Origin of the sequence: Actinacidiphila yanglinensis (assembly GCF_900107965.1) — a bacterium.
Taxonomy (GTDB): domain Bacteria; phylum Actinomycetota; class Actinomycetes; order Streptomycetales; family Streptomycetaceae; genus Actinacidiphila; species Actinacidiphila yanglinensis.
Genome location: NZ_FNVU01000035.1, coordinates 1 through 55928 on the forward strand (window position 1 = coordinate 1; position 55928 = coordinate 55928).

53 protein-coding genes, 1 pseudogene and 1 riboswitch (1 of these 55 running past the window's edge) are annotated in these 55928 nt (G+C 73.7%); of the genes and pseudogenes, 18 read left to right on the plus strand and 36 right to left on the minus strand.

Annotation, left to right across the window (positions count from 1 at the left end; genetic code table 11):
* Positions 1–32: 32 nt before the first annotated feature.
* From C4U44_RS40350 to C4U44_RS40360, 3 genes are all read right to left on the minus strand, one after another.
* On the minus strand, positions 33–536 hold the full coding sequence (locus tag C4U44_RS40350; RefSeq protein WP_235032713.1) for a flavin reductase family protein: 504 nt from the start codon (positions 534–536) through the stop codon (positions 33–35).
* Between the two features lie 499 nt (positions 537–1035).
* Positions 1036–2271 (minus strand): ROK family protein, encoded by a 1236-nt coding sequence (locus C4U44_RS40355; RefSeq protein WP_235032714.1) that lies wholly within the window; start codon positions 2269–2271, stop codon positions 1036–1038.
* Between the two features lie 479 nt (positions 2272–2750).
* Positions 2751–3377, minus strand: coding sequence for a TetR/AcrR family transcriptional regulator (locus tag C4U44_RS40360; protein ID WP_103891111.1), 627 nt, complete (start codon positions 3375–3377; stop codon positions 2751–2753).
* 114 nt (positions 3378–3491) lie between these two features.
* Here C4U44_RS40360 and C4U44_RS40365 point away from each other — a divergent pair, with 114 nt between their 5' ends.
* Entirely contained in the window at positions 3492–4202 is a 711-nt protein-coding gene (locus C4U44_RS40365) for an SDR family oxidoreductase (RefSeq protein WP_103891112.1), read from the plus strand.
* 431 nt (positions 4203–4633) lie between these two features.
* Positions 4634–5119 carry a hypothetical protein gene (locus C4U44_RS40370; RefSeq protein ID WP_103891113.1) on the plus strand — a complete coding sequence of 162 codons (486 nt, stop codon included), beginning with the start codon at positions 4634–4636 and terminating at the stop codon, positions 5117–5119.
* A 220-nt stretch (positions 5120–5339) separates the two neighbouring features.
* Here the strand turns inward: C4U44_RS40370 and C4U44_RS40380 are convergent, their stop codons facing one another.
* Complete coding sequence (locus C4U44_RS40380) at positions 5340–6770, minus strand: dihydrolipoyl dehydrogenase family protein (protein WP_103891115.1); 1431 nt, start codon at positions 6768–6770, stop codon at positions 5340–5342.
* A 367-nt stretch (positions 6771–7137) separates the two neighbouring features.
* On the opposite strand from C4U44_RS40380, the gene C4U44_RS40385 reads away from it, so the two are divergent.
* From C4U44_RS40385 to lnt, 3 genes are all read left to right on the plus strand, one after another.
* Positions 7138–7734 carry a histidine phosphatase family protein gene (locus tag C4U44_RS40385; RefSeq protein WP_103891116.1) on the plus strand — a complete coding sequence of 199 codons (597 nt, stop codon included), beginning with the start codon at positions 7138–7140 and terminating at the stop codon, positions 7732–7734.
* Between the two features lie 148 nt (positions 7735–7882).
* The gene (locus C4U44_RS40390; protein WP_103891117.1) at positions 7883–8422 is read left to right on the plus strand and encodes a DoxX family membrane protein; all 540 of its coding nucleotides are present in this window, start codon (positions 7883–7885) and stop codon (positions 8420–8422) included.
* A gap of 265 nt (positions 8423–8687) precedes the next feature.
* Positions 8688–10403: an apolipoprotein N-acyltransferase gene (lnt, locus tag C4U44_RS40395; protein WP_103891118.1), complete on the plus strand. Its 1716-nt coding sequence runs from the start codon at positions 8688–8690 to the stop codon at positions 10401–10403.
* On the opposite strand, the gene C4U44_RS40400 is transcribed toward lnt, so the two are convergent.
* Positions 10381–11313: a Gfo/Idh/MocA family protein gene (locus tag C4U44_RS40400; RefSeq protein ID WP_200823584.1), complete on the minus strand. Its 933-nt coding sequence runs from the start codon at positions 11311–11313 to the stop codon at positions 10381–10383. The two genes, lnt and C4U44_RS40400, sit on opposite strands and share 23 nt — an antisense overlap.
* Positions 11314–11446: 133 nt before the next feature.
* Here C4U44_RS40400 and C4U44_RS40405 point away from each other — a divergent pair, with 133 nt between their 5' ends.
* Complete coding sequence (locus C4U44_RS40405; protein WP_103891156.1) at positions 11447–11860, plus strand: hypothetical protein; 414 nt, start codon at positions 11447–11449, stop codon at positions 11858–11860.
* 42 nt (positions 11861–11902) lie between these two features.
* Here the strand turns inward: C4U44_RS40405 and ung are convergent, their stop codons facing one another.
* The 6 genes from ung to C4U44_RS40435 all read right to left on the minus strand — a co-directional run bounded on the left by ung (position 11903) and on the right by C4U44_RS40435 (position 16952).
* Complete coding sequence (gene ung / locus C4U44_RS40410; protein WP_103891120.1) at positions 11903–12577, minus strand: uracil-DNA glycosylase; 675 nt, start codon at positions 12575–12577, stop codon at positions 11903–11905.
* A 149-nt stretch (positions 12578–12726) separates the two neighbouring features.
* Entirely contained in the window at positions 12727–13692 is a 966-nt protein-coding gene (locus tag C4U44_RS40415) for an aldo/keto reductase (protein ID WP_103891121.1), read from the minus strand.
* Positions 13693–13860: 168 nt separating this feature from the next.
* Positions 13861–14622: an SDR family oxidoreductase gene (locus C4U44_RS40420; protein WP_103891122.1), complete on the minus strand. Its 762-nt coding sequence runs from the start codon at positions 14620–14622 to the stop codon at positions 13861–13863.
* Positions 14623–14681: 59 nt separating this feature from the next.
* Complete coding sequence (fabG, locus tag C4U44_RS40425) at positions 14682–15443, minus strand: 3-oxoacyl-ACP reductase FabG (RefSeq protein ID WP_103891123.1); 762 nt, start codon at positions 15441–15443, stop codon at positions 14682–14684.
* Between the two features lie 307 nt (positions 15444–15750).
* Positions 15751–16137: a DUF3037 domain-containing protein gene (locus tag C4U44_RS40430; RefSeq protein ID WP_103891124.1), complete on the minus strand. Its 387-nt coding sequence runs from the start codon at positions 16135–16137 to the stop codon at positions 15751–15753.
* Complete coding sequence (locus C4U44_RS40435; RefSeq protein WP_103891125.1) at positions 16134–16952, minus strand: HipA family kinase; 819 nt, start codon at positions 16950–16952, stop codon at positions 16134–16136. The genes C4U44_RS40430 and C4U44_RS40435 overlap by 4 nt, the downstream gene beginning before the upstream one ends.
* A 32-nt stretch (positions 16953–16984) precedes the next feature.
* Here C4U44_RS40435 and C4U44_RS40440 point away from each other — a divergent pair, with 32 nt between their 5' ends.
* On the plus strand, positions 16985–19087 hold the full coding sequence (locus tag C4U44_RS40440) for a S9 family peptidase (RefSeq protein WP_103891126.1): 2103 nt from the start codon (positions 16985–16987) through the stop codon (positions 19085–19087).
* Between the two features lie 78 nt (positions 19088–19165).
* Entirely contained in the window at positions 19166–19669 is a 504-nt protein-coding gene (locus C4U44_RS40445; RefSeq protein WP_103891127.1) for a Rieske (2Fe-2S) protein, read from the plus strand.
* Positions 19670–19859: 190 nt separating this feature from the next.
* On the opposite strand, the gene C4U44_RS40450 is transcribed toward C4U44_RS40445, so the two are convergent.
* Positions 19860–20801: a LysR family transcriptional regulator gene (locus tag C4U44_RS40450; RefSeq protein ID WP_103891128.1), complete on the minus strand. Its 942-nt coding sequence runs from the start codon at positions 20799–20801 to the stop codon at positions 19860–19862.
* Positions 20802–20873: 72 nt separating this feature from the next.
* Between C4U44_RS40450 and C4U44_RS40455 the strand changes: the two genes are divergently transcribed.
* Both C4U44_RS40455 and C4U44_RS40460 read left to right on the plus strand, forming a co-directional pair.
* Positions 20874–21911 carry a DMT family transporter gene (locus tag C4U44_RS40455; RefSeq protein ID WP_103891129.1) on the plus strand — a complete coding sequence of 346 codons (1038 nt, stop codon included), beginning with the start codon at positions 20874–20876 and terminating at the stop codon, positions 21909–21911.
* 82 nt (positions 21912–21993) lie between these two features.
* The gene (locus C4U44_RS40460; protein WP_103891130.1) at positions 21994–22968 is read left to right on the plus strand and encodes a serine/threonine dehydratase; all 975 of its coding nucleotides are present in this window, start codon (positions 21994–21996) and stop codon (positions 22966–22968) included.
* A 96-nt stretch (positions 22969–23064) separates the two neighbouring features.
* Here the strand turns inward: C4U44_RS40460 and C4U44_RS40465 are convergent, their stop codons facing one another.
* A complete protein-coding gene (locus C4U44_RS40465) occupies positions 23065–24396 on the minus strand; it encodes an aminotransferase class I/II-fold pyridoxal phosphate-dependent enzyme (protein WP_103891131.1) in 1332 nt (443 codons plus the stop codon).
* A 67-nt stretch (positions 24397–24463) separates the two neighbouring features.
* Here C4U44_RS40465 and C4U44_RS40470 point away from each other — a divergent pair, with 67 nt between their 5' ends.
* Positions 24464–25210, plus strand: coding sequence for a pyridoxamine 5'-phosphate oxidase family protein (locus C4U44_RS40470; RefSeq protein WP_103891157.1), 747 nt, complete (start codon positions 24464–24466; stop codon positions 25208–25210).
* Entirely contained in the window at positions 25204–25848 is a 645-nt protein-coding gene (locus tag C4U44_RS40475) for an FMN-binding negative transcriptional regulator (protein WP_103891132.1), read from the plus strand. The genes C4U44_RS40470 and C4U44_RS40475 overlap by 7 nt, the downstream gene beginning before the upstream one ends.
* Here the strand turns inward: C4U44_RS40475 and C4U44_RS40480 are convergent.
* From C4U44_RS40480 to C4U44_RS40500, 5 genes are all read right to left on the minus strand, one after another.
* Positions 25837–26871 carry a DMT family transporter gene (locus tag C4U44_RS40480; RefSeq protein WP_103891133.1) on the minus strand — a complete coding sequence of 345 codons (1035 nt, stop codon included), beginning with the start codon at positions 26869–26871 and terminating at the stop codon, positions 25837–25839. The two genes, C4U44_RS40475 and C4U44_RS40480, sit on opposite strands and share 12 nt — an antisense overlap.
* Positions 26872–27077: 206 nt before the next feature.
* Complete coding sequence (locus C4U44_RS43400) at positions 27078–27209, minus strand: hypothetical protein (protein WP_265737368.1); 132 nt, start codon at positions 27207–27209, stop codon at positions 27078–27080.
* A gap of 143 nt (positions 27210–27352) precedes the next feature.
* Complete coding sequence (locus C4U44_RS40490; protein WP_103891135.1) at positions 27353–28384, minus strand: EamA family transporter; 1032 nt, start codon at positions 28382–28384, stop codon at positions 27353–27355.
* Between the two features lie 88 nt (positions 28385–28472).
* Positions 28473–29162: a pyridoxine/pyridoxamine 5'-phosphate oxidase gene (locus tag C4U44_RS40495; RefSeq protein ID WP_103891158.1), complete on the minus strand. Its 690-nt coding sequence runs from the start codon at positions 29160–29162 to the stop codon at positions 28473–28475.
* A gap of 129 nt (positions 29163–29291) precedes the next feature.
* The gene (locus C4U44_RS40500; RefSeq protein WP_160145214.1) at positions 29292–31541 is read right to left on the minus strand and encodes a glycoside hydrolase family 3 N-terminal domain-containing protein; all 2250 of its coding nucleotides are present in this window, start codon (positions 31539–31541) and stop codon (positions 29292–29294) included.
* 320 nt (positions 31542–31861) lie between these two features.
* On the opposite strand from C4U44_RS40500, the gene C4U44_RS40505 reads away from it, so the two are divergent.
* Positions 31862–32887: a LacI family DNA-binding transcriptional regulator gene (locus tag C4U44_RS40505; RefSeq protein WP_200823580.1), complete on the plus strand. Its 1026-nt coding sequence runs from the start codon at positions 31862–31864 to the stop codon at positions 32885–32887.
* A gap of 149 nt (positions 32888–33036) precedes the next feature.
* On the opposite strand, the gene C4U44_RS40510 is transcribed toward C4U44_RS40505, so the two are convergent.
* Positions 33037–33645 carry a PadR family transcriptional regulator gene (locus tag C4U44_RS40510; RefSeq protein WP_103891138.1) on the minus strand — a complete coding sequence of 203 codons (609 nt, stop codon included), beginning with the start codon at positions 33643–33645 and terminating at the stop codon, positions 33037–33039.
* A 367-nt stretch (positions 33646–34012) separates the two neighbouring features.
* Here C4U44_RS40510 and C4U44_RS40515 point away from each other — a divergent pair, with 367 nt between their 5' ends.
* The gene (locus C4U44_RS40515; RefSeq protein WP_235032716.1) at positions 34013–35350 is read left to right on the plus strand and encodes an MFS transporter; all 1338 of its coding nucleotides are present in this window, start codon (positions 34013–34015) and stop codon (positions 35348–35350) included.
* Between the two features lie 45 nt (positions 35351–35395).
* Here C4U44_RS40515 and C4U44_RS40520 read toward each other — a convergent pair whose 3' ends face one another.
* The gene (locus C4U44_RS40520; RefSeq protein ID WP_103891160.1) at positions 35396–36238 is read right to left on the minus strand and encodes an MOSC domain-containing protein; all 843 of its coding nucleotides are present in this window, start codon (positions 36236–36238) and stop codon (positions 35396–35398) included.
* Between the two features lie 62 nt (positions 36239–36300).
* Positions 36301–36921, minus strand: coding sequence for a winged helix-turn-helix domain-containing protein (locus tag C4U44_RS40525; protein ID WP_103891139.1), 621 nt, complete (start codon positions 36919–36921; stop codon positions 36301–36303).
* A 282-nt stretch (positions 36922–37203) separates the two neighbouring features.
* Here C4U44_RS40525 and C4U44_RS40530 point away from each other — a divergent pair, with 282 nt between their 5' ends.
* Together C4U44_RS40530 and C4U44_RS40535 are read left to right on the plus strand one after the other, a co-directional pair.
* On the plus strand, positions 37204–37395 hold the full coding sequence (locus C4U44_RS40530) for a DUF1059 domain-containing protein (protein ID WP_103891140.1): 192 nt from the start codon (positions 37204–37206) through the stop codon (positions 37393–37395).
* Positions 37396–37586: 191 nt separating this feature from the next.
* On the plus strand, positions 37587–38405 hold the full coding sequence (locus tag C4U44_RS40535; protein ID WP_103891141.1) for a PhzF family phenazine biosynthesis protein: 819 nt from the start codon (positions 37587–37589) through the stop codon (positions 38403–38405).
* A 39-nt stretch (positions 38406–38444) separates the two neighbouring features.
* On the opposite strand, the gene C4U44_RS40540 is transcribed toward C4U44_RS40535, so the two are convergent.
* The 3 genes from C4U44_RS40540 to C4U44_RS40550 all read right to left on the minus strand — a co-directional run bounded on the left by C4U44_RS40540 (position 38445) and on the right by C4U44_RS40550 (position 42376).
* Positions 38445–39209 carry a CPBP family intramembrane glutamic endopeptidase gene (locus C4U44_RS40540; protein WP_103891161.1) on the minus strand — a complete coding sequence of 255 codons (765 nt, stop codon included), beginning with the start codon at positions 39207–39209 and terminating at the stop codon, positions 38445–38447.
* Between the two features lie 238 nt (positions 39210–39447).
* A complete protein-coding gene (locus tag C4U44_RS40545) occupies positions 39448–40824 on the minus strand; it encodes a serine hydrolase domain-containing protein (protein WP_235032717.1) in 1377 nt (458 codons plus the stop codon).
* 58 nt (positions 40825–40882) lie between these two features.
* Positions 40883–42376: a glutamate--cysteine ligase family protein gene (locus tag C4U44_RS40550; protein ID WP_103891143.1), complete on the minus strand. Its 1494-nt coding sequence runs from the start codon at positions 42374–42376 to the stop codon at positions 40883–40885.
* Between the two features lie 475 nt (positions 42377–42851).
* Here C4U44_RS40550 and C4U44_RS40555 point away from each other — a divergent pair, with 475 nt between their 5' ends.
* Entirely contained in the window at positions 42852–43439 is a 588-nt protein-coding gene (locus tag C4U44_RS40555) for a hypothetical protein (RefSeq protein WP_103891162.1), read from the plus strand.
* Between the two features lie 102 nt (positions 43440–43541).
* On the opposite strand, the gene C4U44_RS40560 is transcribed toward C4U44_RS40555, so the two are convergent.
* The gene (locus C4U44_RS40560) at positions 43542–43748 is read right to left on the minus strand and encodes a DUF5999 family protein (protein WP_103891144.1); all 207 of its coding nucleotides are present in this window, start codon (positions 43746–43748) and stop codon (positions 43542–43544) included.
* Positions 43749–44029: 281 nt separating this feature from the next.
* Positions 44030–46915: an aminomethyl-transferring glycine dehydrogenase gene (gcvP, locus tag C4U44_RS40565; RefSeq protein ID WP_103891145.1), complete on the minus strand. Its 2886-nt coding sequence runs from the start codon at positions 46913–46915 to the stop codon at positions 44030–44032.
* 187 nt (positions 46916–47102) lie between these two features.
* Positions 47103–47214, minus strand: a riboswitch (glycine riboswitch).
* A 145-nt stretch (positions 47215–47359) separates the two neighbouring features.
* Here gcvP and C4U44_RS40570 point away from each other — a divergent pair.
* Complete coding sequence (locus C4U44_RS40570) at positions 47360–47731, plus strand: PRC-barrel domain-containing protein (protein WP_200823581.1); 372 nt, start codon at positions 47360–47362, stop codon at positions 47729–47731.
* Here the strand turns inward: C4U44_RS40570 and C4U44_RS40575 are convergent.
* The 10 genes and pseudogenes from C4U44_RS40575 to C4U44_RS40615 form a co-directional block, all read right to left on the minus strand.
* Positions 47653–49101: a DNA polymerase IV gene (locus C4U44_RS40575; RefSeq protein ID WP_103891146.1), complete on the minus strand. Its 1449-nt coding sequence runs from the start codon at positions 49099–49101 to the stop codon at positions 47653–47655. The two genes, C4U44_RS40570 and C4U44_RS40575, sit on opposite strands and share 79 nt — an antisense overlap.
* Positions 49102–49224: 123 nt before the next feature.
* Entirely contained in the window at positions 49225–49827 is a 603-nt protein-coding gene (locus tag C4U44_RS40580) for a MerR family transcriptional regulator (RefSeq protein ID WP_103891164.1), read from the minus strand.
* 273 nt (positions 49828–50100) lie between these two features.
* Positions 50101–50574: a bifunctional nuclease family protein gene (locus C4U44_RS40585; protein WP_103891147.1), complete on the minus strand. Its 474-nt coding sequence runs from the start codon at positions 50572–50574 to the stop codon at positions 50101–50103.
* A gap of 123 nt (positions 50575–50697) precedes the next feature.
* Positions 50698–51444 (minus strand): transcriptional regulator FtsR, encoded by a 747-nt coding sequence (ftsR, locus tag C4U44_RS40590; RefSeq protein WP_103891148.1) that lies wholly within the window; start codon positions 51442–51444, stop codon positions 50698–50700.
* A 33-nt stretch (positions 51445–51477) separates the two neighbouring features.
* Positions 51478–51942, minus strand: a complete 465-nt coding sequence (locus C4U44_RS43555; RefSeq protein ID WP_200823582.1) for an FHA domain-containing protein — start codon at positions 51940–51942, stop codon at positions 51478–51480.
* A gap of 3 nt (positions 51943–51945) precedes the next feature.
* Positions 51946–52191, minus strand: a pseudogene (locus C4U44_RS43560) (FHA domain-containing protein); the annotation flags it as partial.
* 192 nt (positions 52192–52383) lie between these two features.
* Positions 52384–53187 (minus strand): DUF881 domain-containing protein, encoded by an 804-nt coding sequence (locus C4U44_RS40600; protein WP_103891150.1) that lies wholly within the window; start codon positions 53185–53187, stop codon positions 52384–52386.
* Between the two features lie 7 nt (positions 53188–53194).
* Positions 53195–53527: a small basic family protein gene (locus C4U44_RS40605; protein WP_103891151.1), complete on the minus strand. Its 333-nt coding sequence runs from the start codon at positions 53525–53527 to the stop codon at positions 53195–53197.
* A 3-nt stretch (positions 53528–53530) separates the two neighbouring features.
* Positions 53531–54466: a DUF881 domain-containing protein gene (locus C4U44_RS40610; RefSeq protein WP_103891152.1), complete on the minus strand. Its 936-nt coding sequence runs from the start codon at positions 54464–54466 to the stop codon at positions 53531–53533.
* Between the two features lie 228 nt (positions 54467–54694).
* A protein-coding gene (locus C4U44_RS40615) for a mannose-1-phosphate guanyltransferase (RefSeq protein ID WP_103891153.1) crosses the window boundary here: on the minus strand, positions 54695–55928 show its final stretch. It continues 1262 nt past the right edge of the window; the window shows 1234 of its 2496 coding nt (coding positions 1263–2496); the start codon falls outside the window, past its right edge; the stop codon is at positions 54695–54697.

A 55928-nucleotide genomic window follows, 5' to 3' on the forward strand; every position in this document is an offset into this window, starting at 1 on the left:
CGGTCGGCGGTCGGCGGTCGGCGGTCGGCGGATCAGAGCGCGTGGTAGCCGCCCGCGTGGAAGAGCAGCGGGCGGCGGTCGTCGTCGAGCCAGGACTCCTCGACCCGGGCGATCACGATGCGGTGGTCCCCGGCGGGCACCACCTGCTCGATGCCGACCCGCAGCCAGCCGGCCACGCCCTCGAGCACCGGCTCGCCGCGCTCCAGCCGGCGCCACCGCGTCGGCGCGGCGAACCGGTCGATACCGCTGGTGGCGAACCGCCGGGCGACGGCCTCCTGTTCGGCGCCGAGGAAGTTGACCACCGCCGTTTCGGCGCGTTCCACGTGCGGCCAGGAGGACGTGGTGCGCCCGATGCCGAAGGACACCAGCGGCGGGTCCAGGGACAGCGAGGTGAGCGAGGTGGCCGTGAACCCGGCCGGGCCGCTGCCGCCGTCCACGGTGACGACGACCACTCCTGCGGGGTGGTTGCGGAATACCTGTTTGAACCGCTCGGGCGCGATACCGGAGGCGGACTGCGAAGGAGTGGTGACGGTCACGTCTCTCCCTGAAAGAGGCAAGGGGCAAGTGAATTCGCACGTGCGGGCAAGGCGTACCGGCGGACCACCGGAGGAATACGTCCGGATGGCTCGCATGCATGCGTCGGGAATAGCGCCCGGCGAACGGGCGGAATACGCGGGTTCTTACCGCCGCCGACGGGGCGGGCGGCACGCAACTGCCGCGGGCGGGCCTGCCGTTCAGCGAAGACGCAGGCCAGGGCGGTGCGTACGGCGTCCGCGACAACAAAGGCGGTCGGCGCGGCGGCACTGCCGCCCGGCGGACCGGCCCATCGGCCGAGCGGTTGCGGCGAAGCGGCGTGCCGGAACAGGCACTTGCTGCGGATTCCGCGGTCGGCTGGTCATGAATCCATTGTCAGGGCGGGCATCGAGCCGGGTCAACAATGCAACTCCCTGAATTAAGTCGGATATTCGCGGTACGGTCCCGGTGGGCGATCCCGCGATCCGGCGATTCCCCGTCCGCCGGTCCGCCGATCCGCGGTCAGGAGGCGGCGGGCAGCACGGGCCAGGACCCGAGCGGGTCGGCGTAGAGCGCGCCGAGGGCGACGGCGCAGCCCGCCACGGCGAGCGCGGAGCCGATGAAACTGGAGGCGACCACGGCCTGTTCGGGGTCGTCGCAGACCCACGACCGCGCGCCGACCTCGTCGCGCAGGTCGGCCAGACACTCCGCCAGCCGCCCCGCACCCGGTTCGACCACCACGAGGACCTCGGGATCGAACATGTCCAGCAGCAGTGCGGCGACCCGGCCGACGAGCCGGGCCCGGCGCCGGAACAGCTCCACCGCCACCGGCTCGCCCTCCAGGGCCAGGTCGACCAGGTCCCGGAAGACCCGTACCGGCAGGCCGCGTTCCACCGCCCTTCTCAGCAGGGTCGGTTCCGACACCTCCGACTGGAGACAGCCGGCGGTGCCGCACGAACAGGGCTCGGCGGCCGGTTGCCGGGAGGGCCCCGGGGCCCCGGGGCCCGGCGCCCCGTCGGCGCCGACCGGCAGATGCGCGACACTGCCCGCGCCGGAGTGCGGCCCCCGGTGCACCACTCCCCCGGTGGCGAACGCGGCGTCCACCACCGCCCCGATGAACAGCACGACGGCGCTGTCCCGGGTGCGTACCGCGCCGAAGAGCTGCTCGGCGCGGGCCAGCGCCCGTGCGTGGCTGTCGACGTGCACGGGCAACCCGCTGTCGGCGGCGAGGACTTCGCGGACCGGCACGTCCCGCCAGCCGAGCCGCGGATGGTCGACCACCACCCCGCCGGCCGGGTCGACCCACTGCCCGGTGGCGACACCGAACGCCAGCACCGACCGCTCGCCTGCATGCGCGTCGACGAGTCCGGGCAGCCGGGCGGCTAGGCCGCGCAGCACCCGGTCCGGGTCGGTGCCCTGGTGCGGCCGGCGGTCCTGCGCCACCACCCGGCCGCGCAGGTCCATCAGCGACAGGGTGGTGTGCAGGACGGCGATGTGGGCGCCCGCCACCAGGTAGCGACCGGTGTCGATCTCCAGCGGGATGTGCGGGCGGCCGAGTCCGCGCGGCCCGGCGGTCTCCCGGCTCTCCCGGATCAGCCCGCGGGCGAGGAACTGGGCGCTGTGCCCGCTGACGGCAGCAGGCGACAGGCCGGTGAGCCGGGCCACGGTGCTGCGCGCCACCGGGCCGTGGTCGAGGATCGCGTTCAGCACGGCTCCGGCGGCGGAGCTGCGGCGTACGGGCGGGATCGCGGCGCCCACGTCGGCACGGCGCAGCGGCGTCGGCGCGGGCAGCGGGCCCGAAGCCGGGCGGGGGTCCTGGCCCGGACGGGGACCGGTGACCTGGCGGGAGCCGGGCGCCGGGCGGGGGTTAGCGGCCGGGTCGGGGTGGGGCCGGGCGGATCGGTGCGCGGACGGTCGAGTGACCACGGCAGGGCCTTCCAGGTCATGGTGGGCGGCCGGGGGCGGCCGGCACGGCCCGCACCGGCGCGGCCGGCGGGGCGGGGCACCCCCGTGGGCGCTCCCGCGAGGGAGCTGCTGCGCTCAGACCTGGTGACACGCGGCGGAGCACACACGCTTGAGGTCGACATGACCCCGCGTCGTGAGGTGTGTGGTTCGCTGCATGCCGCGCAACGTAACCGGCTCGACGGAACGCGGTCAAACACCTGCCCGCATCGTGGACACCGCGGTGGACGCTCCGTGGCGCGGAATCGCCCTGGACGGCGGGTGGTTCGTCCCCGTCACGCAGCCGGCGCGCCGGCCTCTTCCGCCGTGTCCGGACCGCTCGCCGGCCCGTTCTCCGTGAGACCGGCCGCGTCCAGCAGCAGGGCGGCGGTACTCACCGCGAGGCCGTCCAGCGTGTCGGCCCCGATGCCCGCGCGGGCGCTCGCGCCGTCGTACACGACCATCAACCGGCGGGCCAGCAGCTCGGGTTGACCCACGCCCCCGCGCTCGGCCTCCGCCCGGAAGAACTCGCTCATCGCCTGCTTGCCGCGGGCGGCCACCTCGCTGGCGGCGTGGCCGGGGTCCTTCAGCTCGACCTGCGCGGCGAGGAAGGGGCACCCGCGGTAGTCGGGCGAGGTGGCGGCCTCTTCCAGCCGCTCGAAGACGTGGAGTACGCGATCGCGCGGCGCCGCCGGGGTGCCGGGCGGGGGGAACAGCAGCGCGCTCAGCCGCGGCTCCTGGCGGGTGAGCGCGGCGGCCAGCACCTCGTCCTTCCCCGCGAAGAGCTGGTACATCGAGCGCTTCGACACGCCCGCCGCCTTGCACAGCGCGTCGATGCCGGTGCCGACGCCCTCCCGGTAGATCAGCTCCGCCGCCGCGTCCAGCAGCCGGTCGCGGGGGGTGGGCTTCGTCGTGGTGGTCATGCGCCCAGGTTAGCGCGACGACTCGACATCGGAAACCGATCGGTTTACGCTGATGGAAACCGATCGGTTTCCCGCCGGTCGGCGGCCCGCTCCATCCCTACCCGAGGACACCTCATGAAGATCAACGGCTCCGTGGCACTCGTCACCGGCGGCAACCGCGGCATCGGCGAGCAGTTCGTCAAGGCACTGCTCGACGGCGGCGCCGCCAAGGTCTACGCGGCGGCTCGCGATCCCCGGAAGGTCACCGTGCCCGGCGCGGTGCCGCTCCAGCTGGACATCACCGACCCCGCGTCCGTGCGCGCCGCCGTCGAGCAGGCCGGCGACGTCGACCTGCTGATCAACAACGCCGGGATCTCCACCGGCGCCACCCTCCTGGACGGCGACCTCGCCGACTTCCGGCGGGAGTTCGACACGCACGTGTTCGGCACGCTCGCCGTCAGCCGCGCCTTCGCCCCCGTGCTCGCCCGCAACGGCGGCGGCGGACTGCTCAACGTGCTCTCCGCGCTGTCCTGGTTCGCCATGCCCGCGAGCGCCGCGTACTGCGCCGCCAAGGCAGCCGAGTGGTCGCTGACGAACTCGCTGCGCGTCGAGCTCGCCGCCCAGGGCACGCAGGTGACCGGCCTCCACATGGGCTACGTCGACACCGACCTCATCGCCCACCTCGACGCCGCCAAGTCCGACCCCGCGGACATCGTCCGCACCGCCCTTGCCGGGTTCGCGGCGGGCGAGTGGGAGATCACCGCGGACGACACCGCGAAGCAGGTGAAGTCGGCGCTGTCCGCTCCGCTGGAGACGCTCTACGCCGATGCCAAGGCGTCGGCGTAACACCGTCCCGCCGGCTCCGGCCCCCTCCCGCGAGCCGCGGCTCCCCGCCGGGGCCCCGCGGGAGGAGCCGCCCGACCGGAGCAGGCGCAGAGGCCACTTCCGGCTCCGATCCCCGTCACCGCTGAGACCGCCGCGCGGCGTACCGCCCTTCTCCACCGGGTTCGAGCAGCCCTGACGCGGCAGTCCGGCAGCACCCGGAAAGCCAGTGGACGCAAGATCGCGGGATCGGCCATGATCCCGCCGTGCACATACCGAGACGACACGCCGAACTCCTCGCCGCAACCCTTCTGACGGCAGCGCTGGCCGGCTGCTCAACGCCGCACTCGCAGCCTTCGCCGGCGGTCACGGGCTCGGCGGCTCCCTCCCCGTCAGCCCCCGCAACCCCCTCCTCGACCCGGGCCGTACCCGCGTCCGGTACGGGAGCTCAACTCATGGCCGCCGCCCTGCCGGTACCGCCAGGGGCGCACGCCTGGACCGATCGCAACGGCGGGCTGGACCTGGACGGCTTCGCCCACGGACTCTTCGCCGCGAACCACGTCTCGCAGGAGAAAGCCGTGCTCGTACGCCGACACTTCGTCGCGGCCGCGCGACAAAGCTGGATCAGTACCGACGGAAGCCAGGTCGACATCTTCCTCGTGCGGTTCGCCGCACCCACCGGCGCCGAGAGCACGTACAAGTCCATGGCACACACCTGGCAGACCACCGGCAAGCCGCACCAGCACACGTTCGCGGACCCCGCGGACCACGCCACGGGCTCCGTCATCAGCACCATCGACAACCTCGGCAACGCGGGTGTCAAACTGATCAGCGTCCGCAACAACCTGTTCGTCTACATCCACTACTTCACCGCCGCGACCCCCGACCGTAGCGGGGCGCAGAGTCTCCTCCATCGCCAACTCGGCGCCCTCGGCCAGTAGAAGGCAACCCCTCGCGCCCGCCGACGGCCCGGCGGGGCGCCCGCAAGCATTCGGCCCCGACACCTGCAAGCAGCGCGACGCCGTCGAGCGGTGGATCAACCGGATCAAGCAGTGGCGCGACCTGGCCGCACGAACCGGCGAACTCGCCATCGCCTACCAGGCCGCACTCCACCTCGCCGGCATCCTCATCCGGACCCGGCGCTGATCAAAGGGACAAAACCTACCCCCGGTAGGTCTCCAGCAGGCGCAGCCAGATCTCGCTGATGGTGGGGTAGGAGGGCACCGCGTGCCAGAGCCGGGAGATCGGGACCTCCCCGGCGACGGCGACCGTCGCGGAGTGCACCAGCTCGCTCACCCCGGGGCCGACGAAGGTGACCCCGACGAGGATCTCGCGGTCGAGGTCGACCACCATGCGGGCCCGGCCGCGGTAGTCGTCGCCGAACAGGCTCGCGCCGGAGACGTTCGCCATGTCGTAGTCCACGACGCGGACCCGGTGGCCGGCGCTCTCGGCCTCCTGGGCGGACAGGCCGACGGCGCCGACCTCGGGGTCGGTGAAGACGACCTGCGGCACCGCGCCGTGGTCGGCGGTGGCGACATGGGCGCCCCAGGGCGCGTCGTCCACCGGCTCGCCCTTGGCGCGGGCGGCGATCGCCGCGCCGGCCATCCGCCCCTGGTACTTGCCCTGGTGGGTCAGGAGCGCGCGGTGGTTGACGTCGCCCGCGGCGTAGAGCCAGCCGTCGGCGATGTCGGTGACCTGGCAGGTGTCGTCGACGGTGAGCCAACCGCCGGGTGCGAGCCCGATCGTGTCCAGCCCGAGGTCGCCGGTGTGCGGCTTGCGGCCGACCGCGAACAGGATCTCGTCGGCGGTCAGTTCGCCCCCGTCGTCCAGGCCGACGCGCACCTGGCGGCCCTCGCGCACCACCGAGGTCACGGACACGCCGAACCGGACCTCGGCGCCGGCCTCGCGCAGCCCGTCGGCGACCATCTCCCCGGCGAACGGCTCCATCCGTTCCAGGAGTGCGCCGCCCCGCACCAGGACGGTCACCCGCGCGCCGAGCGCCTGCCAGGCCGTCGCCATCTCGACGGCCACCACGCCGCCGCCGACCACCACCAGGCTCTCGGGCACCTGCTGGGCGCTGGTCGCCTCCCGGCTGGTCCAGGGCCGTACGTCGGCGAGCCCGGCCAGGTCGGGCAGCGCGGCGGTGGTGCCGGTGCAGACCGCGACCGCGTGCCGGGCCGTCAGCCGGACGGTGCCGCCGTCGGGGGTGTCCACCACGACCTGGCGCGGGCCGTCGAGCCGGCCGCGCCCGCGGACCAGGTCGAGGTGGACCGAGTCCAGCCACGCGACCTGCCCGTCGTCCTTCCAGTTCGCGGTGAACGCATTGCGGCGGGCCAGCACCTCCGCCGAGTCCAGCGGCCCGGCGACGGACGCCGCCAGGCCCGGCAGCCGGCGCGCCTCGGCGCGGGCCGCCACCGGGCGCAGCAGCGCCTTGCTCGGCATGCACGCCCAGTACGAGCACTCCCCGCCGACGAGTTCACGCTCCACGACCACGGTGCTGAGCCCCGCCGCTCGCGTCCGGTCGGCAAGGTTCTCCCCGACGGGGCCCGCCCCGATCACGACCACGTCGTACGTGCGGGGTGCGTCGTTCATACCGGCTCCTGTGCTGGTCGCTGCCGCGCGTGGCCGCGCGTGCCCGGGTGCGGACGGGGTCAGGGCCCGCGGTGGGTCCACGTGTTCCCGTGCCCGCCGGTCCTGGTGTCCAGGGTCGCCCCACGCGGTCCACGCGACTTGGTGACCCGCCCGATACCCCCGTACGGAGCTTCGATCCGGCCGGGACCACGCCGACGCCGCAAACCGGGGCGACCGGCGCCATCGTACTGACGCGGTGTGAAGGGAAGGGTTTCGCACCGCTTACGGTTCCGATCAAGGGGCGCACGGCCGCAGCCCGCGGTGGTCGCGCCGCTCGCTCCGCATATGATCACAAACGGGCGCCGAGGGGCGCCACGGGAGGTGTCCGATGGGTGAACTCGTCCTGATCCGGCACGGTGAGACCGAATGGTCGCAGTCCGGTCAGCACACCAGCTACACCGACCTGCCGCTGACCGAGAACGGCGAGGCGCAGGCCCGGTCGCTGGCGCCGCTGCTCGGCTCCCGGCACATCTGGTGCGTGATCAGCAGCCCGATGCAGCGCGCCCAGCAGACCGCGAAGCTGGCCGGCCTGGACCGCGTACGGGTCGACCCCGACCTGCACGAGTGGGACTACGGCGGCTACGAGGGCATCACCACCCGCGACATCCACCGCACCCGCCCGGACTGGGAGATCTGGACCGACGGCGTGGTCCCCGGGCCCGAGGGACATCCGGGCGAGAGCCCCGAGCAGATCGGCGCGCGCGCCGACCGCGTACTGGCCCGCGTCGAGGCGGCCTTCACCAACGGTGACGGCGGCGACGTCGTCCTCGTCGCGCACGCGCACTTCCTGCGGGTGCTCACCGCCCGCCGGCTCGGCCTGCCGCCTGCCGACGGCGCGCTCTTCCAGCTCGCCACCGGCACGGTGAGCCGGCTCGGCACGGAGCACGGCCACCACGTGCTGACCGCCTGGAACCGGCTCCCCTGACCGCGACCGCGTACGGCTCCGCCCCGCCGCCCCGCACACCGTTTCGCCCGGACAGACCGCCTGGCGCGGCGCGATGACCGGCCACCCGCACACACTGGCCGGGTGAGCCCTTCCGCCGGACGGGCCGGGCCGACGAAAGGACGCGGCGATGGAATCGGCGTACCGCAAGGACCTCGGACTGCTCGCCCTGCGCCTCGGCGTCGGGTCCGCGCTGTTCGCACACGGCGCGCAGAAGCTGTTCGGCTGGTTCGGCGGAGGCGGCCTGGACGCCACCTCGGGCGCGATGGAGCACATGGGCTTCCGCCCCGGAAAGCCGGCCGCCCTGGCCTCCGGCCTCGGCGAGGCCGGCGGCGGCGCCCTCCTCGCCCTCGGCTTCGCCACCCCCGCGGCCGGTGCGGCCGCCGCCGGCGCGATGGCGGGTGCCGTCGCCGTCCATGCCCCGGCCGGGTTCTTCGCCATGTCCGGCGGCTACGAGCACCCCGCGCTCCTCGGCTGGACCGCCGCCTGCCTCGGCCTGGCCGGCCCCGGCCGGATGTCCCTCGACCACGCCACCGACCACTGCCTGGACCGTTCCTGGGTGATCACCGCCGCCTTCGGTGCGGCCGCGCTCGCCACCGCCGCCATCGTCACCACCCGCAACCGCGCCGTGGCCGCCGACGCACGCCGGGCCGCCGAAGACGTGACCTGAGCCCCCGTCGCACGCGCGGCGAGGGCACCCCAACGGCGGAAAACCGTGCGACGCGCAGGTCTTCGGCCGCCGGCCGGGAAGACTCAGCACCGTGAGGGCAACCGGACGCGGGAGCGCACCGGCCGCCGGACGCGGGAGATCGGGGAGGGCGCGTGCCGCGTCCCCTGCCGGCAGCCGTCCGCGCGAACCGGCGGGCGGGGCTCTCCGGCGACCGGCAGGACGGGACCGGGCGGGACGGCCCCCGGGTAGACGACGGGAGTACGGGATGACGCCAAAGGCACCGCCGGCCGGCCCGTCCGCCCCGGACCGCCCCGCTCGCCGAGTACCCGCCGCCCGCGCCCTCCGCGCCCTCTTCCGCCGCGCGCAGCGCACCCCTTGGCGGCGCTCGGCCACAGCGGCCGCCTGCGGTGCCCTCCCCGCCCTCGCGTTCCCCGCCCCCTCCCTGTGGTGGTTCGCCTACGTCGCCCTCGTCCCCTGGATCCTCCTGATCCGCTCGGCCCCCACCGCCCGCCGCGCGGCGCTGGACGGGTGGCTCGGCGGGGCCGGTTTCATGTTCGCGGTGCACCACTGGCTGCTGCCGAGCCTGACCGTCTTCCTGCCGGTGCTGGCTCTCCTGCTGGGCGCGCTGTGGGCCCCCTGGGGCTGGCTGGTCGGACGCCTCCTCGGCGCCGGCGCCCCGGGCGGGGCCGGCCGCCCGGCCGCCGGCGCCGCCCTGGTCCTCCTGCCCAGCGGCTGGCTGCTCATCGAACTGGCCCGCTCCTGGCAGTACCTCGGCGGCCCGTGGGGCCTGCTCGGGGCGAGCCAGTGGCAGGTCGCCCCCGCCCTGCGGCTCGCGTCGATCGGCGGGGTGTGGCTGGTCAGCGCGCTGGTTGTGGTCACGAACACGGCGCTGGCGCTGGTGTGCGCGGTGCCGGCCGCGCGCCGGACCGCCGCCGCGGTCCTGCTCGCCGCGTCGGTCGCGGCCGGCACCGTGTGGCTGTGGGCGCCGCGCCCGCACCGGGCCGGCTCCTTCCGGGTCGCGATCGTGCAGCCGGGGGTGATCGACGGATCGGCGGCGCGCTTCGCCCGCGAGGTCCACCTCACCCGCCGACTCGCGGGCACGCACCCCGACCTGGTGGTGTGGGGGGAGAGCAGCGTCACCGTCGACCTGGCGGACCATCCCGGCACCACGGCCACCCTCAGCGCGCTCTCCCGGCTGGTCGGCGCCGACCTGCTGGTCAACGTGGACGCCGAACGCGCCGACGGATCCGGCATCTCCAAGACCTCGGAACTGGTCGGCCCGCACGGCGTGACCGGCCCGGTGTACGACAAGATGCGGCTGGTGCCCTTCGGCGAGTACATCCCACTGCGCTCGGTGCTCGGCTGGGCCACGTCCGTGGGGAAGGCCGCCGGGCAGGACCGCAGGCCGGGCCGCAGCCAGGTGGTGATGGACACCGGAGCGCTGCGCTTCGGGCCGCTGGTGTGCTTCGAGTCGGCCTTCCCCGACATGAGCCGGCACTTGGTCGCCGACGGCGCGCGGCTGCTCGTCGCCCAGTCGTCCACCTCGTCGTTCCAGGGCAGTTGGGCGCCCGCGCAGCACGCCTCGCTGGCCGCGCTGCGGGCCGCGGAGACCTGGCGGCCGATGGTGCACGCCACCCTCACCGGGATCAGCGCGGTCTACGGCCCCGACGGCTCGCCCGTCGGCCGCCGGACCGGCACCGCGGACAGCGCCGCCACGGTGTACGAGGTGCCGGGCGCCACGGGCACGAGTCCCTACGTGCGCCTCGGCGACTGGGTGCCGCACCTGGCGCTGCTGCTGGTCCTTCTCGCCGCGGGGTACGAGGCGGTGCGGACGCTGCGCCGGCCCCGCGCCGTACCCGGACCCGCGGGGGCGGCGGACGGGCCGGCCGGGCCGGACCCCACGGAGCCGGCGCGTCCCGGCGACCCGGCGGAGCCGGCCGACCCGGCGCGGCCCGAGCTCAGCCGATTCCCGAAACCGTAGCGCCGGCCATCCCCGGTGCCTCGCCGGTGATCTCCGCGACGATGCGCTCGCACAGCTCGTGGGTGCGCAGCGCGTCGCGCGCGTCGAGGGGCGTGCCGGCCCGGACCGCGTCGAGGAAGGCGAGGGTGACCTGCTCGATGCCGCGCTGCCGGGCCACCGGCACCCAGTCGCCGCGGCGCCGGATGCTGGGCTGGCCCTTGTGGTCGATCACCTCGGCGAGGTCGAGCACCTGGCGCCGGGTGTCGGCGCCGCTCACGTCCAGGCTCTCCTCGGTGGATCCGCTCATCCGGTTCATCGACCCGATCGCGGTGAAGCCGTCGCCCGACAGGTGCACCACGACATGGTGCAGCAACCCGTCCTCCACCCGGGCCGAGACGCGCATCTGCTCGATCGGGCCGGGCACGAGGAACCGCAGCGTGTCGGCAACGTGCACGAAGTCGTCGAAGACGACCGTGCGCGGGTCGTCGGCGAGGCCGACCCGGTTCTTCTGCATGAGGATGAGGTCGCGGGGATGGCTGAGGCACTGCGCGTAACCGGGCGCATGGCGGCGGTTGAAGCCGACCGCCAGCGGCACCCCGCGTGCTTCGGCGAGGTCCACCACGCGGCGGGCACCGTCCAGGTCGTAGGCGAGCGGCTTGTCGATGTAGACCGGGACGCCCGCCTCGATCAGGCGGGTGCCGATCTCCACGTGATGCGCGGTGGGCGCGTGCACGAAGGCGGCGTCGAGGTCCTGCGCGAGCAGGGAGTCCAGGGTGAGGTGCCGGTGCGGCAGCCGGTACGCGTCGCCGACCTCCGCCAGGGTGGCCGGGGTGCGGGTGTGCAGGTGGAGTTCCAGGCCGGGCTGGACGCCGAGCACCGGCAGGTACGCCTTCCGCGCGATGTCACCGAGCCCGATGACGCCGATCTTCAGCGGGGCGCTGCGGGGTGCCATGGGTGCTCCTGTGTCCGGTCCGGGCGCGGTGTCCTCGCAGCATACGGGGGTGCCGAACCTTCACTCGTGCGGGGAATACCCGCACGACGCCGGATACGGCACAGTGGCGGGGGTGCGTGGCATCCCCCTGTTCGTGGCCCCGGTGTTCGCGATCTGCGCGGTGTGCGCGCTCGCCGGCTGCACCACCGTCTCCGCTCCCCCGCCCCGTCCTTCGGGGCCGTCGCCGACCGCGCCCGAGCGGCCCGACGAGGCGGCGGTGCCGCCGCCTCCGGCCCGCCGCGTGCTGGCCACCACCCACCCGGCCGCCTCACCACCGCACGCGCCGCGCACGGAGCACCACCACAGCCCGATCCGACCCGCGCCGGCGCCCCCGCCCGCCCCGCACCCGCGCACTCGGCGGACGGTGGCGCCCGCCCGCCCGTCGCTCCCCGCCGCACCGGACGTGTGCGGGCTCGGCGAGGAGTACGGCGGGTGGGCGCCGGGCAGCCAGGCAGCCTCGATCTGCCGTGAGGAGTACAGCCCCTGACGGACCGTCGGGAGATCCGCTGGGCTGGCTGCGCTCACGGCACTAGGCGGAGGCCAGGTCCGGGATGCGCCAGTCGATCGGGACGTGGCCCTGGGAGGTGACCGCCTCGTCGATCCGGGTGAAGGGGTGGCTGCCGAGGAAGAGCTTGGCCGACAGCGGGGAGGGGTGGGCGCCCTCTATGACGGTGTGCCGGTCGGTGTCGATCAGCGGCTTCTTCTTCTTCGCGTAGTTGCCCCACAGGACGAAGACGGCCGGGTCGGGGCGGGCGGAGACGGCACGGATGACCGCGTCGGTGAACTTCTCCCAGCCCTTGCCCTTGTGCGAGTTGGCCTCGCCCTCCCGGACGGTGAGCACCGCGTTGAGCAGGAGGACGCCCTGCTCGGCCCAGGGCATCAGATAGCCGTTGTCCGGGACCGGGTAGCCGAACTCGTCCTTCAGCTCCTTGAAGATGTTCCGCAGCGAGGGAGGGGTCCGCACGCCGGGGCGCACCGAGAAGCACAGCCCGTGGCCCTGGCCGGCGCCGTGGTAGGGGTCCTGGCCGAGGACCAGCACCTTCACCTTGTCGAACGGCGTGGCCTCCAGGGCGGCGAACACCTCGTCCCGCGGCGGGAACACGTGGTGCACCTGCCGCTCGGCCTCGACGAATTCGCTGAGCTGCTGGAAGTAGGGCTTGTCCAACTCCTCGCCGAGTACGGCCTGCCAGGAGTCGGGCAGCATGCTGGGCACGTCGGGAACCTCCGGTGCGTGATCGGTTGCTGGTCCCGAAACTACCGCGCCCCACCGACAGTCCCGTCCCCGCCGGCGTCCGCGTACCCGTCCGTGCCCGCTTCCCCGGCCCGGAGCGCGGCCGGCGCCGCTCTCCGGCGTCAGGCGGCGTCCAGCCGGGCCCGCAGCGCCGGGTCCAGGTCCAGCTCCACCGCGCCGAGCACCTCGTCGAGTTGGGCGACGCTGCTCACCCCGACCACCGGCACGATCGGCAGCGGGCCGCCCATCTGCCAGGCCAGCACGGTCTGGTTGGGGGTGGCGCCGGCCTCGCGGGCCACCTCGCGCAGCACCTCCAGCCGCCGCTGCGACATCGGGTGGTCGTAGGGCGGGAGGAGCGGCTTGTCGGCACGGCTGTAGGCACCGTGCACCAGCGACCCGTACGCCATGAGCGTCATGTCGTCGTGGGCCGCGACGAAATCCTGCATGTCGTCACGGGCGTACCACTGCGCGCCCCACTCGCCGCCGGGCACCGGCCATAGGTAGGTGTGGCGCTGCTCGACACAGGTGTAGGCGGGCAGCCCGTGCGCCGCCGCGTACTGCCGTGCCTCGGCGACCCGCCAGGCGGCGTGGTTGCTCGCGCCGATCACCCGGGCAGCACCGCTGCGCACGACCTCGGCGAAGGCCCCGACCGTCTCCGCGACGGGGACGGCGCGGTCCTCGATGTGGGCGTAGTACAGGTCGACGTGGTCGGTGCCCAGGCGGCGCAGGCTGCCCTCGATGCCCGCGGCGACCACCTTCGCGGACAGCCCTTCCCACACCTCGGGCCAGATCCGCGTGCTGCCCACCGGTGGACGGGCGCCGACCTTGGTGGCCACGACGGTACGGTCCCGGGCGCCCCTGGACCGGAGCCAGCGGCCGAGCAGCAGTTCGCTCTCGTCGCCGGTGCCGCCGGGCGCCCAGAGCGAGTAGTTGTTGGAGGTGTCGACGAAGGTGCCGCCGGCCTCGGCGAAGCGGTCGAGCACCGCGAAGGAGGTCTGCTCGTCGACGGTGGAGCCGAACGGCAGGATGCCCAGGCACAGGATGCTGACCTCGGGTCCCTTGCCGCCGGCGAGGGTGCGATAACGCATGCGTGACTCCGTACAGGTGGACGGTCCTCGGGAGGCGGCCCGGGGAAGGCCGCCACCCGTGGACTGTGCACCTTGGAGCGCGGACGAAGGCAAGCGCGGCCGGGGTCGGGGCGCGCGAGGGTGGGACCCGCCGGCGGTGGGGCCGGCGGGGGTCAGGCGGTCGGGCGGTCAGGCGCCGCCCGCCTTGAGGAAGAGGCCACCGTCGATCACCAGGTTCTGCCCGGTGATCCAGCCGGCCTGGTCCGACAGCAGGAAGGCGGCGGCACCGCCGATGTCCTCGGGCACGCCGAGCCGTTGCATGGGGTACCCCGCGGCAGCCTCCGCCTCGCGGCCCTCGTACAGCGCCGCCGCGAACTTCGTCTTCACCACCGCGGGAGCGATCGAGTTGACCCGCACCCCCGGGGCCATCTCGGCTGCGAGCTGCACGGTGAGGTTCACCATGGCCGCCTTGCTCATGCCGTAGGCGGCGATGAACGGCGAGGGGGCCAGCCCGGCGATCGAGGTGATGTTGACGATCGCGCCGCCGTTCTCCTTCTGCCAGGCCCGCCAGGTCTGCTGGGCGAAGCCGAGCGCGGAGACGACGTTGGTCTCGTAGACCTTGCGGGCGACCCCGAGGTCCAGTTCGGTGAGCAGGCTGTAGACCGGGTTGGTGCCCGCGTTGTTGACGAGGTGGTCGACCCGGCCGAACTCCTCCATGGCGCGCGCGACGGCGGCGGCCTGGTGGGCCTCGTCGTGCGCTTTTCCGGCCACGCCGATCACGCGCTCGGCGCCCAGCTTCTCGACCGCCTCCTTGAGCGCGTCCTCGTTGCGCCCGGTGATGCACACGCGGTCGCCGCGGGCGACGAGCGCCTGGGCTATGCCGAATCCGATGCCGCGGCTGGCGCCGGTGACGATCGCGGCGCGGCCGCTCGCCGCAGGGAGCTGAGTCATGTGCTGGTACGCCTTCGCTGCTGGTCGGTGCCGGGGGGGGAGGGACGCGGGCCTGCGGGTCAGTCGAGGGGGCCGCCGGCGATGTACAGCACCTGGCCGGAGACGAATCCGGCCGCCTCACCGGTGAAGAAGGCGATGGCGTTCGCGACGTCCTCCGGGCGGCCCACCCGCTGCACCGGGATCTGCCCGGCGGCCGCGGCCTGGAACTCCTCGAAGCCCATGCCGACCCGGGCGGCGGTCGCGGCGGTCATGTCGGTGACGATGAAGCCGGGGGCGACCGCGTTCGCGGTCACACCGAACTTGCCGAGTTCGATCGCGAGGGTCTTGGTGAAGCCCTGCATGCCCGCCTTGGCGGCGGAGTAGTTGGCCTGGCCGCGGTTGCCCAGCGCGGACGACGAGGACAGGTTCACCACGCGGCCGAACTTCGCGTCCACCATGTGCTTCTGCACCGCACGGGTCATCAGGAACGCGCCGCGCAGGTGCACGTTCAGCACGGTGTCCCAGTCCGCGGCGGACATCTTGAAGAGCAGGTTGTCGCGGAGCACGCCCGCGTTGTTCACCAGGATCGTGGGCGCGCCCAGCTCCTCGGCCACCCGGGCCACGGCCGCGACCACCTGGGCTTCGTCGGAGACGTCCGCACCGACGCCGATCGCCCTGCCGCCCGCACCCGTGATCGACTCCACGGTCTCCTTGCAGGCGGCCTCGTCGAGGTCGATCACGGCGACGGCCCGGCCCTCGGCGGCCAGCCGGACCGCGGTCGCGGCCCCGATTCCGCGGGCGCCACCCGTCACGATCGCCACGCGCTGCTCGGTGGTGGACATCTTCGTCTCCTCAGCCTCAGCCCGGTTGCGCGCCCGCCCCGACATGAGCGACCGCTTAGTAGGTCCCGCCCCGAACCGTAGGAGGGGTGCTGGGCGCTGTCAACCGGACCCCCCGAGGGTGGTGTGTTCTGTCGGTTCCGGGACCTTGTGGTGATGGGGTGGTTGCTCGCGGCGTTCCCCGCGCCCCTGGGTATGTGCGGCTCCTTCCGCGAAAAGAGGGTCACCAACCAAGGGGCGCGGGGAACTGCGCGCGCAACCCCCACCGGCAGGTGGTCCCCCAACCGGCAGGACGGGGCACCCCGGAGGGTCAGGGCAACACCAGAAGCGCAAGCAGGCGATCCGCCTCCTTCGCCGCGTCCTGGGTGAGGCCGGTGTGGATCGGGCCGGGTTGGACGATGGTGCTGCGCGGCGCCGTGAGCCACCTGAACCGGCGCCCGGGATCCTCCCCGGCCGCCTGCCCGGCAGCCGCACCCCCCGCGCAGATCCCCTCGTACCCGCGCAGTGCGGCAGCAACGCCGTCCACGTCGACATCGGGGTCCAGACACCGCAGCCTGGCGACGTCCAGGTGCACCCGCGCGCCGACGTAGGACTGCGCGCGGCAGTACACCAGCACCCCCGCGTTGATCAGTTCCCCCCGTTCGATCCGCGGCATCACCCGCACCAGTGCGTACTCGAAGACGTCCCGCCCGCTCATTCCGCGTTCTTCCCCTCGACCCAGGTGCGCAGCCACTCGGGCGGCGGCTGCTTCGCCTGGGTGCGGCCGGTGGTGATGCGCTCGTGGACGTCGACCGCGCGGGCGCCCAGCAACTCGCGGTAGGCGGCGCGTACGTCGTCGGGGGTGTCGAAGCCGGGCTCGTCCAGCAGCCACTCGTCAGGTACCAGGGCGGTCACCTCGGTGAGCAGCGCCTCGGTCACCCGGGACGCCAACTCGGGAGCGACCGCGGCCGGTTCGGGAGAGAAGCGGGACAGGGCGTGGTCGGTCGCGTCGTACGGCTTCGCGGAGGCGGTCCGCGCCGACTTCCAGTTGTGGTGCCAGATGAGCGAGGCGCCGTGATCGATGAGCCACACGTTCCGGTGCCAGACCAGCATGTTAGGATTCCGCCACGAACGGTCGACGTTGGCGATGAGCGCGTCGAACCAGACGATCCGGCTGGCCTCTTCGGGATCCATGGCGAACACCAGGGGATCGAAGCCGAGGGAGCCGGGCAGGAAGTCCATTCCGAGGTTGAGCCCGCCGCTCGATTTGAGCAGGTCCTGGATCTCCTCGTCGGGCTCGCCCAGTCCGATCACCGGGTCGAAGTCGAAGCGCACCAACTCGGGCACCCGCAGGCCCAGCCGGCGGCCGAGTTCGCCCGCGATCACCTCGGCTACGAGCGCCTTGCGGCCCTGTGCCGCGCCGCTGAACTTGACGACGTAGGTCCCGAGGTCGTCGGCCTCGACCACGCCCGGCACCGAACCGCCCTCACGCAGCGGCGTGACGTAGCGGATGCCGGTCACTTCTCTCAACATCCCCCCAGGCTAACCTCGGGGAGACTCCCCCCATGGACACGATCAACGATCATCGCGACTTCCCCGGCCGGTTCGCCCGCACCCAGCGCTTCTCGCTCGGCGCCCCCAGCGGCTTCACCCTCACCCCCGACGGCTCGTCGGTGCTCTTCCTGCGCACCCGCGGGCCCGAGGACCGCGTCGGCTGCCTGTGGCGGCTGGACGGCGACGGCGAGCACCTGCTCGTCGACCCCACCGAACTCGCGGACGCGGCAGGAGAGGTACCGCAGGCCGAACTGATCCGGCGCGAGCGGGCCCGCGTGCGCACCTCCGGGATCGTCGGGTACGCGACCGACGCCGACGTGCGCCTCGTGGTCTTCGCGCTCGACGGCGCGCTGTGGACGGCCGACCCGAGCGGTGTCCTGCCGCCGCGCCGGCACGCCACCGCCGGGTCCGTGGTGGACCCCCGGCCCGACCCCGCCGGCCGCCGCGTCGCCTACGTCACCGGCGGCGCCCTGCACGTCCTGGACCTGGCCGACGGCACGGACCGCGCCCTGGCCGAGCAGGAGGGCGACGAGGTGACCTACGGGCTCGCCGAGCACGTGGCGGCCGAGTCGATGCATCGGCACCGCGGCTACTGGTGGTCCCCGGACGGCAGCCGGCTGCTGGTCGCCCGGGTGGACAACTCGCCGGTGGCACGCTGGTGGATCTCCGACCCGGTCGACCCCACCCGCCCGCCCCGCGAGGTCGCGTACCCCGCGGCGGGCACGGCGAACGCCGACGTGTCGCTGCACATCCTGACGGCAGATGGCGCCGGCCGCACGCAGGTGGACTGGGACCGTGCCGCCTTCGAGTACGTGACCGCCGCGGCGTGGGACGCGCACGGCCCGCTGCTGAGCGTGCAGAGCCGCGACCAGAAGACGCTGCGGGTACTCGCGGCCGACCCGCGCACGGGGGCGACCGCGCCGCTGCACGAGCAACACGACCCGGCGTGGGTGGAACTGGTGGTCGGCACGCCCGCGCGGACCGCCTCCGGCGCCCTGGTGCACACCTCGGACGAGGGCGAGACCCGGTTCCTGACGGTGGGCGGCGAGCGGGTCACCCCGGAAGGGCTCCAGGTCCTCGAAGTGCTGTCCGTGGACGGCGAGTCGGTGCTGTTCGCGGCGAGCGACGAGCCGACCGAGGAACACCTGTGGGCGTACCACCCGGACGACGGCGCCGCGCGGCTGAGCGAGGGCCCCGGAGTGCACACCGGGCAGCGGGCCGGCGGGGCCCTGCTGCTGTCCTCGCGCACCGACCACGGCCGCGTGACGCGGATACTGCGGCCGGGCGGCGTTCTGGAGGTGCGGTCGCTGGCGGCCGAGCCGCCGGTGCCCCCGCGCGTGACCTGGCTGCGGGCGGGCGAGCACGCCATCCGCACCGCGCTGGTGCTGCCGTCCTGGTACCGGCCCGGCACCGAGCCGCTGCCGGTCCTGCTCGCCCCCTACGGCGGCCCCGCCATGCAGCTGGTGGTGCGGGCGGGCGGCTGGTGGCTGGCCGAGGCGCAGTGGTTCGCCGAGGAGGGCTTCGCGGTCGTGATCGCCGACGGCCGCGGCACCCCGGGGCGCGGCCCGCGCTGGGACAAGAGCATCTACAAGAACACCCTCGACGCACCGGTCGAGGACCAGGTGACCGCCTTGCGGGCAGCCGCCGCGCACTGCCCCGACCTGGACCTGGAGCGGGTGGCGATCCGCGGCTGGAGCTTCGGCGGCAGCCTCGCGACCATGGCGGTGCTGCGCCACCCGGAGGTCTTCCACGCGGCGATCAGCGGGGCCGGGCCGAGCGACCAGCGGCTGTACGACACGCACTGGCGCGAGCGCTTCCTCGGCCACCCGGACGAGGACCCGGACGCCTACGACCGCTGCTCGCCGATCGGGTCGGCGGCCGCGCTGGAGCGGCCGCTGCTGCTGGTGCACGGCATGGCCGACGACAACGTGGTGGTCGCGCACACCCTGCGGATGTCGGCGGCCCTGCTGGCGGCGGGGCGCTTCCACCAGGTGCTTCCGCTGTCCCAGGCCACGCACGCGCCGAGCGACCCGGTGATGGTGGAGGGGCTGCTGCGACACCAGTTGAAATTCCTGCGGGATTCGCTGAACGCCGCGCCGCGTCGGTCCGTATGAACGGGCACGCGTGAGAGCACGCTAACCGGACGGCGAAGGTCCGCCGACCGATCCGACGCACGGACAGGATTCAACCTCATGGCAGAAAGCCCCGGAATCCCCGCATCACCGACCCGTCGAGGCGTCGTCGCCGCGGCAGGCGGTGTCGGGCTCGCCGCTGTTCTGACCGCCTGCGGTTCGGGCTCCTCCTCCGACGACGCCGCCGACGGCTCGACCTCCTCGCAGGACCCGACCACGGGGACGGCGTCGAGCGCGCCGTCCACGGGCACCTCCGCCGCGGCCGGCGGCGGGGGCGGCACCGCGCTCGGCAAGACCTCGGACATCCCGGTCGGCGGCGGCAAGATCTTCGCCGACCAGAAGGTCGTCGTGACCCAGCCGACCAGCGGGCAGTTCAAGGGCTTCTCGGCGGTGTGCACGCACCAGGGCTGCACCGTCGCGAAGGTCTCCGACGGCCTGATCATGTGCCCCTGCCACGGCAGCGAGTACAAGGTGGCCGACGGCAGCGTGGCCAAGGGCCCGGCGACGTCGGCGCTCGCACCCAAGCAGGTCTCCGTGTCGGGCGACGAGATCACGCTCGCCTGACCCCGCACGCCGGTCCGGGTTCGCGGGGCGGGCCCCGAGCCCGGACCGGCCCCTTTCCCCGGCGCGCCCGGACGCCCTCGCGGCCGCGGCCCCGCGGCCACGGGGGGCGCGGGTACGGGGGCGCGCCGGCACCGCGGTTCAGGCGCGCGTCGGTTCAGGCGCGCGTCGGGCACCGTGTCTCCGTCGGGGCTCAGGCGCCGCCCGCGCCGTGGGTCCCGACGGCGCCGCCCGCACCGTGGGCTCGCGCCGACGCCCGCAGCGCGTCGACCGCGACGCGGATGGCCGGGCGGCGGTCGGCGTCCTCCCGCCAGACCGCGTAGACGTGGCGCTGCATGGTGTGGCGGACGGGGATGATCCGCGCTCCGGCCGGCATCGGGTCGCGGCCCAGCCGGGGCATGACGGCGACGCCGAGCCCCGCCGCGACGAGGGCCAGCACGGTGGCGTGCTCCTCGGCGTGGTGGGCCACGCGCGGCTCGATGCCCTTGCCGCGCAGCGTGAACAGCAGCCATTCGTGGCAGAACCCGCCGTCCGGCCAGGCGATCCAGTCGTCGTCGGCGAGCTCGTCCAGCTCGATCTCGGCGCGGTCCTCCAGCGGGTGCCCGAGGGGCAGTGCGACATCCACGATGTCGTCGAAGAGCGGGGCCTTGGCGAGGCCGCCCGGCAGGGACAGCGGCTTGTTGTACCAGTCCAGCACGACCGCGAGGTCGACGTCGCCCCGGGTCAGCCGGGCCAGCGACTCGTGCGGCTCCAACTCGTGGACCACGGTGCGCAGCTGGGGATGCTCGGCGCGCAGCGTGCCGAGCGCGGCGGGGAACAGCCCGCGCACCGCCGTGGGGAACGCCCCGGCGCGCAGCTCGCCGACCGCGGCGCCGCGGTGCGCCTCCAGGTCGGCGTGGGCGAGTTCGACCAGGGACAGTATCCGTTCGGCGTGCCCGGACAGCAGCCGCCCGGCGTCGGTGAGCCGCACCCCCCGACCGTTCCTGCCCAGGAGCGACTGCCCGGTCTCGCGCTCCAGCTTCGCCATCTGCTGCGAGACCGCCGACGTCGTCACGTTGAGGACGTCGGCGGCGGCACTCACCGAGCCGTACGTGTCGATGGCGTGCAGGATGCGGAGGCGTTCGAGGGACAACATGTTAGTGATTCTACGTCGTCTGTGCAGAAAATCTCGCTTGTTCTACGACGTCACAGCGGTCATCGTGGAGCCATGACGACCTCCCCCAGCCGCGCCGCGGCCGCCGCGCCGCCCGCCGAACCGCTCGTTCAGGTGCCCACCCAGGTGTCGACCGCGGCCGTCGGCGCGCGTCCGGCACCGGTCGCCCCCGTCGCACCGGCCGCGGCGCCGCGCGACCGGCTCCGGCGGCTGCTGGACTGGCGGATCCGGTTCGCCGTGCTGGGCGGGGTGTGGGGCTTCAGCTTCCTGTTCATGAAGGTGGGGAACGAAGCGTTCGCCCCGCTGCAGGTCACCCTCGGCCGGATGGTGTTCGGGACCGCGGTCCTGGCCGTCGCGGTCGCGGTGAAGCGGGAGCAGCTGCCGCGCGGCCGCCGCACCTGGCTGCACCTGGCCGTGGCCGCCTTCCTGCTCAACTCCCTGCCGTTCACGCTGTTCGCCACGGCCGAGCAGACCATCCCCTCGATGCTCGCGGGGATATGCAACGCGGCGACCCCGCTGTTCTCGATGCTCGTCTCGCTGGTCGCCCTGTCCGAGGACCGGCCGTCGCGGCAGCGGCTCATCGGGGTCGGGGTCGGCTTCGCCGGGGTGCTCACCGTGCTGGGCGCGTGGCAGGGCTTCTCGGGGCAGGACCCGAAGGGGACCTTGATGGCCCTGGCCGCGGCGATCAGCTACGCGGTGGGCTGGGCGTACGTGCGGCGCACCCTCAGCGGCAGCGGCAGTTCCCACCTGGCGATGTCCGCGAGCCAGTTGATGCTGGGCACCGTGCAACTCCTCGTCGTCACCCCGTTCTTCACCTCGATGCCGTCGTCCTACCCGGCGAAGTCGGTGCTGTCGGTGCTGGCACTGGGCGCGCTCGGCACCGGGATCGCCTTCCTGATCCAGTACGGGCTGGTGGCGGAGAAGGGCCCGACCATCGGCTCGATGGTCACCTACCTGATACCGATCGTCGCCACCGCGGCAGGTGTGCTGCTCCTCGGCGAGTCCCTGAGCTGGAACGAACCGGTGGGCGCCGCGGTGATCCTGGTGGGCGCCGCGCTGACCCAGCGGCGGCCGAAGGGCGCCCGGGCGTAGCGTGTCGGTCGGTGGCAGAGGCGCCGGTCATGGCAGCCGTGCCGCCCGCGCCGACCCATGCCTACCGCAGCGGAGCCGCCCCGTGCAGCCAGTCAGTTACGACGACGTCAAAGCCGCCACCGACCGGGTGGCCGGGCTGGTCCGGCCCGTCACCGTCGTCCCGCCGGCGGGAGGCGCGCAGGACCCGCAGGTCTGGCTGGCGCTCGAATACATGCAGTACACGGGCTCCTTCAAGGCGCGGGGCGCGCAGAACTTCATCACCGCCCACCGTGCGGCGGGCACGCTGCCGGCGGCGGGCGTCTGCATCGCCAGCGGCGGCAACGCCGGGCTGGCCTGCGCGTGGGCGGCCCAGCAGCAGGGGCTGCCCGCCACCGTGTTCCTGCCGCGGACCGCACCGGCGCTGAAGGTGCGGAAGCTGAGCGGTTACGGCGCGCGGCTGCGCCAGGTCGGCACGCAGTACGCGGAGGCGCTGGAGGCGTGCGAGGAGTTCGCCGCCGAGACGGGGGCGCTGGCCGCGCACGCGTACGCCGACCCGTACGTCAGTGCCGGCGCCGGCACCTTGATGGAGGAGATCCACGAGCGGATACCGGACCTGGACACGGTGGTGGTCGCGGTGGGCGGTGGCGGGCTGTTCGCGGGTGTCGCGGCCTCCGCCCGGCACCACGGGGTGCGCACCGTCGCGGTCGAGCCGGAGAACTGCCGGGCGCTCAACGCCGCGTGGGAGGCCGGGCGTCCGGTCGACGTGGGCGTGGACTCCATCGCCGCGGACTCGCTGGGTGCCCGCTGCACCTGGCCGGGCGCGCTGGCCGCGGTGCAGCACGCCAGCGCGGTCTCGGTGCTGGTCGGCGACGAGCAGATCACCGCGGCCCGCCGGCTGCTGTGGGACGAGCGCAGGATCGTGGTGGAGCACGGCGCGTCCACCGCGCTGGCCGCCCTGCTCGGCAACGGTGATGCCGCGCGCGGCTACCGGCCGCGGCCGGGCGAGAAGGTCGCCGTGGTGCTGTGCGGGGCCAACACCGATCCGGGCGACCTGGTGGCACCGGACACGGCGGGCTGACCCGCGCCGCAGGGTCGACCGGGCGGGCGGCTCCGCCCGCTGCCACGCCGGGTCGACCGCGCGGGCGCCTCAGTTATCCAGCCGCCCGGCCGGAACTCAGCCGAAGTGCCCCGGCCCGGTGGAGCGCAGCACCGTGGCGACGGAATCGGCCAGCGGGTCGATGTCGGCGAGGTCGAGCGGGGAGACGGTGACGCGGATGCCGGGTCCGGACCGGAGTCGGAAGCGGGCGCCGGGGGCGACGGCCCAGCCGTGCTGGAGCAGTCCGGCGACCGCACCGGTCTCGTCGCTGACCGGCACCCAGGCGTTGAGCCCGCAGCGGCCGTGGGCGCTGACGCCGCGCTCGGCGAGCGCCCGCAGCAGGGCCTCGCGGCGCATGGCGTAGGAGCGGGCGGTGCGGACCGGGTCCACGGCCTGGGTCTGCCAGAGGTGCACCACCGTCCGCTGCAGCAGGTGGCTGACCCATCCCGCGCCGAGCCGGTGCCGGCCGCGTACCCGGGCGACGGTGACCGGATCACAGGTGTAGACCGCCAGCCGCAGGTCGGGGCCGTACGCCTTGGCCACGGAGCGGACCAGTGCCCAGTGTTCGGTGGCGCCGGACAGGGTGTGCAGGGGGAGGTCGACCAGGTGGTGCAGGTGGTCGTCGTCGATCACCAGGACGTGCGGGTGGGCGGCGAGCAGGCCGCGCAGTTCGGCGGCGCGGGCGGCGGAGAGGGCCGCGCCGGTGGGATTCTGGCCCCGGTCGGTGACGATCAGGGCGCGGATATCGGCGGCCAGGGCGCGCTCGACCTCGGCGGTGACCGGCCCTTCGTCGTCGACGGCGACCGGGACCGCGCGCAGCCCCATCGCCGGCACCAGGTCGATCACGCTGCCCCAGCCGGGGTCCTCCACGGCGACCGCGTCACCGGGGCGCAGGTGGGCGGCGAGGACCCGTTCGATCGCGTCGAGCGAGCCGGACGTGAGGCCGATCGGCCCGTCGGGCACCCCGTCGGCGTCGAGGGCGGCGCGGGCGAGTTCGGCCAGTTCCGGGTCGATGACGGTGCTGCCGTAGAGGCCGGGGGCGAGGGCGTGGTGGGCGGCGGCGTCGGCGAGGGAGGCGGCCAGCGGCGGGAGCAGCGCGAGGTCGGGGTTCCCCGTGGACAGGTCCCGGGTGCCGGAAGGAACCTCGATCCGGATCGCCTCGCGCGGCGCGACGGCAGGGCGGGCGCGGACCCGGCTGCCGCGGCGGCCGGCCGTCTCGATCACCCCGCGATCACGCAGCAGCCGGTAGGCGGAGGCGACCGTGTTGGGGTTCACGTCGAGTTCGCGGGCCAGCTCGCGCAGCGGCGGCAGAGCCGCACCGGGCTTCAACGCGCCTGCCCCGACCGCGCGTTCGATGTCGGCGGCAATAGTCGATGCGCCGCGACCAGTGATTGGGTACTCTCCTAGCACAAACACCATTATGCACTAGTTCAAAGATGAGGATCGCGCCGTGCCCGCCATTCCGCCCGTCTCCGACGTGCCCCCGCCGCATCCGCCCGCCGAGCCCTCCCCGACCGCCGAGCCGTACCCGGTCACCGAGCCGTACCCGGTCACCGAGCGGAACGTCCCGACCCGCTCCGCCGATCGCGCTTCTTACGAGCGGGAGGTCGTGCACGCCATCCTCGACGAGGGCTACATCTGCCATCTCGGCTTCATCCGCGACGGTGCGCCGGTGGTCCTGCCGACGATCTACGCGCGCAGCGGCGAGCGGCTGTACCTGCACGGTTCGACGGGCTCGCGGCCGCTGCGGGGCGCCGGCGCCGATCCGGGACTGCCGGTGTGTCTGACCGTGACCCACGTCGACGGGCTGGTGCTCGCGAAGTCGGTGTTCCACCACTCGCTCAACTACCGCTCGGTGGTGGTGCACGGCACCGCCCACCAGGTGACCGACCCGCAGGAGCGGGCCCGCGCGCTGGACGCGATCGTGGAGCAGGCCGTGCCCGGCCGCTCCGAGGACTCCCGCCGGGCGAACGCGAAGGAACTCGCCGCGACCGCGGTGATCCGGCTCGACCTCGACGAGGTGTCCGCGAAGATCCGCACCGGCGGACCCAACGAGGAGCCGGAGGACCTCGACCTGCCCCACTGGGCCGGCGTGGTCCCGGTCGCGCCCGCGTACGCCGCCCCGGTGCCGGCCGACTACCTCGATCCGTCGATCCCGCTGCCCGGCTACCTCGCCCCCGCCGGGCCGCGCGGCGCCGGCCGGAGCGGGGGTGCCGCGTGCTGATCCACCCCTGGGACGCGGCCACCGACGCCACCGAGTGGCAGGAGTGGCTGGCCGCCCACGACTTCGGCCAGCTCGCGGTGAACGGCCTCGCCGGGGAACCGCCGTTCGTCCAGCCCGCCCACTTCCTCTACGACCCGTCGCACGGCGCGCACGGCGAGGTACTGCTGCACCTGGCCCGGCCCAACCCGCTGTGGCGCGCGCTGGAGGCCGTACCCCAGGTGACCCTCAGCGTCGTGGACGACCACGCCTTCATCCCGGGCCCCTGGCACGCCGCCCCGGGCGACCCGCCCGAGCACGGCACCCCGACCAGCTACTACGCCGCCGTCCAACTCCTCGGCGTCGCCCACGTGCTGGACGATCCCGCGCAGAAGGCCGACCTGCTCCAGCGTCAGCTCGGCCACTTCCAGCCGGACGGCGGCACCGCGCCCGTCGCGCCCGGCCGGGAACCGTTCGGCCGCATGCTCGCGGGCATCCGCGGGGTGCGGATCGAGGTCACCGAGGTGCGGGCCAAGTTCAAGTACGACGGCAACAAGCCCGAGGAGGTGCAGCGTCGCGTCACCGGTCTGCTCGCCGACCGCGCCGCCCCCGGCGACGCGGCCGCGCGAGCCCACCAGCTCCGCCGTCTCTCAGCCGGCTGACGCCGCCGCCCGCCCCGGACCCGCGTGCGACTGCCGCGCCTCCTCCCAGGCCAGGGCGCCCACCGCCGCCAGCAGGACCAGCGTCCCGGCCAGGGTGGCGGCGGTGAGCCGCTCCCCCAGCAGCGTCACCGCGAGTGCCGCCGCCGAGACCGGCTCGATCAGCGCCACCACCGAGACCGTCGCCGCGCGCAGCACGGCCGCGCCCGCGAAGTACAGCGCGTAGGCGAGGGCGGTCGGAACGGAGGCGAGGTAGCCGAGCACCGCCAGCGTCCGGCCCAGGTGCGCGGCGTGCGGCCACAGTCCCTCGGACCACGCGGCCGGCAGCAGCACGACCGCGCAGATCCCGAACGACCACAACGAGGTGGTGAGCGGGTCGCCCGCCGCGCCCCGGCTGCCGTGCCACCTCGTCAGCAGCGTGATCCCGGCGTACCCGGACGCCGACAGCACCGCCAGGACCACCCCGGCCGGCCGTACCTGCGTGCCACCGCCGCCGAGCACGAGCACCGCGAGCCCGGCCAGCGCACCGGCCACCGCCACCACGCCGCCCCGGCCGAGGCGTTCGCCCATCGCCACCCGGGCGACCAGCGCGATCAGCACCGGGCCCGAGCCGAGCGTGACCACGGTGGCCACGGCGAGCCCGGTCGAGCGCACCGCGCAGAAGTACGCGGTCTGGAACAGCGTCAGCCCCGCGCCGGTGACCGCGATCCGTACGATCCGGCGCGAGCGGGCGACCACCGGGGCTGCCGCGGCCGTTGCGCTCGCGCCCAACGGGCCCGCCGCCAACGGCCGGAGGGCGGCCCATGCGGAGGGACGCGGGTTCGGGCGTAGCGCGCGGGCGGCCAGCAACAGGACGAAGCCGCCCGCGGCGCGCCAGAAGGTCAGCGCGAACGGGCCGAGCCCGCTGCCGCGGTAGAGCACCGCGGCGGCGGCGCCGGCCGTCCCCCACGCGGTCGCCGCGAACACCACGAAGACCAGACCCTGCCCGGGCGTGACCCGGGCAGGAGAAAGCTGTGAACGTGACAAGGGAGGTCTCCCGCCAGAAAGGTGAGTGTGGAGAGGAACGTCACCGTCTGCGGGCAGCACACATGGCCGTGGGGCGCCTGTACTGGCGTCCCGACGAACCGTTACCGGATCTGCGCCGCCCGCGCGTCAGGCGGCAGGAGGCGGAAGAACAGTGGAGTGCATGCCCCCACCCTAGCCCCGCACCCGGACAGGTCCGCCGGCTCCCGCTACTGCCCGGGGGCGAGTTGCTCGGCGAGGGCGTCCCTGCGTGCCGGCCCGGCCAGGACGGTCATCGCCGCCTCCTGCCCGCGGTGGAGTGCGTCGACACCCACCCCAAGCGCTCGAAGACGCGTCTGCATCCGCCACCTTGTCCGCCACGGGTGCCACAGTGCCCGGAGCAGAAGCTGGGCGGTCGCATTCCGGTATTCGTCACACTGCGCCATGAGTGCTTCCAGGGGCTCGCCCCGGATGCTGCCGAGTCGGAGATCGATCAGCCGTATGACTAGAGCCGTGGGGTCAGGTCCTGCGGGGAGCGCTGCCCCGGGACGGCCGGCGGCACGGACCGGGCGGACTCGACCGACGCCGAGGGCATCGCCGTCTGCGCCGCGAACGCGCCGGCCAGCACCAGCCCGCCGCCGACGAGTTGGGCGGTGCCCAGGTGCTCGCCGAGCAGGAACCACGCCAGCACGGTGCCGACCACGGCCTCGATGCAGGAGACGACCGCGGCGATCTGCGGGCTGAGCCGCCGTACCGCCACCACGCCGGTCAGGTACGCCACGACGGTGGAGACCAGCACGATCCAGCCGACGAGCAGGATCGCGGGGACGTCCACGTCGCCGAAGGGCACCTGGTGGGCGAGGGAGGTCCAGGCGATGTCCCAGGGGCGCGCGACCACGGTGAGCGAGGCGGTGCCGATCAGCAGCGCGTGCGCGATGACCGCGACCGGGTCGGGCACGCCGCCGGCCCCGTCCCCTTCGATGTCCGGGTCCTCCTCCGTGCCCGGCGGCTGCTGCGTGCCGTGGTCGGCCAGCACGAAGTACGCGACCTGGCAGCAGGCCGCGCCGAAGGCGAGGAGCAGGCCCACCGGCGCGAAGGCGAGGCCGGACCAGATCCGCACCACGCAGCACATGCCGCCGACCGCGAGGGTCACCCCCACCACCGCGGCGCGCCGCACCCGCCGCCGCTGCACGAACCGCACCCAGCCGAGCAGCAGTGCCGGGCCGAGGTACTCGACCAGGATGGCCACGCCGACGGGTATCCGGGAGATCGCCACGTAGTACAGCCCCTGCACCCCGGCGATGCCGAGCAGCCCGAAGCCGATGAGCAGCCCGGGGCGTTGGAGGGGCAGCCGGCGGTGCCGCACCGCGACGGGCAGCAAGACCAGTGCGGCGCCGGCCGCCCGCATCCACACCACGTGCAACGGGTCGAATCCGGCCTCGATGAGGGGCTTCGCCGCCACTCCGGAACCGCCGAAGGCGACGGCGGAGAGCAGGGCGAGCCCAAGCCCTCCGTTCCTCATCTGAGTTGACCGCATCAGGACATGATGACAGCCTCCACCAGCAGCGTCACCCCGCGCTCCGCCCCCCATGGCGACCGCCGGCGGCCGGGGGACCGCGGCGGCGTCACGGCCACAGCAGGCCGCACGTCCAGCCCTGGGGGGCCGGCCGCCGCGTGTACCGCACCCGCACGTGGAAGCGCGCCGGGTCGGCCTGCCAGAACTCGGCCTCCTGCGCCCGCAGCCGGTACACCGTGTGGGTGTCGGGGACCCGGTCCGGCTCGGCGGCGACCAGGTCGCGGGCGGCCCGCAGCGCCTCGTCGTACTCCCCCGGTCCGGACAGCGGCGTGCTCGTGGTGCCGGCGAAGGCCGCGGCACGGGCGCGGGCACCGCGGCCCAGGAAGTCACGGGCGGCGGCGTCCCGGTCCAGGACGTCGACCCGTCCTGCCATCCGGATCTGCCGGCCCAGGGCGGGCCAGTACCAGGTCAGTGCGGCGCGCGGGTTGGCCGCCAGGTCGCGGCCCTTGGAACTGCGGGAGTCGGCGGCGAAGTCGTAGGCGCAGCCGGCGGTGTCGATGCCGCGCAGGATGAGCACGCGGGCGCTGGGCGTGCCGTCGGCGGCCGCCGTGCTGAGGGTCATGACGTGCGGCTCGGGCACCCCTGCGACGAGTGCCTCGTCGAGCCACTCGGCGAACAGCGGGCCGGGCGCGTCGGGCACGGCGGCCGGGTCCAGGTGCGGCAGCGGCCCGGCGAGCACGGGCGCGGCCCGGGTCCGCGCCAGCAGCGCCTCGTCGTCGAATCCGTCCTCGCTCGCCATGCCGCTCTCCGTCCCGGGCCGTTCCGCGGTGCCGTCCACCGCGGCGCCTCCATCACACACCAGCGCCGGGCCGCCGGCGGGTTGCCCCGCCCGCGGCCCGGCGCCGCACGCCCGGTCAGTGGCCGCCGGTCACTTCATCGTGACGGTGACGGTGTGGCCGCCCGCGGTGAAGACGTACGGCCCCGCTGCGACCTGCTGCTTGCCCGCGCCGTCGATGTCCCCGGGGGTGACGGCCAGTTCGCTCGGTGGCACGCTGAGCGCGACCGTGCGGGACTGACCCGCGTCCAGGTGCACCTTGGTGAAGGCGACCAGCTTGCGGGACGGGGCCAGCACGTCGCTCGACGGCTGCGAGACATAGACCGGCACCACCAGGTCGCCCGCGCGATCACCGCTGTTGGAGACGTCGACCTTCAGCTTGACGGTGTCCCCGGTGCGGGCGGTGGCCGAGCCGGCCTTGATCGCGTCGAAGGAGTAGGTGGTGTAGGACAGCCCGGCGCCGAAGGGGTAGTCGGCGTCGTAGGAGGACTCCGGGCCGGCGTTCGTACCCGGGAGTTGCTGGTAGTACATCGGCTCGTTGCCGATGTCCTTCGGCCAGGAGACGTTCAGCCGCCCGCTGGGGTTCACCGCGCCGAACAGCACGTCGGCGACGGCGTTCCCGCCCTCGCTGCCCGGCAGCCACGACATCAGCAGGCCCTGGGTGCCGTCCGCGTCGCCGAGCACCAGGGGCCGCCCCGCCAGCACCACGGTGACCACGGGTTTGCCGGTGGCCTTCAGGGACTTCACCAACGCCTGCTGGTCCGCGCTGAGTTCGGGACGCGGGCTGTCCGCGCTGCCTTCTGCGGCGGCCTTCTCGCCCACCACGACCACGGTCAGGTCGGCGTCCTGCGCCTGGGTGACGGCGTCCTCGGCGGTCTTGGCCTGCACGACCTGGGTGCCGGACGGCGCCACCTTCTTGATCCCCTGGAGCACCGTGGTGCCGGGCAGCGTGACCCCGTCGGGGACGCCCTGCCACCCCACGGTCCAGCCGCCGACCTGGTCGTTGATGTCGTCGGCGTAGGAGCCGGCCACCACGATCTTCTTCGCCTGCCGCGAGATCGGCAGCACGTTGCCGTCGTTGCGCAGCAGCACCTGCGACTCGTCGGCCGCCTGCCGGGCGAGCCCCGTGTCGGCGCCGAGCACCCGGGAGTCGGCCTTGGATGCGTCCACGTAGGGGTGCTCGAAGAGGCCGAGCCGGAACTTGAGCGTCAGGATGCGCCGGACCGACTGGTCGATGCGCGAGACGGAGACGAGGTGCCGCTGGAGCGCGGCCTTCAGCCCGTCGCTCCACCCCTGCGCGTCGTACGGCTCCATCGCCATGTCCAGGCCGGCGTTGACGGCCTTGGCGATCGCCTCGGGGTAGTCGGCGGCCACGTGGTACGAGGTCTGCAGCGCGCGGACGTCCTGCCAGTCGCTGACCACGACGCCGTCGAAGCCCCACTGCTTGCGCAGCACATCGGTGAGCAGGTAGTGCGAGGCGGTGGCCGGGATGCCGTTGATCGCACCGGAGTTGACCATCACCGTCTTGGCGCCCGCGTCGATCGCCTGCTTGTAGGACGGCAGCAGGGTGTCCTGGAGGTAGCGCAGGGACACGTCGCCGGGCACGCGGTCGTGGCCGTTGCCGGGCTCGCCGTAGCCCGCGAAGTGCTTGACGGTGGCGGCTACGTTCTTCGCGCCGCCGGCGTCCTGGATGCCCTTGACCGCGGAGGCGGCGAGCGTGCCGGACAGCAACGGGTCCTCGCCGAAGGTCTCGTAGTAGCGGCCCCAGCGCTGGTCGCGGGCGATGTCGGTGACCGGCGCGAAGTTCCAGTCGATGCCGGTGGCCGCCACCGCGCGGGCCGTGCTCGCACCCGCGTCCTTGACCAGCGACGGGTCCCAGGTGGAGCCCATGCCGATCTCCTGCGGGAAGACGGTGGCTCCCAGCACGTTGTTGTGGCCGTGCACCGCGTCCACCCCGTACAGGATCGGGATGTGCAGCCGGGAGTTCTTCACCGCGTACTGCTGCACGGTGTTGACCATCGTCGCCCAGTTCTCCGGGGTGTTGACCGACGGGCCCGCGCCTCCACCGGAGAGCACCGAGCCGGCCGCGTTCTTCACCAGCACGTTGTTCAGGCAGGACTCGGTGAAGGCACCGCCGCTCCACTGGCAGTCGCCCTGCATGTTGACCACCGAGATCTGGTCCATCTGGCCGATCTTCTCGTCCAGGGTCATCCGGTGCAGCAGGTCGTTGACGCGCACGTCGATCGGCGCGTTGGGGTTGGTGTACGTCGGGTTGTCGCCGGCCTGGGCCGGCACCGAGGCGACCGCCGCCACGCAGGCGGCCGCGGTGGCGAGGGTCAGCAACCCTCTGAGACTCAGTCGTCGAGCGTTCGTTGGCATCGCAGGAGTCCCGTTCCTGTGGGGTGCGGTCCCGGCGGCGCCGGACCGTTGGTGCCGTAAACGATTCCGATCGGCCGGAAGTCTGTCCCGCATGCTCACAGATCGTCAAGACTGTACGCAGGGCATTGTTGTGCCCCACCCTGATGGGAGCGTTTTCTCGCACGTCAGCACCTCGACGCACAGCGAACGCACAGAAATTACGTCCGGCGCGCCGGCCCGGTCGGCCCGCCCCGACCCACCGGCCGTCCGCACTCCCTGTCCGACTCGCGCAGAACGGGTACCTTGTGAACATCCGTGAACTCGCCCGCCGCAGCGGCGTGTCGACCGCCACCGTCTCGCGCGCGCTCAACGACCGGGCCGAGGTCAGCGAGGCCACCCGGGCGCGGATACGGCAGCTGGCCACGGAATTGGGCTACGCCCCCAACGAGCCGGCCCGCACCCTGGTCCGGCGCCGCTCGGACACGATCGGGTTGATCTGGGACAGCGGGCAGGAGGCGCAGGGCCTGCACAACCCCTTCCTGCTGGGCCTGCTCAGCGCCGTGCGCACCGCGCTGTCCGAAGCGGACTACCACCTGATGCTCCTGACCACGGCAGGCGCCGAGGAGCCGGACGGCGCCTACCTCCAGGCGGTGCGGCGGCACAACCTGGAGGGCGTGATCGTGCTGACCACTCCCCCGGACGACCGCTGCCTGCGCACCCTCGCCGCCTCGACGGTGCCTTGCGCGGGCATCGACACCGCGTTCACCGGGCCGCGCACGGTCCGGGTCAGCTCCGACAACGCGGCGGGCGCGGCGGCCGCCGTGCAGCACCTGCACGAGCTGGGGCACCGGAGGATCGCCACCGTCACCGGGCCGCTGCACCTGCCGCCTGCGGCCGAGCGGCTGACCGGCTACCGGCGGGCCTGCGAGCGGCTGGGCCTGCCGGTGCCCGAGGAGTACGTCGTCGAGGGCGACTTCTTCCTGGCCAGCGGGGAGGCGGCGGCCCGCGGCCTGCTCGCCCTGCCCGACCCGCCCACCGCGATCTTCGCGGCGGGCGACCAGATGGCGATCGGCGCGATGCACGCGGCGGCGGACGCGGGGCTGTCCGTGCCGCAGGACCTCGCCGTCGTCGGCTTCGACGACATCGACGCCGCCGCGCTGGTACGCCCGGCGCTGTCGACGGTCGCGCAGGACCAGCGCGCCTTGGGCGAGGCGGCGGTCGCGGCGCTGCGCAGCCTGCTGGACGCCGGCCCCGGCAGCGTGCAGGACCTCGTCCACTCCTACATCGTGCCCACCCGGCTGCTGGTGCGGGGCTCAAGCCGACGCCCCTGAGGGCTGCCCACGAAGGGCGCCCTCAGGGGCGGGGTACTGCGGCACGGGCAGGGCCGGTGCCGGCCGGCGGCCGGCGCCCGGTGGCGACCCGCGGCGGAGCGGCGGGCTGCCGGCCCGCTCGGGGCGGGCGCGGCCGGCGCGGCCGGCCGCTACTGCTCGGCGTCCTCGTCGGCGAGGATCAGGTACAGCTTCTTCCGCGCGTCGTTCACCACGGTCAGCGCCTTCTCGCGCTGCTCGGGGGTGCCCGTCGCCCAGACCTGGCGGAACGCCTCGATGAGGCCACCGCCGGCCTTCCTGACCTCGTTGAGCGCGTCCCAGTCGACGCCGCGACCGGCGTCCTCCCAGGGCGCGTCGGGGCCCGCCTCGGCCTCGGTCCTGCCGGCGTCCGTGAGCGTGAACAGCTTCTTGCCGCCCTCGCTCGCGCTGTCGATCAGGCCCTCGTCCTCGAGCAGTTGCAGCGTGGGGTAGACCGAGCCGGGGCTCGGCCGCCAGGCGCCGCCGCTGCGGTCGGCGATCTCCTGGATCATCTCGTAGCCGTGCATCGGCCGGTCGGTGAGCAGCGCCAGGATCGACGCGCGGACGTCGCCGCGCCGGGCCCGGCCACGCGGTCCGCCGCGCCCCCGGCCGCCGGGCCCGAACGGCCCGCCGCCGAAGGGCGGGCCCCACGGCCCGAAGGCCGCCCGCGCTCCTTCCCTCTCGCCCCACCCGTGATGGCCGGGTCCGCAGTGTCCATGTGCATGTGGTCCTTGGGAACGCATGATGTCGCTCCTTCCATCGTTGATCGTTCGCGACAGCTCAACGATATATCGGAATACGTCGTCCTGCAAGCCCCTGCCACCATGGGCACCGCATGGGCCGCATCCGTGCACGTCAAAGGGCCCGGCCGCGGCTCGACCCCGCAGGCCCGGGGAGGCGGGCGCGGGTCCGCGGGAGGTGAGCGCGGTCCGCGGACTGCCTCCCGCCCCCTCGGCGACGCGGCCGGCCCGCGGGGCCAGCCCTTCCCGGCCCCCGCGGGACGGCCTCCCACCGGAACGCGCGCCTCCGCCGGCGAGCGCGCGTCCTCCCCTCGCCCCCGGCCCGACGGCACTTGACCTCAAGCGCACTTGATGCGGCAGCCTGACCCCCGTGATCGCCTCCTCCCCGGCCCTGCGGCTGCTCCCCGCGGCGTACCGGCCCCTGTTCGCGCACCGGGACTTCCGGCGGCTGCTGCCCGCGCTGTCCGCGTGCGACCTCGGCGACGGAATGAGCGTCGTCGCCGTGGCGTGGACGGCGCTCTCGATCGCCCCGCACGGCCGGGCCGGGCTGCTGGTCGGCGCCGCGGTCGCCGCGTACTCCCTACCGGGGGCCGCCGGCGCCCTGCTCCTCGGCCGGTGGCTGCGCAGGCTGCCCGCCTGGCGGCTGCTGGCCGCGGACAGCTGGCTGCGCGCGGTGCTGCTCGGCTGCATCCCCCTCGCCTGGGCGGTGGGGGCGCTGCGCCCGGCGGTCTACGTCGCGCTGCTCGCCGGCTCCTCGGTGCTGCACGCCTGGGGAGGCGCCGGAAAGTACACGCTGCTCGCCCGGATCCTGCCCCCGCAGCAGCGGCTCGCCGCGAACGCGCTGGTCAGCTCCAGCGGTTCGGCGTCGGTGATCGTGGGTCCCGCGCTGGCCGGGTTCCTGGCGGCTGCCGTCAGCCCGGCCTGGATCATCGGCGTGGACGCCGTGTCCTTCGCCGTCCTCGCCGTGCAGGCCGGCCGGCTGCGGCCGCGCCCGGCGGGGCGCCGGGGGCAGCGGGAGAGCGCGGGCGACGACGCGGTCGCCTCCTCCGCCTCCCCCGTCGACACCGAGCAGGCCGCGGCCGGCCGCAAGGTGCTGCGCGGCCATCGGGAACTGCTCGGCATCCTCGCCCTGACCTGGTTCTTCAACTTCCTCTACGGTCCGGTGGAGGTCGCGCTCCCGCTGCACGTCACCGATGACCTGCACGCCGGGGCACGCCTGCTCGGGCTGTACTGGACGCTCTTCGGCGCGGGCGCGGTCCTGGGCGCCCTGTGCACGGGCGCCCTGCGCCGGCTCCCGCTGTGGCCGGTCACCCTCGGCATCGTCGCCGGCTGGGGTGTGGCCCTCGTGCCGTTCGGCCTGGGCGCCCCCGCCCCCGTCACGGTCACGTGCTTCGCACTGGGCGGCCTGATCTACGGGCCCTTCACCGCGCTGTCCTTCACGCTGTTCCAGGACCGCACCCCCGCCGCCCTGTTGACCACGGTCCTGGCCGCCCGCGGCGCCGCCCTCCTCACCGCCGCCCCGGTCGGCACCGCGCTCGGCGGCCCGCTCACCGCCGCGTTCGGGCCCCGGCCGGTCCTGGCCGCCTCCGGCCTGGCGACGCTCGTCCTCGCGGCCGTCGCCGCGACCGCCAGGGCCCTGGGGCGCCCGGCAGGGCGCGGCCTCGGCAAGGACGGCGACCAGGTGGACCCGTCCTCACCGGCGCTCTAGGGCCGGTACGGCCCGGCCGTACCGGTCCGGAGGGCCCTCCCGTTCTCAGGCCGGTTCCGGCCGCCCGCTGTCCGGCAGGACGACGAGCCGGTCGCCGACCGCGATCCGGCCCGGGCGGAGCACCTGCGCGTAGACACCGGCGCACGGCTGGGGGTCGGCGCCGTCCAGCGGGATCACCCGGTTCCGGGCGGCGGGGACGCGCAGCGCCTCGGTGTCGCGCGGCAACCCGCCGTGTTCGAGGGTGGGGATCGCGCACCGCGGGCTCCGGGCGATCACCCGGAGGGTGAGCCGCTCGCCGATCCGCAGATCACGGCCGAGCCAGTCGTTCTCCACGAAACCCGGCCCGGCGGTGTCGACGACGATGTTGGGCCGGTACCGCTCCACCTCCACGGTGCCGCGCGGGCCGGACGCGCCGATGGACCGCAGGGTCGAGGTCGTGATCAGGTGCAGCGGCGCGAAGTCGAAGAAGGTGCCCTCGGGCGCGGCCCCGCCGAGCGTGCTCACCTCCACGGAGACCTCCGCTGCCACCCCGTCGCTCAGCACCTCCTCCGGACGGGCCCGGTCGAGCACGGCCCCGGTCGGCGGACGGCCCGTCAGCACGACGGGCCGGGCGAGGAGTTCCGACAACCGGTCGTCCACGTCGGCGTCGGTGCTCCACAGGGCCTTGCCGTCCGGGAGCGTGATCCGGACCGCCGCGGGCGTCGCGTGGGCGCTCAGGGCGAGCAGGGCGCGCCACATCCGCGGGTTCTTGGCACTGGCGACCTTGCCGGTGTCCCGGTGCACCAGGGCGAGTTCGCGGTCGTGGGGCAGACCGCGCGCACCCACGTCGGCGGCCAGGACCGACTCGCCGAGCATCGACTTCACCGGGTAGCGGCGCAGTTCCGCCACGGCTCCGTGGCCGGGTTCCGGCCGCGGCGCGGACTCCGGCTCCCCCTCCTGCGCCCCCGGCCTCACTCCGCGCCGTCCTGCGTGCCTGGCAGTAGGGGGAACAGACGGCTGACGAACGCCACCGGGCGGGCGTCGGCGGGCCGTGCAGCGCTGTCGTGCTCCCGGTGCCGGTAACCGGCGAGCGTCTGCCGTACGGCCTCGGCGACGGCGTGCATCTCCTGCGGCGTGAGGTGCACGACGGTGCTGAACGCCTCGTCGGCGCGCCACTCCTGGGGGGCGGCGTCGCGCTGGGCCAGCCAGCGCCGGTAGCTCTCGTCCTCGAGTCCCCGGGCGAGCGCGTCGAACCCGGTGTCCTCCAACGGCGCCGGCTCGCACGGCGGTTCGCGGCGCAGCCGCCACGGCCGCGCCCGGCCGCCGGAGTGCGGCGCCTCCTCGATCAGCCCGTGCCGGGCGAGTTGCCGCAGGTGGAAGGAGCACGACCCGGAACTCTCGCCGAGCTGCGCGGCCGCCTCCGTGGAGGTGAGGGTGCCGCCGTCGGCGAGCAGGTCGAGCAGGCCGATCCGCACGGGGTGGTCGGGCAGTTCCTGCGCGGCGCGCGGCGCCGGGGTCCGAGGCGCGGACGCACCCGCGGCGGCGGGCGGGGACGAAGACGGGGGCCCGGACGGGGACTTCTCCTCGGTCATTGTGCTGAGACTGCTCCTTTGCCGACAATCCGGTCAAGTCCCGGGCCGCCCGCGCAGTCCCCCGACTCTCCGCGGACGGCCCGGCCCCCGATCATGTTCCTACCGGTCGACCTCCGGCCCTCGCCACCCGGTTTCCACTGCGGGAGAACGCCGTGGCCCCCGGGTACGGGCCCCCGCCCCCCGCGAAGGGACCGCGCAAGCACCACGCAAGCCGCCCACGAGCACTGCGCAGGCACCTCGCGGGCGGCGGAACTAGGCTGGAAGGGAAGGAGGAGGTGCACCATGCGCAAAGTAGCCGACTGCCGGGACTACCCGAGCGAGTCGAACTGCACCCTCACCATCTCCGGGGAAGAGGACGAAGTCGTCCGCGCCGCGGTCGATCACGCCGTCTCCGTGCACGGCCACACCGACACCAAGGAGATGCGCGAGCAGCTCCGGGGCATGCTCAAGGACGAGGTCCCGCAGCACGCCTGAGGGCCGCCGCGCCGGGCGAACCGGCCCGGCTGAGGCATCCGCCGCCGCCCATCGAGGGCGGCGGCGCCGCGTGCCGCACCCGTCCGGCGGGCCGCGCGCGGCCGGATCCCGCGACCTCCTCCACGCGGCGGCCCGCGGGCAGCCCTCCCGCCCCGGTGCTGCGCCTCAGCCCGCTCCCGTACCCTCTCGGCATGCGTATCCGAATCGTCGACGCCTTCACCGACCGGCCGTTCGCCGGAAACCCCGCGGGCGTGCTGCTGCTCGGGGCCGACGGCTTCCCCTCCGACGGCTGGCTCCAGCAGGTGGCGGCCGAGCTGAACCTCTCCGAGACGGCCTTCGCGCACCCCCTGCCGCCGGGCGAGGACGCCGACTGGGCGCTGCGCTGGTTCACCCCTGCCACCGAGGTGCGGCTGTGCGGGCACGCCACCCTCGCCACGGCGCATGTGCTCCGGACCACCGGGCAGGCCCATGGCACCGTCCGGTTCCGCACCAAGGCGGGGGTGCTGGCGGCGGCCGCCGACGGCGACGGCACGATCACGCTGGACTTCCCGGCCGCCCCGCTGACCGAGGAGCCCGCTCCCGACGGTCTCGCCGCGGCGCTGGGCGCGGAACCGCTGACCGTACGCGACACCGGCCCGGACTGCGGGGACCTGCTGGTGGAACTGGCCGACGAGTCGGCGGTCCGCTCGCTCGCGCCCGACTTCAGGGCGCTGGCGACCCTCTCGCGGCGCGGTGTGATCGCCACGGCGGCGGCCGAGGAGGGCCGCGGCTACGACTTCGTCTCGCGCGGCTTCTTCCCGGCGGTCGGTATCGACGAGGACCCGGTCACCGGGAGCGCGCACACCGCCCTCGCGCCCTTCTGGTCCGCCCGGCTGGGCCGCGACGCGCTGACCGCCTTCCAGGCGTCGGCCCGCGGCGGGCTGGTCGCGACCCGGCTGCGTGGCGACCGGGTCGAGCTGACCGGCTCGGCGGTGACCGTGGTCGACGGCGAGCTGCACGCGGTGCCGTAGGGCGCGGTGCCGGGGCGCACGGCGGTCACGGCGCGGCGCTCACCCCGTCGGCAGCCAGCCCACCTTCCCGGCGAGCAGCGCGTACCCGACGAAGGCGACGGTGTCGATGAGCGAGTGCGCGGCCACCAGCGGGCCGATCCGCCCCCATCGGCGGTAGAGCAGCACGAACACGACGCCCATCGCCATGTTGCCGACCATGCCGCCGATGCCCTGGTAGAGGTGGTACGACCCGCGCAGCACCGCGCTGGCGGCGAGCGCGGCGAGCGGCGACCACTTCAACTGGTCGAGCCGGCGCAGCAGGTAGCCGACCACGATGACCTCTTCGAGCACCGCGTTCTGCACCGCGGACGCGACCAGGACCGGGATCCGCCACCACACGTCCGGCAGCGACTCGGGCACGACGGTGAGGTTGAAGCCGGCGGCGCGTGCGCCGAGGTAGAAGGCCAGGCCGATGCCCCCGATCACCGCGGCCACCAGCGCCCCCCAGGCCAGGTCGCGGCGCGGCCGGGTGAGGTCGAAGCCGATCGCGGGCATCCCCACCCGCTCGCGCGCGAGCAGGTGGGCGACGAGCGCGACCGGGGCGAGCGCGGTGGCGATCGAGAAGATCTGCCAGGCGAGGTCCAGCCAGGGGCGGCCGGGCGCCTGCGAGCCGACCAGCGTCGCCGCCTGGTCCTTCAGCGCTCCGGGCCGCGTGACCGAACCGACGAAGCTGATCACCGCGGCGACGCCGCTGGCGCCGAGCGACAGCGCCAGCACGATCAGCGTCTCGCTGCGCAGCGTCCGTGCCTCGAACGGCGGCTCCAGCCGTTCCGGCCGCCCCGGCTGCTCCGCCGGTGCCTGTGCCTCTGCCTGCACGCGGTCCTCCCGTGTCGTCGTGGACACGATACGAAGATCCCGCCCGCCGCCCTACCACCACCCGCGCCGCGGCCGTCCGCACGCGTGTGTGCCGCGCGAGCCTACGCCACGAACCTGGCCACCGCCCCGTTGACCAGCCCGAAGCCCGGGTGTCTCCTCGTTCCCTCCCGGTGCCCCTTCGCCGTGCTCAGCGCGAGTGAAGCACGCAGGGGTGGACGAGGTAGGCGCCCAGCAGGCCCTCCTGGTCGCCGTCCTTGAACGCCACGGCCCGGCCGACCAGACCCCCTTGGTCGGTGCGCAGCTCGAGGGCGAGGTGGGGGCTGTTGAGCCGGGCGTCGGCGGTGGGCAGTTGCAGGGGTGCGCTCACCCGGAGGTCCCAGCGCTGGGAGGCGCCGGCCGGCGCGGTGACCGCGGGCGCGCCGTCCAGGGCGATCTCGACCCGGCCCTCGGGGAGGACCGTGATCCGCAGCGGGATGTCGCCCTCCACCGTGCTGATCTCCCCCGCCCATTCCCCGGCTGCCAGCGCCATCGGGCGGACCTGCTCCGTCATCGGGTTGACCTGTTCGGCACGGAATCCGGGTGCCAGCACGGCCATCAGGTGGTTCACGACGGCATCGCGGGCCGCCTTGCTCGTGGAGTTGGCCAGCACGGCCACGGAGAGGTCCCGCTCGGGGACCTCGATCATCATCGCGGCGATACCGCCCATGCCGCCGCCATGGCTGCGGATCAACGGTCCGGCGCCGCGCGAGACGATCCGGCCGAACCCGTAGCCCAGGTGCTCGCTGATCGCGACCGCGTCGTACCCGGCCGCGGCCGTGGCGGGTGTGAGCAGGCCGGCCGACCTGCGGGCGAACAGCGCGACGTCCCCCGCGCTCGCCCAGCCGGCACCCGCGGCGGAGTGGGCGCTGAAGCAGGTCGGGTACGGGCGCCCGCCGGCGGAGTAGCGCTGGGCCACCGGCGCCGGGCCGTCGTACGCCGGCCCGTAGCCGAAACTGCGCAGGCCCAGCGGCTCGAAGATCCGCTCGCGCAGGAGGTCGCCCAGGCGGCGACCGGTCACGGACTCCAGCAGCGATCCGAGCGCGGCGTAGCCAATGTTGGAGTACTCGAAGTCGGTCCCGGGTTCGCGGACGAGCGCACGGTAGTCGCCGATGTCGATCGGCAGCGGCCCGGGGCCGTAGTGGAAGTTGTAGAAGGCCGGGAAGCCGCCACGGTGCTGGAGCACCTGCCGCACGGTCGGCGCCGTCCCTGCGAAGGTGCCGGGGATCGGGGCGTCGAGGTCCAGCAGGCCGTCGTCCGCGGCCAGGCACACGGCGGTGGCGGTGAACGCCTTGGTGACGGAGGCCAGCCCGTAGGCCGTCCGCGTCGTGGCCGGCCGATCCGCGGCTATGTCGGCCAGGCCGTAGGCCCGGGCGAGGACGAGTTCGTCGCCTTCCGCGACACCGATGGACACCGAGGGGCAGGAGTGCTCGGCCAGCGCTTTCGCACAGACCTCGTCGAGCACCTCGGTGTCCAGCCCGCCCCAACCGTCCGGCATGGTGATCGACCTCCTGATCGGCTTCGTCATCCGGTCGAAGGCTAACGCGGCGCCCTCGCCCGACCCGCGGCAAGGCGACTGGGGGAGGTCACTCGGGGACGGGCCAGGTGTGGACCGGGGCGCCGGCCGTGGACAGGGCGCGGTAGCGCTGGGTCATGGCGGCCAGGGCGGCGCGGCGGTCGAGGCCGCGGCCGAGGTGGTGGTGGAAGGCGTCGGACTGCCACTGGGCGCCGTTGGTGCGGTGCTGGCAGCGCTGCTCGATGATGCCGAGGTAGTGGTCGCGGTCGGCGGGGTCGATGCCCCAGGCGTCCAGCCCGGCGGCGGCCAGCGGCAGCAGCTCGTCGCGGATCAGGTCGGCCGCGGGGACCTGCGCGAGGGCGGTGCCGCGCGGGCGCGGCCAGTGCAGGACGGCGCCGATGCCGTCCCGGCAGGCGGCGTCGAAGTTGGCCGCGGCGGCGCCGAACGGCAGCCGCTGCCAGACCGGTCGGGACGCGTCGGCCAGCGCGCGCACCAGGCCGTAGTAGAAGGCCGCGTTGGCGATGACGTCGGCGACGGTGGGCCCGGCCGGCATCACCCGGTTCTCCACCCGCAGGTGCGGCACCCCGTCGACGACCTGGTAGACCGGGCGGTTCCAGCGGTAGATGGTGCCGTTGTGCAGGGTCAGTTCGCGCAGCTTGGGCACCCCGCCCTCGTCGAGCACCCGCAGCGGCTCCTCGTCGTCGCAGATCGGCAGCAACGAGGGGTAGTAGCGCAGGTTCTCGGCGAACAGGTCCAGCGCGGAGTCGATCCACCGCTCGCCGAACCACGTCAACGGCCGTACGCCCTGGGCCCGCAGCTCCTGCGGGCGGGTGTCGGTGGCCTGCTGGAAGAGCAACGGCCGCGTCTCGCGCCACAGTTCGCGGCCGAACAGGAAGGGCGAGTTCGCTCCGACCGCGACCTGCGGCGCGGACACCGCCTGGGCGGCGTTCCAGACCGCGGCGAACCGGTCCGGGGTGACCTGGAGATGCATCTGGGTGGAGGTGCAGGCGGCCTCGGGGGCGATCGAGGCGGAGGTGTAGACGAGGTGCTCGACGCCTTCGATGTCGAGGGTGATGTCCTCGCCGCGCATCGCGAGAATGCGGTCGTTGAGCAGGGTGTAGCGGTCGGCCCGGGAGAGGTTCGCCGACACCAGGTCCTGGGCCTGGAGGGTGGGCAGGATTCCGACCATGACGATGCCGGCGCCGACCTCCCCGGCCATCCGGTCGGCGTACCCGAGGCCGGTGCGCAGTTCCTCGGCGAGGCGGTCCAGGACCCGTCCGGAAAGCGGGTGCGGCGCGATGTTCACTTCAATATTGAACTGAGCCAGCTCGGTCTGGAAATCGCGGCTCGCGATGCGCTCCAGCACCTCTTCGTTCATCATGCGCGGCAGCCCCCGGGAATCCGCGAGATTCAATTCGATCTCCAGCCCCATGAGATTGCGTGGGCGGTCGAACCGCTGCTCCGCCAACAGCCTCTCCAGCCCCAGCAGGCACTGCTGGAGCTTGTTCCGGTACATGCGCCGGTCGGCCAGGTCGAACGCACCGGCCACGACCTTCTCCCCCATCGAAGCGTCCCTCCTCGCGCGGGTCCCCACCGGAGGATGCCCACCCAAATGATCGATAACGCCCATCGCGGCCCGGCCCGCACGCTACCCTTGCCGTAGTGAGCGGCACCGGGCACGTTCCCCTGGCACATTCGGCGCAGGGCCCCGACGTAAAATCCGGGTGAATACCACCGTACGGTTCCGGCCGACCGTACGACGCGAAAATCGGCGGCATCCGCCCCGTACCCTGCGGAAATGCCGGACCGGGCACCGTGGAGGAAGGCGGATAATCGCCTTGCGGGTAATACTGGCAGCGAGTAGATGAAATACGGAGCGAACACGCGTCGTATAAACTCCGCGCACGAGGCAGGAGTATCCGCCGTCGCCGGGCGGGCTTGAGCAGTAACCCACACCAGGTACTGACCGCGCCGTCCGCACCTCGCACGTACCGCTTTGTGCCCGCACCACGTGTCTCCCAGTGAGAGGCGACAACACCATGCCGCTGCTTGTCCCACCCGCACCCGCACCAGCCCTGCTGAGCGTCCTGGCGGCGCTCAGTTCGCCCACCGCGGTCCTGGAGGCCAGGACTCCCGCCCTGCGCACCGCGGAAGGGCCGCTGGACGCCGAACACCCGCTGCCTGTCCATGTGTTCGAACCGGCATCGGTCCCCGGTGGCCTGCCCCAGGCGCGGCTGGCCGGCTGGCGGTTCCATATCAGGGCCGGGGCCCGGGTGGCCGCGGCGGGCGAGACCGTGGCAACCCCGGACGGGTGGGTCTTCTCGCGCTTCTCCGAAGGCCCCTACCTGGCCTCGACGGAGCGGGCGCTGCGCCAGGCGGAGCCGCTGCCGGCCACCTACCAGCCGCATCTGCTGTCGGTGCCGAGCCTCTACATGATGGCGCTGTGGCTGCACTCGGTGCCGCGCGCGGACGCCGCCACCGCGCAGCCGGACCCGGCCGACCTGGTGATCCCGCTGGCGCCCGCGCCCCCCGGGATCGCGTCGCACCGGGTGTACCGGATCGTGGAGCTGGCACCGCTGCTGAGCGCCTGGCTGGCGCCGCCGCCGCTGGCCGGGTCGCCGGCGTAGCACCACGGCGCCACCGCGCCGCGCGGCGGGGCACCGCCGCACGCGCGTGCGAGGCCGGTTCTCCTGGGCGCTCGGGCTCAGGGGAACCGGCCGTGTCGTTCCTCAGGCCGCCGTGGTGATCCGGGCGGCCGCCATCGGCCGGTGCGGTGCGATGATCTGCCCGTCGGGGAGGATCTCCCCGGTGTCCTCGAAGAGCAGCACCCCGTTGCACAGCAGGCTCCAGCCCTGCTCCGGGTGGTGGGCCATGATCAGGGCGGCCTCACGGTCGGGGCTGTCGGCGGTGGGGCACTGCGGCTCGTGCTTGCACATGGTCAATGGTGTCTTTCGCTGCGAGAGGTGAATGGTGCGGTCGGTCGCGTCGCCTGCCTGGTTCATGGTGATCCCCCGTTCTCGCGCGGCCGGTCCCAGTCTTGCTCCCCGGATGGCTTTCCGCAGGTATTTCACGTGCGCGGTACTCAATGGTGCAAGACGCGCCATCTGCACGGCCGGTTGCGTACACATGGCGGCGCCCCCCGGCCGTTTCCAGCCGGGGGGCGCCGGGGTGCGCGGGGCACGCAGCCCCGGACGCGTCCGCTCTCGTACGCGTCGCGTCAGCTCTCGTACGCCTCCAGCGGCGGGCAGGAGCAGACCAGGTTGCGGTCGCCGAACGCCCCGTCGATCCGGCGCACCGGCGGCCAGTACTTGTCCGCCGGGCTGACCCCCGCCGGGAAGACGGCCTCCTGGCGGCTGTACGGGTGGTTCCACTCGCCGCCGAGCGCGGCGGCGGTGTGCGGGGCCGAGCGCAGCGGGTTGTCGTCGGCGGGCCACTCGCCGGAACCGACCCTGTCGATCTCGGCGCGGATCGCGATCATCGCCTCGCAGAACCGGTCGAGCTCGGCAAGGTCCTCGCTCTCGGTCGGCTCGATCATCAGGGTGCCGGCCACCGGGAAGGACATCGTCGGCGCGTGGAAGCCGTAGTCGATCAGCCGCTTGGCGATGTCGTCGACGCTGACGCCGGTCTCCTTGCTCAGCGGCCGCAGGTCGACGATGCACTCGTGCGCGACGAGCCCGCCGGGCCCGGTGTAGAGCACGGGGTAGTGCGGCTCCAGCCGCTTGGCCACGTAGTTGGCGCTGAGCACGGCGATCTGGGTGGCCTGCTTCAGCCCCTCGGCGCCCATCAGGCGGACGTACGTCCAGGAGATGGGGAGTATGCCCGCCGAGCCCCAGGGCGCGGCCGAGACCGGCCCGACGCCGGTCGCGGGGCCCGCCTCCGGCTGGAGCGGGTGGTTGGGCAGGTGCGGGGCCAGGTGGGCGCGGACCGCGACCGGGCCGACGCCGGGACCGCCGCCGCCGTGCGGGATGCAGAACGTCTTGTGCAGGTTCAGGTGGGAGACGTCGGCGCCGAACCTGCCGGGGCGCGCCAGGCCGACCAGCGCGTTGAGGTTGGCACCGTCGACGTAGACCTGGCCGCCGGCGTCGTGCACGGCCGCGCAGATGTCGGTGATGTGCTCCTCGAAGACGCCGTGCGTCGAGGGGTAGGTGACCATCAGCACGGCCAGCCGGTCCCGGTGCTTCTCGATCTTGGCGTGCAGGTCGGCCACGTCGACGTCGCCGTCCTGGCCGGTCTTCACCACGACCACGGTCATGCCGGCCATCACGGCGCTGGCGGCGTTGGTGCCGTGCGCGGAGGACGGGATCAGGCAGACCGTGCGCTCCAGGTCGCCGTTCGCCCGGTGGTAGGCGCGCACGGCCAGCAGCCCGGCCAGCTCGCCCTGCGAGCCGGCGTTGGGCTGGAGGCTGACCTTGTCGTAGCCGGTGATCTCGGCGAGCTGGTCCTCCAGGCCGTGGATCAGGCTGAGGTAGCCCTCGGCCTGCTCGGCGGGCGCGAAGGGGTGCAGGGCGCCGAACTCCGGCCAGGTGACCGGCTCCATCTCGGTGGTGCCGTTGAGCTTCATGGTGCACGAGCCCAGCGGGATCATGCCGCGGTCCAGCGCGTAGTCGCGGTCGGCCAGCCGGCGCAGGTAGCGCAGCATGCTGGTCTCGCTGCGGTGCTGGTGGAAGACCGGGTGGGTCAGGTAGTCGTCGCTCCGCAGCAGGGCGGAGGGCAGCGCGTCGGCGGTGGCCGCGTCGAGCGCGTCGATGTCGCCGTCGGCGCCGAACGCGGCGAGCACCGAGGAGATCGTGGCGCGGTCGGTGGTCTCGTCGCAGGCGATGCCGACGTGGTCGGCGTCGGTCAGCCGCAGGTTGACGCCCGCGGCGCGGGCGGCGGCGACGGTGTCGGCGGCCCGGCCGGGCACCCGGGCGGTGAGCGTGTCGAAGTACGCGTCCTCGACGATCTCGACACCGGCCGCGCGCAGGCCCGCGGCGAGCACCGCGGCGTAGCGGTGGGTGCGGCGGGCGATGGCGGCCAGTCCGTCGGGGCCGTGGTAGACCGCGTACATGCCGGCCATCACCGCGAGCAGCACCTGGGCGGTGCAGATGTTGCTGGTGGCCTTCTCCCGGCGGATGTGCTGCTCGCGGGTCTGCAGGGCCAGCCGGTAGGCGGTGTCGCCGTCGGCGTCGACCGAGACCCCGACCAGACGGCCGGGCAGGTTGCGGGCGTAGGACTCGCGGACGGCCATGTAGCCGGCGTGCGGGCCGCCGAAGCCCATCGGGACGCCGAACCGCTGGGTGGTGCCGACGGCGATGTCCGCGCCGAGCTCGCCGGGCGAGGTCAGCAGCGTCAGCGCGAGCAGGTCGGCGGCGACGGTGACGATGGCGCCGAGGCCGTGCGCCTGCTCGATGACCGGCCGCAGGTCGCGGACGGCGCCCGAGGCACCGGGGTACTGGAGCAGCACGCCGGTGACCCCGCGCTCGGCGACATCGGCGGGGATGCCGGCGGACAGGTCCGCGGTGACGACCTCGACGCCGGTCGGTTCGGCGCGGGTGCGGATCACCGCGAGGGTCTGCGGGAAGGTGTCGGCGTCGACCAGGAAGACGCCGTCCTTGACCTTGCCGACCCGGCGGGACAGCGCCATCGCCTCGGCGGCCGCGGTGCCCTCGTCCAGCAGGGAGGCCCCGGAGGTGGGCAGACCGGTGAGGTCGGCGACGACGGTCTGGAAGTTCAGCAGCGCTTCGAGGCGGCCCTGCGAGATCTCCGGCTGGTACGGCGTGTAGGCGGTGTACCAGGCCGGGTTCTCCAGCACGTTGCGCAGGATGACCGGCGGGGTGAAGGTGCCGTAGTAGCCCAGGCCGATCATCGGCGCGAGCACCTCGTTGCGATCGGCCAGGGCGCGCAGCTCGGCGAGCGCCTCGGCCTCGGTGACGGCCGCCGGCAGCCCGAGCGCCTCGGCGCTCTTGATGGTGCCGGGTACGGCGGCGTCGGTCAGCTCGTCCAGCGAGCCGTAACCGACCTGCGCGAGCATCTTGGCCTGCGCCTCGGCGTCGGGGCCGATGTGCCGGCGGGCGAAGGGCCTGCCCGCCTCCAGCTCGGCGAGGGAAATCCGGCGGTCACTCATCTTCGGGGGCCTCCTGGTCTGCGACGACCTTCTGGGGTACCGCCAAGGGCACCCGTACGGCCTCCCCCTCTGTCATCAGAACCTGAGAGCTTCACCACCCCGGCGCACAGGGCGGCTTTCACCGTCGGTGAGGACGCGCCCCGGCGGCCGCGGTGCTTCCGGGACAAGCCCTGCTTTCCAGAGTGACCTCACCCGAGCGGTACGGATGCCTGAGAGATTCCGGGGAGGATTTGCTCCTTCGGCGCCTTCCGCCGCCCGCCGTGAGGCGGGTTCTTGGAGGACTCTCCCGCACGGGGTCAACAGCCTTCACCAGCCTACCAGCGTGATCGGCGCGCCCGGCGGAACGGTGCCGAGTCGACACCGCCACCGTTGTGGCCTTGGGTAGGAGTCGGAAGCCGTCGCACGACGGCCGACCTGTGGTGGGTTGGACTGGTTGGAGGGACCGTGCAGACCGACATCGATCCGCGCAGCCTGATCGGCCGCCGCGCCTTCGACCGTGACGGGACGAGGATCGGCACGGTGGACGAGGTGTACCTCGACGACGCGACCGGCACGCCGGAGTGGGCGGCGGTGCGCACCGGCCTGTTCACCCGGGACGCCTTCGTGCCGCTGGGCCCGAGCGAGCTGGACGGCGACAAGCTCCGGGTGCCGTACGAGAAGGCGCTGATCAAGGACGCCCCGGACTTCGGGGTGGGCCGGCACCTGTCCCCCGAGCAGGAGTTGCAGCTGTACCACCACTACGGGATGGACGTCCCCCGGTCCGGGCCGGAGCCGGCGTCCTCCAAGGACTTCGGGGAGCTGCCCGGCGACGGCTGACCCCCGCCCGTCGACCGACCCACGCCCATCGCGCTCATCGCGGCCAGCGGCAGCGGGTCGCTGCGGGTCAGCGCCGGGTCGTCCACCAGGAAGGTGCGCACCCGGCCCGGCACGACGTCCGAGGGCACCTCGAAGCGCACCGTGACCCTGCCGACGCCGCTGCCCTGCACCCACCCCGCGCCGTACTTCTCGTGGGTGACGTCATAGCCGGGCAGCCAGCGGTTCGCGCGCTCGGGGGCGGGCGGCGGGCTGCTGGGCAGCGGCGGAGGGGCGTCGTCGTCGACCTCGCCGTGCAGGGCGCGCTCGCCCTCGGCCTGGGCGAACAGGTCCTCCTGGGTGAAGTCGGCGAGCCCGGCGACGCCGACGCCGAGCAGCCGCACGCCGCCGGTGGTGTCGACGGACTCGGCGAGCCGGCGGGCGGTCTCGCGCACCACGGAGGGGTCGTCGGTGGGGGCGCGCAGCGTCTCGGAGCGGGTGAGCGTGGAGAAGTCGAAGCGCCGGACCTTGACCACGACGGTGCGGCCGGATCGGCCCGCGCCGCGCAGCCGCTGCACGCAGCGCTCGGCGAGCCGGTCGATCTCGTGGCGCACGTGGGCGCGGTCGGTCAGGTCGCTGTCGAAGGTGTCCTCGACCGAGATGGACTTCACGTCGCGGTCGGCGACCACCGGGCGGTTGTCGACGCCGGCGGCCATCGCGTGCAGGCCCGCGCCGTGCGCCTTGCCGAGCAGGCTGATCAGCTCGGCCTCGCCGGCCCCGGTGATCTCGGCGACGGTGAGGATGCCGGCCTTGCGCAGATGCTCGGCGGTGGCCGGCCCGACGCCCGGCAGGGTGCGCACCGGCATCGGGTCGAGAAGCGCCTGCTCGGTTCCGGGCTCGACCACCACCAGCCCGTCCGGCTTGGCCTTCTCGGAGGCGATCTTGGCGAGCAGCTTGGACCCGGCCAGGCCCACCGAGGCGGTCAGGCCGGTGGCGGCCTTGATGTCGGCGCGCAGCCCGCGGGCGGCCGCACGCGGGTCGCCCGCCAGGTCGCCGGCCTCCAGGTCGATGAACGCCTCGTCGACGCTCAGCGGCTCTATCAGCGGTGACGCCTCGCGCAGCAGGCCCATCACGATGTCGCTGACCTGGCGGTAGATGTCGAACCTCGGCGTGAGGTACGCGGCGTTCGGCGCGAGCCGGCGGGCGTGCGCCATGGCCATCGCGGAGTGGACGCCGTGCACGCGCGCCTCGTAGGACGCGGTCGACACCACGCCGCGGGGTCCGAGGCCGCCGACCACCACCGGCTTGCCCCGCAGGCTCGGCTTGGACGCCTGCTCGACCGCGGCGAAGAACGCGTCCATGTCCAGGTGGAGGATCGTCGGCGCACTTCTCACACCCTCAAGCGTCCCGCATCCCACCGACAGCGGCCGTACACCTGTACGGAACCGGCGGGTCGCGGCGGGCGGCCCGTCGCGACCCAGCGGCCGGAACGGGCCCGGACCGCGCTCAGACCGCGCTCAGACCGCCTTGTTGCGGCGCCGGGCCAGCTCGTCGGCCGGGTTGTGGCCGACGAGCGTCTCCCCGGTGTCGACCCGCTCGCCGTGCATCTGCGACAGCGCGCTCTCCACGTCGCGCCACACCACGCCCACCGCGATGCCGAAGATGCCCTGCCCCCCTTGGAGCAGCTGGACCACCTCGTCCGGCGAGGTGCATTCGTAGACCGTCGCGCCGTCGCTCATCAGGGTCATCCGGGCCAGCTCACCCGGGCCGGCCGAGCGCAGGTGCTGGACGGCGGTGCGGATGTTCTGCAGGGACACGCCGGTGTCGAGCAGCCGCTTGACGATCTTCAGTACGACGACGTCGGAGAAGCCGTACAGCCGCTGGGTGCCCGAACCGTAGGCGGGTCGCACGCTCGGCTCGACCAGGCCGGTCCTGGCCCAGTAGTCGAGCTGGCGGTAGGTGATGCCGGTCGCGGCGCAGGCCGCCGGACCCCGGTATCCGATCTGCTCGGTCCCCGGCTCGGCGGGGGGGCCGCCCTCGGCGTCCACCGTTGCCGTGGCAAGTGGTCCTCGGGTCGGATACGGGCCACCGGTCGCCAAACCGTCGCCGGTACTTCTCACGACGCCCTCCGTCCCTTCGCGTCCGGTCGCCGCGCGCACGTGCCACCGGACTTTCCCTCCTGACGGTAGGCAGTCGTCACACGTGCGTCAACGATCGCCACGCTCGGCACGCCGAGTGAAATTCACCCCAGGAGTGGTTTCATCTGTTCGTAGACCGGGAACGCAGTTCCGAATGCTCTCAAGGCGGCAATATTGCCCCCCGAGACGGCGTCGCAGCAGCACAGGACGGTGCGCCCCGGAACGCCCTCCGCGGCCTTCCCGGGTGCCGTCGGCCTACTGGTTGCTGGTGCCGAAGTCCTCGGGCGAGATCTGGTCGAGGAACTCGCGGAACTTCTCGACCTCGTCCTCCTGCTCGTCCGGGATCGCGATGCCGGCGTCGTCCAGCACTCCGTCACTCCCGTAGATCGGCGTACCGGTGCGCAGGGCGAGCGCTATGGCGTCGGACGGCCGGGCACTGACCTCGACCCCGCCGGCGAAGACCAGCTCCGCGTAGAACACGCCTTCCCTCAGGTCGGTGATACGCACCTCCGTCAGCGTCTGTCCCACCGCCTCGAGCACGTCCTTGAAGAGGTCGTGAGTCAGCGGCCGCGCAGGCGTCATGCCCTGCTGCGCGAAAGCGATGGCCGTCGCCTCTCCCGGCCCGATCCAGATGGGCAGGTACCGGTCGCCTCCCACTTCACGCAGGAGCACGATCGGTTGGTTGGAGGGCATTTCGACCCGGACACCCACAACGTCGAGCTCGTTCACACAGCAACCCTAGGCCGTGCCCGCCGGGTTTGGGTAGTCGGGCAACTCTCAGGTGCCGCCACGCGGCGCAGCGCGACCGGCGCTGCCGGTCTTCGGCGGCGGATCCGCCCGCACCGGACCGGCTCAGCCCAGCCGGATGCGCAGCGCCGACTGGACCATCGCCGCGTGCAGCCGCACCGACAACATGGCCAGCTCCCGGGCCGTGACCTCGGCGTGCATCCGCGTCTGCGGGTTGCGGTGCCGTCGCAGCGGCGCCACCACCTGCTCCACCAGTCCGGCCTCCCGGTCGGCGGCGGCCTTCACGGCCCGCAGATGGCGCGGTTCCAGCCCGAACCGGCCGAGGTCGACGATCAGCCGCGCGATACTCACCGTGTCGGCGTCGTAACCACCGTCGGCGTCGATCTCCACCAGGCCGTACGACTCCCACTCCGCGAGCGTGCCGGGGTCGGCTCCGGTGGCGGCGAGCAGCTCGTCGCGCCCGATCCGCATCCGCGCGGGCTCCTCGGGCTCCAGGGAGCCCTCCAGCGCCTCGCGGGTCTCGCCGGACCGGGGCAGCGCGACGGGCTCGCCCCGGTCCAGCGCGTCCAGGTGCTCCCGGATCACCCGCAGGGGCAGGTAGTGGTCGCGCTGCACCCGCAGGACGTACGCCAGCCGCTCGACGTCGGCCGCGCCGAACTTGCGGTACCCCGAGGGGGTCCGCTGCGGCTCCACCAGTCCCTCCGCCTCCAGGAAGCGGATCTTGGAGATGGTGACCTCGGGAAACTCGTCCCGCAGGCGGGACAGCACCGCGCCGATGCTCAGCAGGACGCCGTCCTCCCCGGAGGAAACGGCGGCGGTGCCGTCACCGGCACCGCCTGACGTTCGGGGCATGCACACCTTCCCTGGATTCGGTCCGCGGGAGGGTCAGACACCCGCCTGGCTCGCGTAGAAGACCAGCCGGTACTTGCCGATCTGCACCTCGTCGCCGTTGGACAGCGGCACGGAGTCGATCCGCTCCCGATTGACGTACGTGCCGTTCAGGCTGCCCACGTCGGCGACGGTGAACACGCCGTCGATGCCGCGCCGGAACTCCACATGGCGGCGCGAGACCGTGACGTCGTCCAGGAAGATATCGCTCTGCGGGTGCCGCCCGGCGGTGGTCAGCTCACCGTCCAGCAGGAAGCGGCTGCCGGAGTTCGGCCCCCGCCGCACGATCAGCAGCGCCGAGCTCGGCGGCAGCGCGGCCACCGCGGCCTGGGCCTCCGGGGACAGCGACGGCACCGGCGTCTGACCGGTCGCCTCTGCTTCGTACGCCTCGATGCTGGAGATCGAGATCGTCGACGTGGTCTCCGAGGGGCGCTCGAACGGCGCACCTCCCTGCGTGCGCAACGGCGCGCCGCAGTTGTTGCAGAAGCGGCTCGCCTCCGCGTTCCGATGTCCGCACCTGCCGCAGACCAGCACCCCGTACTCACCACCCGTGTCCGAGGCCGACGGTTCCCCGAAACCTATGCGGGGGGCCGAACCGGGGTCAACAGGCGCCACGCCGGGCGCGCCGGAAAACTCGCCGCTCTGCTGCGGCGTGTCCGGGCGGAACAGCGGGCGCGCGGCCCCCTGGCCACCCTCCCGGACGTCCTCCATCGCACTCCGCGGCGCACGGTGACGTGCCGTGGCCGGGTCACCCGACTGGCGGGCACTCTTGCCGAACAACTTCCCAAACAACTTCACGGGCGATTCCCCTTGAAAGAAGCAGACCCGCCCGTGGGGCAGGACGAACTCTCACTACTCACAGTTTCCACCACTCAGCAACCCGCCGGTGCCCCGACCCCCGCCTCATTGCGATGACCGAGCGTAGTCAGGCTGCTCCGACGGCCGCAAGGCGTCCACGACGATCTTCTGTGACCTGACCACATCAGCGGTCGCCTGCTCCTTCTCCAGGGTCTGAACCACCCCACCGGGGATGTTCAGCGCGGGCTCCAGATCGGGCGGGTTGCCGATGACCTTGAAGACGTACGGTTGAGCCAATCGGTGCCCGTCCACGAGCACTCTGTTCGCGCCGTCGGTGAAATAAGTGTCGCCGACGACACGCACGTTGTTGACCTGGATCGCCTCGGCGCCGGCCGCGCGCAGCTCCTGGACGGTGTCCAGCAGCGAGTCGGCCTCGACCCCGCCGTGCGGATCCTTGACCGTCAGGGTGATCCCCGGCCCCTGCGCGGCCACGGTGCCGGCCAGCACACCGAGTTCCCTGGCCTTCTCCTGCGTCTGCTTGAGCGCCTCCGCGGCCTGGTCGGAGCTGGTCTCCAACTGGCTGCGCTGGTTCTCCAGACCGCGTTTCTCGTCCTGGAGCCGCTGACTGCGGTTGTCCAGTTCGGTGAGGATGCGGACCAGGTCCTCCTGCCGCGCCCCCCGCAGCGTGCTGTTGCCGTCGCTGGTGGTGCGGACCTGGATGGCCAGGCCCAGACCCAGCACGAACAGCAGCAGCGCGACGATGAGTTGCGCGCGGGTCAGCCGCGGCGGCCACAGGGCGGCCACCAGTCGCCGCCGCCCCGACTGCCGGGGCGCGGTCGGTCCGGTCCCCGCCTCGGGCTCGGCCTGCCCGGTCCCGGGACCGGGCGCGTCCTCGTGCTCCTCGCTCATCCGCCGGTCACGCCCGGAAGACGTGCCGACGGATGGCGGCGGCGTTGGAGAAGATCCGGATGCCGAGGACCACGACCACGCCGGTGGACAACTGCGCACCGACGCCGAGCTTGTCGCCGAGGAAGACGATCAACGCGGCGACCACCACGTTGGAAAGGAAGGACACCACGAAGACCTTGTCGTCGAATATCCCGTCGAGTATCGCTCGCAGTCCGCCGAAAACGGCGTCCAGGGCGGCGACCACGGCGATCGGGAGGTACGGCTCGAAGCCCGAGGGCACCACGGGGCGCACCACGAGCCCGACCACGACCCCGACGACGAGGCCAAGTACGGCGATCACTTCTCAACCCTTCCCGTTCGGGGGCGTGTTGGGCGGCGTCGAGGGCACGTCGGGCGTGGCGTACCGCAGGATCAGCGAGGGCGCGGCGGGCAGTTGGAGCGTGCCCTGCACGCTGATGCTCGACCTGATGCCGTAGTTCGCCACCAGCACGTGCAGGTACTCCCCGTCCGCGCTGTTCTGGAATGCCGTGCTCAACCGCTTCCCGTCCCCGATCGCCAGCACCGTGTACGGCGGCACCAGTGGCTTGTTGTCGACCAGTATGGCGTCCCCGGCGGCGCGGATCGCCGACAGTGCCGTCAGCCGCTCCCCGTTGACCGCGATCGCCTCGGCGCCGGACGCCCACAGCCCGTTCACCACGTGCTGCATGTCGCGGTCGCGGACCCGCCCGGTGTCGGAGAAGCCGTCGCTCTCCCGCGGGCCGCCGGTGCCCCCTTCAGAGGCCTCCTTGGCGTCGTTGACGACCAGCCGCATCCCGGGGCCGTGCACGGGGGTGGCGGCGGCCAGCAACTCGACGAGGCGGTCGGCGTCGTCGCCCGGCCGCTTGAGCGCCGACTGCTGCTCGGCGGAGACGGTGTCCCGCAGCGCGTCGACGTTCTTCTGGAGCCCGTCGGCGCTCTTGGTCTCGGTCTGGACGCGGTCGATGAGGTTCTGCCGCTCCTTGGCCACGGTGGGCGCCGAGACGTGCGCCTGGGCCGCGCCGAGGGTCACCACGAGGGCGGCGAGCACCAGGCCGGCCGCCAACCCCAGCCTGCCGCCGAGCGCCTTGGGCAGCCGCGAGGTGCCGACCTGCCCGCGCCGGGCCGCGGCCTCGGCGTACCCGTCGTCGAGGCTGTGCTCCATGATGTTCGTCAGCAGCGACATCGACGCGTCCGGGCGCCGCGGGGCGGCCCCGGGTACGGGACTGCTCCGATCGGGTTGCTGCTGCGACATGCCGCACATCGTCGCACGTCGGGACGCCCGTACTCGAACGGGCCCCTCACGGCCCGCCGTTCGGTCCGCACGACCGGTTCGGACCGGTTCACGAGCGGTGGACGACCGGCGGATGACCGGCGCGGACCGGGCACCGACCGGTGCCGACCGGCCGACGACCGGTGCCGATCGCTCGGCATCTCGGCAGTCGTCGGCGCCGGCCGGTCGCCGGACGGGTGCCCGGGTGCCGCGGGCGGATCAGCGGCCGGCGCTCTCCACCACTTCGGACCACTCGTCCAGCAGTGCCTGCGCGGAGGCGTCGTCGGGACCCTCGGCCCACAGGTGGGTGACGGCCTCGGCGGGGTCGGGCAGCACCATCACCCAGCGGCCGTCGGGCTCCACCACCCGCACCCCGTCGGTGGTGTCCACCGAGCGGTCGCCGGCCTCCTCCACCACCCGGCGCATCACCGAGCCCTTCACCGCCCACGGGGTGGGCACGTCCCGCTTCAGCACGTGCGCCTTGGGGATGCGGGCGTCGATCTGGCTCAGCGTGAGCTGCGTCCTGGCCACCAGGCCGATCAGCCGCACGAACGCCGCCGAACCGTCGAAGACGCCGCTGAACTCCGGCACGATGTACGCGCCGCGCCCGTCACCGCCGAAGATCGTGCCCTCCTCCCGGCCGACCCGGGTCAGGTCGTCGGGCGACGTCGTCGTCCACGTCACCTGGGTGCCGTGGTAGGCGGCCACCTGCTCACCGATCCGGGTCGTGGTGACCGGCAGCGCCACCCGGCCGCTGCGCCGCTCCGCGGCCACCAGGTCGAGCAGCACCAGCAGCGCCCGGTCGTCCTCGACGATCCGCCCGCGCTCGTCGACCAGCGACATCCGCTCGCCGACCGGGTCGAAGCGCACACCGAACGCGGCCCGGGCCGAGGAGACGATCTCGCCGAGCCGGACCAGGCCGGCCCGGCGGCTCTGCTCGGTCTCGGTCGGCCGCGCCTCGTCCAGCCCGGGGTTGACGGTCAGGGCATCCACGCCCAGCCGCCCGAGCAGGCTCGGCAGCACCAGGCCCGCACTGCCGTTGGCCGCGTCCACCACGACCTTCAGCCCCGCGTCGGCGATCCCGGTGGTGTCGACGGCCCGCAGCAGCGCGCCGGTGTACGAGTCGAAGACCGTCGCGGGGAAGGTCAGGTCGCCGATCTCGCCGGGGAAGGCCCGGCGGTACTCCTGGCGCGAGAAGACCCGGTCCAGCTTGCGCTGGCCCGCGCCGGACAGGTCGGCGCCGCGCTCGTCGAAGAACATGATGTCCAGCGAGTCGGGCCGCCCGGGACTGGTCCTGATCATGATGCCGCCCGCGCTGCCGCGGGCGGTCTGCTGCCGAGCCACCGGCATCGGGACGTTCTCCAGGTCGCGCACGTCGATCGCACTGGCCTGCAGCGCCGAGATCACCGCCCGCTTGAGCGCGCGGGCGCCTCGGGAGTGGTCGCGGGCCGTG

Excerpts from the sequence above, each read along its gene's own strand:
- C4U44_RS40360 (WP_103891111.1), bottom strand. The coding sequence starts at position 3,377 with ATGACCACCACGACGAAGCCCACCCCCCGCGACCGGCTGCTGGACGCG.
- C4U44_RS40365 (WP_103891112.1), top strand. The coding sequence starts at position 3,492 with ATGAAGATCAACGGCTCCGTGGCACTCGTCACCGGCGGCAACCGCGGC.
- C4U44_RS40370 (WP_103891113.1), top strand. The coding sequence starts at position 4,634 with ATGGCCGCCGCCCTGCCGGTACCGCCAGGGGCGCACGCCTGGACCGAT.
- C4U44_RS40380 (WP_103891115.1), bottom strand. The coding sequence starts at position 6,770 with ATGAACGACGCACCCCGCACGTACGACGTGGTCGTGATCGGGGCGGGC.
- C4U44_RS40385 (WP_103891116.1), top strand. The coding sequence starts at position 7,138 with ATGGGTGAACTCGTCCTGATCCGGCACGGTGAGACCGAATGGTCGCAG.
- C4U44_RS40390 (WP_103891117.1), top strand. The coding sequence starts at position 7,883 with ATGGAATCGGCGTACCGCAAGGACCTCGGACTGCTCGCCCTGCGCCTC.
- lnt (WP_103891118.1), top strand. The coding sequence starts at position 8,688 with ATGACGCCAAAGGCACCGCCGGCCGGCCCGTCCGCCCCGGACCGCCCC.
- ung (WP_103891120.1), bottom strand. The coding sequence starts at position 12,577 with ATGCTGCCCGACTCCTGGCAGGCCGTACTCGGCGAGGAGTTGGACAAG.
- C4U44_RS40415 (WP_103891121.1), bottom strand. The coding sequence starts at position 13,692 with ATGCGTTATCGCACCCTCGCCGGCGGCAAGGGACCCGAGGTCAGCATC.
- C4U44_RS40420 (WP_103891122.1), bottom strand. The coding sequence starts at position 14,622 with ATGACTCAGCTCCCTGCGGCGAGCGGCCGCGCCGCGATCGTCACCGGC.
- fabG (WP_103891123.1), bottom strand. The coding sequence starts at position 15,443 with ATGTCCACCACCGAGCAGCGCGTGGCGATCGTGACGGGTGGCGCCCGC.
- C4U44_RS40430 (WP_103891124.1), bottom strand. The coding sequence starts at position 16,137 with ATGAGCGGGCGGGACGTCTTCGAGTACGCACTGGTGCGGGTGATGCCG.
- C4U44_RS40435 (WP_103891125.1), bottom strand. The coding sequence starts at position 16,952 with ATGTTGAGAGAAGTGACCGGCATCCGCTACGTCACGCCGCTGCGTGAG.
- C4U44_RS40440 (WP_103891126.1), top strand. The coding sequence starts at position 16,985 with ATGGACACGATCAACGATCATCGCGACTTCCCCGGCCGGTTCGCCCGC.
- C4U44_RS40445 (WP_103891127.1), top strand. The coding sequence starts at position 19,166 with ATGGCAGAAAGCCCCGGAATCCCCGCATCACCGACCCGTCGAGGCGTC.
- C4U44_RS40450 (WP_103891128.1), bottom strand. The coding sequence starts at position 20,801 with ATGTTGTCCCTCGAACGCCTCCGCATCCTGCACGCCATCGACACGTAC.
- C4U44_RS40455 (WP_103891129.1), top strand. The coding sequence starts at position 20,874 with ATGACGACCTCCCCCAGCCGCGCCGCGGCCGCCGCGCCGCCCGCCGAA.
- C4U44_RS43400 (WP_265737368.1), bottom strand. The coding sequence starts at position 27,209 with ATGCAGACGCGTCTTCGAGCGCTTGGGGTGGGTGTCGACGCACTCCAC.
- C4U44_RS40490 (WP_103891135.1), bottom strand. The coding sequence starts at position 28,384 with ATGCGGTCAACTCAGATGAGGAACGGAGGGCTTGGGCTCGCCCTGCTC.
- C4U44_RS40495 (WP_103891158.1), bottom strand. The coding sequence starts at position 29,162 with ATGGCGAGCGAGGACGGATTCGACGACGAGGCGCTGCTGGCGCGGACC.
- C4U44_RS40510 (WP_103891138.1), bottom strand. The coding sequence starts at position 33,645 with ATGCGTTCCCAAGGACCACATGCACATGGACACTGCGGACCCGGCCAT.
- C4U44_RS40525 (WP_103891139.1), bottom strand. The coding sequence starts at position 36,921 with ATGACCGAGGAGAAGTCCCCGTCCGGGCCCCCGTCTTCGTCCCCGCCC.
- C4U44_RS40530 (WP_103891140.1), top strand. The coding sequence starts at position 37,204 with ATGCGCAAAGTAGCCGACTGCCGGGACTACCCGAGCGAGTCGAACTGC.
- C4U44_RS40535 (WP_103891141.1), top strand. The coding sequence starts at position 37,587 with ATGCGTATCCGAATCGTCGACGCCTTCACCGACCGGCCGTTCGCCGGA.
- C4U44_RS40545 (WP_235032717.1), bottom strand. The coding sequence starts at position 40,824 with ATGACGAAGCCGATCAGGAGGTCGATCACCATGCCGGACGGTTGGGGC.
- C4U44_RS40550 (WP_103891143.1), bottom strand. The coding sequence starts at position 42,376 with ATGGGGGAGAAGGTCGTGGCCGGTGCGTTCGACCTGGCCGACCGGCGC.
- C4U44_RS40555 (WP_103891162.1), top strand. The coding sequence starts at position 42,852 with ATGCCGCTGCTTGTCCCACCCGCACCCGCACCAGCCCTGCTGAGCGTC.
- C4U44_RS40560 (WP_103891144.1), bottom strand. The coding sequence starts at position 43,748 with ATGTGCAAGCACGAGCCGCAGTGCCCCACCGCCGACAGCCCCGACCGT.
- gcvP (WP_103891145.1), bottom strand. The coding sequence starts at position 46,915 with ATGAGTGACCGCCGGATTTCCCTCGCCGAGCTGGAGGCGGGCAGGCCC.
- ftsR (WP_103891148.1), bottom strand. The coding sequence starts at position 51,444 with ATGCCCCGAACGTCAGGCGGTGCCGGTGACGGCACCGCCGCCGTTTCC.
- C4U44_RS40600 (WP_103891150.1), bottom strand. The coding sequence starts at position 53,187 with ATGAGCGAGGAGCACGAGGACGCGCCCGGTCCCGGGACCGGGCAGGCC.
- C4U44_RS40610 (WP_103891152.1), bottom strand. The coding sequence starts at position 54,466 with ATGTGCGGCATGTCGCAGCAGCAACCCGATCGGAGCAGTCCCGTACCC.